Genomic DNA, 54533 nt, shown 5'->3' on the forward strand with positions numbered 1-54533 from the left:
GTCGGGGGGTGCCGCCGGGGCCTGGGGGTCTTCAGGGCTCCCCCGCGGGGGCCCAACTACGGTGCCGGACGGCGTTCATCGCCGTCCGGCACCGCATCTTTTCGTTCTCAGGCGCTGAGGGCGTCGGCCAGTCCCGCGCGACCGGTGATGCCCAGCTTCCGGTAGGTGCGGCTCAAGTGCAGTTCCACGGTGCGCAGTTCCACGAACAGCTCCTCGGCGATCGCCCTGTTCGTCCGGCCCTGCGCGGCCAGCAGGGCGACGCGCCGCTCGGCCTGGGTCAGCGCCGCCGCGCCCTGAACGCCCTTCGCGCCCTGGGGTGCGGGACGGTAGCCGCTGTCGAGCAGTTCCTCCTCGGCCTCCCGGACGATGGCCGTCGCCCCGCACCGCTGGGCGACCTTCAGGGCCTGCTGCAGGTGAGTGCGGGCCGCGTCCGGCGCCCCTTGCCGAACGAGCGACATGCCGCAGTCCAGGAGGGCCTGCGCGTAGGCGTGCCGGCAGTTCGTCGTCTCCAGGAGCGCCACCGCCTCACCGAGCAGCCGGGTGCCTTCGTCGCCGCCGGCGATGACTCCCGCCGCGCGCAGAGCGGATCCGATCGTCTCGGGCACCCCCCAGGCGCGAGCCAGCCGGAGTTCCTCGTCGGCGAGCCGACGTGCCTGCTCGTGCTCGCCCAGCAGGGCGTGTGTCAACGCGGCTTCCGAGCGCCACGGCATGATGGCCGGGTGTCCCATAGCACGGGCGCAGGATCGTTCCCCGCTGTCCAGGAAGTCGGCGAGCGCCTGACGGAGCCGCCCCTGCGCGCGTCGTACCCTGCCGCGCACCAGGGTCGTGAAGTCGTTCGCCCACAGTGGTGACAGAGCCCCGTTGAGGCCCTTTTGCTCCAGCAGTCGGTCGGCGTCGTCGGCATGTCCCTGCTTGACCAGGGCATCGGCCGCCATCGCCACGCCGTGGTTCGCTTGCGTGTGCGCGCCCACGCTGCGCAGTGCCTCCCCCGCCGTGCGGGCGTCACGGAGGCAGTCGTCCACGTTGCCGAGGCGGTAGTGCGCTCCTGCCCTGAGCGTGTGCACGTATCCCCGTGCGAGTCCGGAGCCCTTGCCCCGCTGCCGCTCCATGCTGGCCTCGACGCGGGAGAGGGCGACTTCCGGACGGCCGGCCACTGCCAGGGCCAGCACCGCGCTGGTGTACACGTAGGACTGGTCGTCCCTCGGTGTCACGCCGTGCGCCAGGGCCCGCTGTGCGTGGGCGACGGCGAGCCGGGCCGTGCCGCCGGTCATGATTTCCCGCAGTGCGAGCAGGGCTTCCAGGGCCTGCTCGGAAGCGCCTCCCGGGGCTGGTGAGGTGCTGAGCTCCTGGAGACGGTCCAGTACCGGCGTCTCGAATGAGCCTTGCATGATCTGGGCGTAGAGCAGGTCGACTTCGGCCCGCAGGGCGTGGTCGGGATCGAGAGGCCGGAGGTGATCGATGGTGTCGCGGAGTACGTCGATGCCCTCGGGCCACCGGTTGAGGGCGAAGAGGGTCGCGGCGAGCGACCGGGCGGCGCGTGCGTGGGCCTGGGGTGGGAGCCTCAGCTGGAGACTGCAGCGAAGGCTGCGGACGGCCGTGCGGGCACACCGTTCCAGCTCGGCTTCCCCGAGCGAGACGAGGATCGACGCGCGGACGTCGTCCTGCAGCGGCTCGCGCAGCGCCCGTCGCAGGCAGGCGATGCTGCTGTCGCTGTCGTGTCCCTTGACCTCTTCGGCGGCCCGCAGCAGTGCTTCGGTGACCCACTGCTCTCCCTGGCAGCCGCGCAGCAGATGCGGGGTGAGCGAGTCCCAGGGCGCACCGGTGTCCAGCAGGAAGCGAGCGGCCCTGGTGTGTAGCTCCCGCCGTGTGCTGGGCGGTACCTCGTTGGCGACCGCGGTGGCCAGCGCGGGGGCGGGGAAGCGCGGTCCGTGCGGGGTGTGCACCAGGATGCCGAGGCGGTCCAGTGTGTGCACCGCGTCCTCGACGGCGCCCTCGTCGAGTGCGGTCACCCGGGCGAGGAGGGGCAAGGAGGGCTGGTCGGACAGGACCGCGACGGCGAGAACGGTGCTGCGGACCTCCTCGCCGTGCGTGGCGATGTCGGCCAGCACGGCCCGTCCCAGTTCCCGGGGTACGTGTTCCGGGATCCGGGCGGCCGTGAAGCCGTCGGGGGCGATTCCGGAAGCCCGCACCGAACCCAGTACACCCTGCACGACGGAGGGGATGCCCGCGGTGGCCTCCCAGCAGGCACGAACGAAGGCGGGCTCCGGGTCGGTGCCCAGCTCCCGCGCCGCCATGACGCGCACCTCGTCCGCGCCGAACGGGGTCAGGGTCAGCTGATGGTCGAAGCGGGGGAGCAGCTCACCGATCACTTCGCGGCCCGGGGCGGCGCCGGCGTTCGGCACCAGTGCGGCGATGACGGCGGGCCGTGACCCCGGCGGGCGCAGCAGGAGACGGCCCAGCCGGCGCAACGAGGCACTGTCACCGAGGTGGAGGTCGTCGATCACGAGGACGGCAGGGCTCTCGCCGGAGGAGCACAGGCGCTCCTCCGCGCGCACCAGGTCCTCCGCGTCCGTGAGGACGGAGGAGCCGTCCCAGGAGGCGAACATGCGACGGATCAGGTCGAACTCACGGTCCTCGGGGTCACCTGCCGCACGCAGTACCCGCACCCCGCGATCCGCCGCTCCTTCGGCGAAAGCGCGAAGGAGCGCCGTTTTTCCGAACCCTCTGTCACCCCGCACAAGCATCTTATTGCCGTGCGCGGGCAAGGATATGAGTTCATCCAGGGCCGTGAGTTCTTGCTGTCTTCCTGTCAACACGGTTGTTCATTATGGAGGGTCCATCGGCGACATCGGTACGGACCTGGTCCGCCGGAGTGTCGTGGGACCGAAGTGTTGCAATGCTTCGGTGGGCCGGCGGTGTCCACGACCCGGCTTCCGTGGTGAAATCCACCTGCCGCAGCGGCGGGCCGATACACAGGGATTTCACGCCTGTACTGACTGTCACCGGGGCTGCCGTCCGCTGGCTCAGGTGCTGGTGAAGGACATACGGGGGAGCTACAGGTGGACGAGAAGAATGCCACCGCATATTGCGCCGGAGCGTGGACTCTTGCGGGGTCGGTGATATTCACCGGGTTGGTCATGGGGGGGCGTGCACGGCTCCGAAACCCTGCTGTCCTTCGCTATTCCGGCCATAGGCGCATTCATTGGCGCCTGTATGGTCACACACAGTTTCAGGCGGTGACTCCACCGAGTGTATACGCATCGTGACAGCCCTTCGAATTCTGTACAGGTCGACGCCGAACGAGCGTTGTCGGAGCGCGGCCTGACGGAGCGTCGAATCGACATGGTGTGCACATACCGTCCATCGGTGCGACGCTGCGTCCATTGCCCACGGCGGCCGGGACCCGGCACAGTGCCGACAGGCGCGAGACGGCCGAACACGACGCGGGGACCCGTCACCGTGCCCGGCGCGGGCCGCAGTCCCGCAGGAGCCCATCCGAACAGCTTGAGCCCGCCCAACGGCAGGACACGATCGCGGGCCGATGACGCGGCCTCCTGGACGACCACATGAAACTTCCCGCCGTGACCAAGCGACCGCGACACGCCACCGGGCGAGCCACCGGCCGCGCCTCGCGGAAGATCACAACCACGGACGTGATCCTGTCGGCCCTGGCGGTCGGCTACGCCCTGCTGGTCTACTTCACGGTCGACACGGACCCGGACGTCCCCGGCGCACGGCCGTACCTGGACTGGCTCTCCATCGCCTGGGTGAGCTCCGACGTCGTGGCCGGAGCCGCGATCCTGACGCGGCGCAGGTGGCCGGTCCTCCTGGCGCTGGCCGCCACGGCGGGCCGCTTCGTCACCGGATCCGTCATGACCGTCCCCATCGCCTTCTACACACTCATCTCCCAGCGCCGCTACGCGTGGGCCGTGGCCGCTGCCGTGGGCGTGTGCGCCTCCTTCGTCTGCGACTTCATGGAGATGCTGTGCACCGAATCCGGTATCGGCTGGCCTTTGGCGGTCATCCACGGGTTCGAGGAGATGGTGATACGGCAGATGATGCCCTTCGTCGTCGTTCCCGCGCTGGTGGCGGTCACCGTGCGGGAGCACCGGCAGCGCATCTACAGCCTCCGTACGCACGCGGCACAGCTGCAGCGCGAGCAGGAACTCGTCGCCCAGAACGCCGTACTGACCGAACGGTCCCGCATCGCCAGGGAGATGCACGACTCCGTCACCCACTACGTCGGGTTGATCATTCTGAGGGCCGGGGTCCTGGAGGTCACCGCCGGCCGCGAGCCCGCCACCGGACAGACCGCGCAGCTCATCGGTGAACTGGGCCGCCGCGCGATGCAGGAGCTGCGGGACCTGCTGCAGGTGCTGCGCGCCGACGCGACGGGACCGCGCCCGGCACTGAGCCGGGCGGGGGAGGAACCTTTCGAACCGGACCTGGCCCGGCTCCTGGGCACCGCCCAGGAAGCCGGGATGCGCGTGTCCTGGCGCGTGGACCCACGGATCGAGGAGTGCGATCCGTCCCTGCGTCAAGGTCTCTACCGCATCGTGCAAGAGGCCCTGTCCAACGCCGGCCGCCACGCGCCCGGCGCCGAGGTCGATGTCGCGGCGACCGCGGAGGGAGAGGTCCTGAAGCTGACGGTGCGCAATGGCCGCGCCGAGCGGACGGACGGCCACCCTTCGGCCACCGGCAGCGGGGGGCTGGGCCTCAGGGGCATGCGCGAGCGGGCGCGGAGCCTGGGGGGAGAGGTGACGACCACGAGCACGCCGCAGGGAGACTTTCTGGTGCAGGCGCTCATTCCACTGCGGCGCCTCTCCGGCGCGGGCCACCCCTGAGGCCGCCGTCCGCTCACGGTTGCCGTACTGCCGTGGGCGGTTGGGTCACGAGCGCGGGCTCGGGCCGCAGGGCGGCCAGGAGCATCGAGGGTGCCAGGAGGGAATGCAGCGGCTCGGACAGCGACAGCACGGAGCGAAACGCGCGGCCGACCTCCGGATCGTGCGCCGCGTGCCGCTGGATCCGTCGCAGGTACCTGCCCAGACACCGCTCCGCCGCGGTCCGTGTCGCCGCGTTCCCGACGGCTCCCGGCATTTGCTTGTCCGCGCCGGCCGAGATCGTCCAGGGCTGCTCGTACACCTTGGCCAGAGCCCGCTGGATCCGTCGATGGTCGAGGGCACCATCGGTGTTCCACAGCGTGTCGCGCAGGGCGACGGCCGCGAGCGCCGCCGCCGCCACTCCCTGCCCGTACACCGGGTTGAAGGTGCACAGCGCGTCGCCGACGGCCAGGAATCCGGCCGGCATCCGGGAGTTCTCGTAGCGACGGCGCAGGTTCGCGGTGTGCCGGAAGCCGAACACCGATGAACACGGTTCAGCCGAGCGGAGCCACTCATGGACCAGCGGATGAGGAAGCCGCCGGGCGAACTCCTCGAAACCGGCAGGGTCCACAGGAGGCTCGTGGCCCCGCATGCCCGTCAGGGCCACCAGATGCTCGCCGTGCTCCAGCGGCAGGACGAGCGCACCCGTGGGCTGCTGAGGGCCGGGGATCAGATAACAGGCCGGGGCACCGCCCGGGCCCGTACCGAGAGGACTGCAGTACAGACGGGAGGCATAGGCGAGCCCGGTGTCCACAAGCTCCTCGCCCGCGGGCTCCACGCCGACCCCGCGCAGCCACCCGGCCGCCTTCGAGGACCTTCCCGAGGCATCGACGACGAGGTCCGCCTCGATGCGCGACCGGTTCGTACGGGGCACGCCGGGTACGCCGGACCGGCGCAGCGTGACGCCGTAGATCCGGTCGTCGTCGCCCAGCAGACCGGTGACCTCGCCCTCCACGACATGGATCGAGGGATGGGCGAGCACCCGGGTGCGGATGAGCGACTCCAGTTGCGCACGTGAGCCGGTGTGGATGTCCGTCGTGGCGGGCAACCGGGACGTCCAGCCGCCGTCCTGCCACTGCAACAGGTCCGACGGCAGACCCAGGCAAGGAGCGCCCGCCGCCCGCAACTCCCGCGTCATTCCGGGCAGCAGCGACTCCAGAGCGTCCCTGCCCGCCTTGAGCAGGACGTGGGGATGGCGGTCGTGCGGCACACCCGGACGGGACACGGAGTCCCGCGGGAGCCGGTCACGCTCCACGACCGTCACGTTGTCGGCGTACGCCGCGAGCACATACGCGCTCAGCAGCCCCGCCGGGCCTGCGCCGACCACCACGACATGCCGCGGTCGCGTCGTTGAACTGCCGGTTGGCACCACACTTCTCCATCGAACGAGTCGTACGAAGGCGTACGACGGCGTACGAGGGCGCCGTCCCGCCGGGACGACGCCCTCACTTTCCATCGGGTTGTCTGCGGGGAGGGCACCGGCCACGGGCCCTCCCCGGCGGCCTGTTCGGCCCCGCCGCCTATTCGCAGAAGGTTCCGCGCGAGGGAACGATGTCCCGCAGCAGGTAGTCGTCCACCAGCCGGGTCACGCAGGCGTTGCCGGTCGCGTAGGCACCGTGGCCCTCACCCCGCACACCGATCTCCACCCCGACGTCCTTGCCCAGGGCTCGTGTCAGACGCTGCGCGTTGGCGAAGGGGGTGGCGGGATCGCCCGTGGCCCCGACCACGAGCACCGGATCGGCACCGGGCGCCCTTACGTTCAGCCGTTCGGACTTGCCGCGCACCGGCCAGTCGGTGCAGGCCCCCATCGTCCACGCGACGTACTCGCCGAACACCGGCGAGGCGGCGCGGAACTTCGGCAGGAGCTCGGTGATCCGCTCGTCGCTGACACGTTCAACGGTGTCGGAACAGGTGACAGCGGAATTCGCCGCCTGGCGGGTGCTGTAACGCCCCTTAGCGTCACGCTCGTTGTACAGGTCGGACAGGGCGAGCAGAATGTCGCCGCGGCCGAGCCGGATGGCCTGGTCCAGCCCCTTGGTCAGGACTGCCCACAACTGCTCGCTGTACAGGGCCGTGGCGATGCCCAGTGTTGCCTGATCCGCCGTCAGCTTCCGGCCGCTCGACGTCGGCAGGCCCCCCGCGTCCAGTGCGCGCAGCCAGCTCGCGAGCACGCGGTTGCCGGCGGTGACCGATTGGCCCGTCGGGCAGTCCTTGCTCGTCGAACACCTCTTCATCCAGTGGTTCAGCGCGAGTTGGAAGCCCTTGGTCTGCTGCAGATCTGCCGCGATCCGCCCGAGAGCGGGATCCACCGCTCCGTCGAGGACGATGCGGCCGACCTTGTCGGGGAAGAGATGGGCGTACTCGGCCCCCAGCAGCGTGCCGTAGGAGATGCCGAAGTACGAGGTCTTCCTGTCACCGAGCACCTCACGCATCAGATCGATGTCACGCGCGGAGCTCTCGGTGTCCACGTGGGGCAGGACGTCCGCGGAGTTCTTCTGGCATGCCGCCGCGTACCGCTTCCTCTGGCCCGCGTTGTACGCCCGCTCCTCGGTCGTGTCCGGTGTGGTGTCCCGGGCGAAGTAGCGGTCGAGTTCAGCCCCGTTGAGACACTTGATGCCTTGACTTGCGCCGACACCGCGGGGATCGAAGCCGACCAGGTCGTAGCTGTGGTGCAGCCGGTCGAACTCCTCCGCGACGGACGGCATGAGGCTGACCCCGGAAGCGCCGGGGCCCCCGAAGTTGAAGATCAGCGAACCGAGGCGCCTGTCGTGGTCGAGGGCCTTGGTACGCACCAGAGCCAGACCGATCTTCCGGCCCTGCGGGTGGGCCCAGTCGAGGGGCGTCTGGAGCGTGGCGCACTCCCATCGCGCCCCAGGTGCCCGCCCCGGGCCCTGGGAGGGCGCGGGGTCGGGACATGTGTGCCACCGCAATTGCTGGCCCGTCAGGGACTTCGGCGGCGGGGCCGGCTTCGCGGCAGCGGCACCGTCTTGTGCGCCGCTGCACCCAGGCACGGCGAGGACCAGCAAACCGAGGGCGGCGCAGGAGAGGCGCCGCTGCCATGCGGGCCGCGAACGGGGGAGAGGGGCGGAGGGGGACGGAGCGCGGAGCTTCATGAGGTGTGGATGTGCCTTTGGTGGATCGCGGACGGTGGAGCCCATCCCGAGCGGCGGCGTCAGTACCGGTGGCACTCGCACGGCCGACTGAGGGCTCCTCATATCGAACTAGGTGTCTTCGGCAGCTTCCACCGAAGGTTGCTAAGTGTTCGGTCGCGTGCAGGGGTAGCGCGCGAACGCGGATGGTCCGCACCGAACGGCGCGAATGCAGTCCATTGTCGTACGAGTTCCATGAACCGGTACGCCCTATGGTTTCGGTAAGGCATCTCGGTAGTTCGGGTAAAGATTTCGGTAGGCTGTCCAGGAAACCCCGAATCACTCCTCGTCGCATCCTTGACCTGCAATTCTTCGTCGCCCGGCACCGAAGTCGCACGCGTCCGACCACCACCTTCTCTCGGCGCGGATGCAAAAGAGGCCCAGTGGGAGTTGAGTGCCTGGCCCGGACGGCACGTACACGAGATCGCCCAGCAGATCGATCTTCCGGTCGGTCCCCGCGGGAAACCTCGACCAGGTTGACATCCGCCGCGGAATGCGAAGAAGGTGTCGGCCGGAAAAGCTCGGCAATTCCGCCCGAAAAGCATGCAGTTCAAGCTTTCGCGGGCTCGAAATCACCCCCTCTTCATTCGTGACGATCGAGATAAGGATCAGTATGTCCCGCAAGCGAACCGCGACACGGAAGAAGAAGCTCGTCTGGCTCATCGCCGGCGCCGGCCTGGTCACCGGCGGCTTCGCCGCGGCGACCGGTGCCGGCTTCGCGTCCCAGACGGGCGTGGCGGCCGACGGCTCCCCGGCGCCCGTCGAACGCACCTTCCGCGCCTCCGTGATCTCCGGCGTGCAGATCTACGCCTGCACCCAACAGGCCGACGGCACCTTCGCCTTCACCCAGCGCGGTGTCCGCGCCACCCTCCAGGGCGGCATCCAGCACTCGTTCGTCAATCCGAACTCCGGACCGCCGCAGTGGGTCGCCCGGGACGGAAGCGCCGTGACCGGCACGGTCACCAGCAAGACGCCGCGGGGTCCGGGCAACATCCCGGAACTGGAGCTGACGGCCACACAGTCCGGCCGGACCACCGGCAAGCTGGCCGAAGTGGTGAAGATCCGCCGTCTGAACACCAGCGGCGGGGCCGCACCGACCGGCCCCTGCGACCCTGTGAAGACCCCCACCACGGAGGTGCCGTACCGGGCCGACTACGAATTCGTCAGCCTGTGTCGACAGACACCGACGCCGGCGTCGCCTCGGGGACGCAGTCAAGCGGCCTGAGTATGCGGACGCCTGATCCAAAGAGGTAAGGCGCACAACGTCGCCCCTCGCAGCTCAACTGAACTGCGAGGGGCGACGAGTTGTGGAATCGGGAGTTGAGAATCGGCAATCGGTAGCGAAATCGGTAACCCCGCGTATTACCTTGGATCGTCGCTGGTCCACGGGTAGTCGAAGCAATCGGGCCGTATCCCCCAGAGGGCGAGAACGTTCGCCAGCGCAGCCTCGTCTCTTGCCGAGGCGACACGCACCCGCACAGCTCCGATGTCGTAGTCAAAGCCGTCGACGCGGTCAGCGTCGTACTCGGCCTGCGCCGGCCGGACGGCGTCCGCCTCTCCTGCCGCGACTGGGGCGGTTCGGGGCCGCCCGTGGTCCTCGCCGGGTTCGCCGCCTCCTCGGCCACGGTGGCGGCCTTCACCGCCGGGGCGGGACTCGGCCTGCTCTGGCTCACCGCCCTCACCGTCCGCCTGGCCAACCCGGCCCTCACCATACGGCCGTAGGTCCCCGCTTCACTGCCCGCACGGCACACACATGACACCACGCACCACAACGCACCGACCGACAGGAGACTCACCATGACCGCACCGGTGAAGGGCCCGGCCGGCTACTTCCCTTCGATCGAGGAGAAGTACGGACGGCCGATATCGGAGTGGAAGGAGCTCATCCGCGCCTCGCAGCTCACCAAGCACATGGAACTCGTGGCCTGGCTCAAGACCGAACACGGTCTGGGCCACGGCCACGCCAACGCCCTCGTAGCGCACACCTCGGCCGAAGACGCGAAGCAGTAGCCGTCGAGTTGCGACCGAACAGACCTGCGGCCTCCGGTGATCACACGGGAGGCCGCAGTGTTCGTGGCGCTACGTCAGGCGGCGGCCGACGGCTGATGGCTGCCGTAGGGGCGGGTGATGATCTCCATGCCGTGTCCTGCCGGATCCATGAAGTACAGCCCCCGGCCGCCGTGGTGGTGGTTGATCTCGCCCGGCTGCTTCAGGTGCGGATCGGCGTAGTACCTGATCCCGGCCTGCCTGATCCGGGCGAAGGCGGCGTCGAACTCCTCGTCGGAGACGAGGAACGCGTAGTGCTGCATGACGATCGACTCCACCGGGATGTTGGCGAAGTCCAAGGTGACCCCGTTGCCGGTGGCGACCGGAATGAACGGCCCCCACTCGGCCCCGACCTCGAGTCCCAGGACATGGGCCAGGAACTCGGCGGACTCCCGGTTGTCCCGGGCGTGAACGATGGTGTGATTCAACTCGACTGACATGTGTGGAATGCCTCCGTAAGGCAACCTCACGGGCACCTCCATGCCTCACCCGGCCGGTGACCGACACGCGATGCCGTTCGACGATCTTAACGGTCCGCATGGCTGCCGCCGGCCTGAGCCTGGATGGGAGATCGGGGCCCGGGACCGTTCCAGGGGACGGTGACCGGCACCGTACGGCTGTGGCTCGGCAGGTGTCGGAGCAGATGCGTGGGTGATGCACCTCTCATGTAGTTCATTATTCAACCTCTTGCTTGGAAACTTCTTCTTTGCAAGATTGGTTGGTGTGAGCGTCCTGCCCGGGGACGGACCAACCACCCCGGCGCGACACCCAAGGAGGCCGTGATGTCGGCATCCAAGAACCGAATGCAGGGACTGCTCGGCCGGCTGTTCGGGCGGCCCGCCGCCAAGCACGCCAGGCGTGGATCCCTGCCTGTACCAGCAGAAACAGAGGAAACCGTCATGTTCAACATCGCCAACGTCAAGGCTGCTCCCAGCCCGGACCTGCTGACTCCCGACAACGCCGTGATGCTGTTCGTCGACCACCAGCCGCAGATGTTCTTCGGGACCGGCAGTGGCGACCGCACCGCGATCATCAATGCCACCGTGGGCCTGGCGAAGGCCGCCAAGGCGTTCAGCGTCCCCGTGGTGCTGACCACCGTGGCCGCCGAGTCGTTCTCCGGCCCGCTCCTGCCGCAGCTGGCCGAGGTCTTCCCGGGCGAGGAGATCATCGACCGCACCACGATGAACGCCTGGGAGGACAGCGCGGTCGTCGAGGCGATCAAGGCCACCGGCCGACGGAAGATCGTCATCTCGGGTCTGTGGACCGAGGTGTGCCTCGTACTTCCCGTGCTGTCCGCGCTCGGACAGGGCTACGAGGTGTACGTGGTCGCCGACGCCTCCGGCGGTGTCACTCCGCAGGCCCACGAGCACGCCATCGAGCGGATGGGCAGGGCCGGCGCGGTGCCGGTGACGTGGATCCAGGTGCTGCTTGAGCTGCAGCGCGACTGGGCCCGTGCCGAGACGTACCTGCCCGTCATGGAGATCGTCAAGGAGCACGGCGGCGCCTACGGTCTCGGTGTCGTCTACGCCCAGTCCGTCATCGGCGCCCACGCTGCGGGCTGATTGCCGGGCGCCGGCCCGAGGGCACCACTCCCGGAGCCGGCGCCGGCCCGCTGTCATGGGCAGCGAGGCAGCGCCTGGTCGGCCCGGGGCCGGCCAGGCGACTCAGGGCACAGGCCCACGTCCGCAGGCGCGAGCAATCCGAACCGGATACGGGCCGTGACCGAAGGAAACGACAGTGAACCACCCTCATTCCTCCGCGCCCGGCGCGCCGGGCGGTCGTGAGCCGCTGCTGCCGGCTCTGATGACCGTGACGGCCGTGAGTGGCCTCATCGACGCGATCAGCTATCTGGGGCTGGGGCATGTCTTCACCGCGAACATGACCGGCAACGTCGTCATCATCGGCTTCGCCGCCGCCGGGGTCCCCGGCTTCTCGGTGCTCGGCTCGCTGGTGTCGCTGGCCGCCTTCCTGCTCGGAGCGGGGATCGCCGGCCGACTGGGGGCCGTACTGAGCCGTCGTCCGTCGTCGTACCGGCTGCGTCGGATCCTCCTGCTGGAAATGGTGCTGCTGGCCGCGGCCACCGCCGTCGCCTTCACCGCGAACCAGGCGGTCCACGTGCTCATCGCCCTGATCGCCCTGGCCATGGGCCTGCGCAACGGGACGGTCCGCAAGCTCGCCGTGCCGGATGTGACCACGACGGTGCTGACACTCACGTTGACCGGACTGGCATCCGACTCGACTCTCGCGGGCGGTACCAATCCGCGTGCTGGGCGCCGACTGGCCTCGGTACTGGCCATGCTGGCCGGCGCGTTCGCCGGAGCCCTGCTCGTACAGCACACCGGGCTCGGCTGGCCTCTGCTGGCCAGCACCTGCGGTACCGCTGCCGCCGCCCTGGCCGTGCCGCGCGGCTCACCCGCCGGCTGACGCAAGCCCCGGTCCCATCCCCATTCCCATTCCCATCCCTATCCTCCATCGCTCATCCCCCCACTGCGGCCCCCGCAGCCGCTTCACCCCCCCCACACGGCTTCTGAGTACTCCCTGCCTTTGGGAGTTCTGAGCACCCCCATTGGAGATGATCGCCATGGCCACTATGCCCGTGGTCGGCCTGCCCGCTGTCAGCGACGACCACGTCGCCGACCTCGTGGTCCGCAACGCCAAGATCTACCCCGGCGACCCGATGCGCCCGCAGGCCAGTGCCGTCGCCATCAAGGACGGCAAGGTCACCGTGGTCGGCGACGACAAGGACGTCGCCCCGCTGGTCAGCGCGCGGACCCGGGTGGTCGACGCGCTCGGCCGCCGGGTCATCCCCGGCCTGAACGACTCTCATCTGCACGTGATCCGCGGCGGCTTGAACTACGTCCTGGAACTGCGCTGGGACGGCGTGCCCACGCTGCGCCAGGCGCTGGCGATGCTGCGCGAGCAGGCCGCCCGTACTCCCAAGGGGCAGTGGGTCAGGGTGGTCGGCGGTTGGTCGGCGGACCAGTTCGCCGAGAAGCGTCTGCCGACCCTGGCCGAACTGAACGCGGCCGCGCCGGACACGCCGGTGTTCGTGCTGCACCTGTACCAGTCCGCCCTGATGAACCGCGCGGCGCTGAAGGCGGCCGGCTACACCAAGGCCACCCCCGACCCCAAAGGCGGGCAGATCGTGCGCGGCCGCGACGGCGAGCCGACCGGCATGTTGCTGGCCGCCCCCAGCGCGCTGATCCTGTACTCCACCCTCGCCGCGGCCCCCACCCTGCAGGGCGAGGACCTGAAGACCTCCACCCGGCACTTCCTTCGCGAGCTGAACCGGTTCGGCCTCACCTCGGCCATCGACGCGGCCGGGGGCTTCCAGAACTTCCCCGACAACTACGGCACCGTCATCGACCTCGCCCAGGCCGGTCAGCTGTCGCTGCGCATCGCCTACCACCTTTTCCCGCAGACGGCGGGACAGGAGATCGACGACCTCAAGCGCTGGATCGGCATGGTCCGGCCCGGGGGCGGCGACGAATGGCTCCGGCTCAACGGCGCCGGGGAGAACCTGACCTGGTCGGCAGCCGACTTCGAGAACTTCACCGAGCCCCGGCCCGAACTGGCCGCCGGCTACGAGGGGGACTTCGAGGCGGCCGTACGGCTGCTGATGGAGAACGGCTGGGGCTTCCGCCTGCACGCCACCTACGACGAGACGATCCGCCGCGACCTCGCGGTCTTCGAGAAGCTCGCCGCCGAGGGCCTCTTCCCGGCCGGCAACCGCTGGCTGTTCGACCACGCGGAGACCGTCTCCGCGGACAGCCTGGACCGTGTCGCCGCGCTCGGCGGCGCCATGTCGGTCCAGAACCGGATGTCCTTCCAGGGCGAGGCATTCGTACGCCGCTACGGCGCCGGGGCCGCGGCAGAGGCACCGCCGGTGCGCGCCATGCTGGAGCGCGGCCTGATCGTCGGCGCCGGTACGGACGCCACCCGGGTCTCCTCCTACAACCCGTGGGTAGCGCTGCACTGGCTGGTCTCCGGCCGGACCATCGGTGACCTGACGATCCACCCGCCGGAGAACCGCGTCGGCCGCGAGACCGCACTGACCATGTACACCCGGGCCGGCGCCCAACTCACCGGAGAGCAGGACGTCAAGGGCGTCCTCAAGCCGGGCTTCTACGGCGACCTCGCCGTCCTGTCCGACGACTTCTTCACCGTCCCCGAGCAGGACATCCCGCACATCGAGTCCCTCCTCACCGTTACCGGCGGCCGCATCGTCTACGCCGCCGCCGAGTACGAGGGCCTGGACGAGGCGATACCCGCGATCAGCCCGGCATGGAGCCCGGTCGCCCACTACGGGGGCTATCAGGCCACCGTCAAGCCCAGCATCTCGGGCGCGCGACAGGCCGAACTGCTCGGCCAGGCAGTCGCCGAGTCCGAACAGCACCGGCACTGGCGCGCCCGGCGCGGCTTCGCCCCCGAGGCACCGACCGAGATCTTCGACACCTGCTTCGTGCTGTAACGCACGGCGGTTCACCGCTACCGCACCATCCACCCACGCACGAGGAGAGTGTGATGAACACCGGACTGCTCATCCTGCGGCTGGCCGTCGGCCTGCTGTTCGTCGGGCATGGGATCCAGAAGGTCAGCCACCGCCTCGGAGGACACGGGATCGAGGGCGGGGCGGCGGAGTTCGAAGCGGACGGGTTCCGCGGCGGCCGGCTCACCGCGGCCGCCGCGGGAGGCGGCCAGATCGCCGCGGGGCTGCTGCTCTGCGCCGGAGCGCTCACCCCCTTGGCGGCCGCCATCGCAGGCGGAGTCATGACGGTCGCGGTCACGGTGAAGTGGCGCAACGGCCTATGGGTGCAGGACAACGGCTACGAGTACCCGCTCGTCCTGATGATCCTGCCGGCCGTGCTGACGCTCACCGGACCCGGCCGCTGGTCGGTCGATCAGGCGATCGGCCTGCTTCCCTGGGCCCCGGGGTGGACGGCCGCAGCCGTCGCCCTCGGCGTCTGCAGCGGGCTGATGACCCGCCTCCTCCTTGGACGGCCGGTCCCTCGGCACTGAAGCGACCAGGAACATTCGCGCCGCCCGGGCGTTAGGACTGCCATGGAGCGCGAAACGAGGGGCCGCAAGGGCGCGGAGCCAACACCCCCCGCCGACGGCGGTGACGGCCGGGGTGCCGACCAGAGCGCCGATCGTGAACTGCTCGACGGGTGGATGCAGGTCATGGAGGGATTCCGCGCCACACAGGAGGCCCTCGTGAGCGAACTGGCCGAGCGCCACAACCTCGGCGAGGGTGCCGCCGGCACCCTGGTGCGCCTGCTCACCGCCCCCGACCACCGGATGCCGATGACACGCCTGGCACAAGAGGCACGTATGTCGAGCGGTGGGTTCACCAAGGTCGCGGACCGGCTCTGCACCGCAGGTCTGACCCGGCGTACGGCCTGCGAGGACGACCGGCGCCTCACCTACCTCGAACTGACCGACCAGGGCAAGGGCACGGCCCGCGCCATCTCCGGGACGGTGACGCAGGTACTGCGCACCCGAGTCCTCACCCCCCTCGGACGCGGCGGGTTCGGCAGACTCACCACCGCCATGCGCAAGCTGCGGGACGCCGGCGAGGAACTCGACAAGTGACGCCGCGTCGGGCTACGCGGAAGCCACGACCTCTCCTGCCATGACCTCCGGAGGATTGGGCAGCAAGGACGCCAGTTGCTCCCGTACGAAGTCCGTGGCCCTCGCGACCGACTCCTCGGCGCCGGCCCGGTCCTCGAAGACGCTGGTCGAGACCATGACGCCGTCTCCGGCATCGACCCAGTAGTACGCCACGAAGCCGGGGATCTGGCGCATGAGGGGCACGAACCCCTCCTTGACCAAACGCCCTGCCTCGACCGTATCGGTCACCCCGGCATACCGCCGTACAGCTACATACACGCCCGATCACCTCGTACGCTCGGATCCTTCTCTGCCAGGACGCCCTACCCCCTACGACAGCCGCCCGGACCACGGGACGGGCCAACGTCACCGCAACGGCCGCCCACGACAGCCCGAAGGGCGGCTCGCGGCCCGGACAGGCACGCCGCCAACCGGCGGGATCTCCGTGTCCGTCGGCCGGCGATGGCTCCCGAGGGGGTACGCATCACGCGGGGGTATGCGACGAGCGGAGCGCACGTGATCCGGGTACTGGTGGTCGATGACGAAGCCTTGATCCGTACGGGTTTCACGCACATCCTGAACGCGGCGGACGACATCGAGGTCGTCGCGGCGGTAGCGGGCGACCAGGCCGTCCGCACGGTGCGGGAGCTGCAGCCGGACGTCGTCCTGCTCGACATCCGGATGCCGGACGTGGACGGGCTCACCATCCTGGCCGAGCTCCGGCGCATGGCGCAGGCTCCGGTGGTCGCCGTGCTCACCACGTTCGACACCGACGAATACGTGGCGACGGCCCTGCGCTCGGGCGCCGCCGGGTTCCTGCTCAAGGACACCGACCCCGAACAGCTTCCCCACCTGGTGCGCATGCTGGCCGAGGGCGGGACCGTCCTGTCGTCCAAGGTCACCCGCAGGGTGGTGGACGGCTTCCTCGACAACGGTGGGCGTGAGCCCGGCGCCGTCCGCCTCGCCGCCCGGCTGACCGAGCGTGAGCGTGCCGTGCTCGTCCTCATGGCCGAAGGGCTCGCCAACAACGACATCGGCGAACGGCTGCACCTGAGCACCGGCACCGTGAAAGGCCATGTCACCAACGTGCTCGGCAAACTGCAGGTCAGCAGCCGAGTCCAGGCGGTTCTGGTCGCCGAACGCGCGGGCCTGCTCACCACACAGCAGGACGAGGGGGCCCGGTGAGGCTCCGACAGCATCCGGATCTGCTGGTCGACGTCGGCCTCGTCGCGGCCGCGCTGGCGGACGCCTGGGCGCACGTTTCGATCGAGGACCAACCGGCCGCCACCTGCGCGCTGGTCGGCTCCCTTGCCCTCATGCTGCGTCGGCGACTGCCCCTGACGACCTTCCTCCTCACGCTCCCCACCGCCCTGGTCACCGACGCGGTGGTCGCCCCCATGGCCGCGCTCTACACGCTCTCCTTCCTCAGCCGCCACCGCTTCCTGCTGGCAGGCTGCGCCCTGATCTACGCGGTCAGCGACTTCATGCCCTGGCCGTGGTCGTCCATGGACGCGGCCGAGTTGGGCCAGACGAACAACCTGTTCCACCTCAGCTACACCCTGGCCGTCGCGGCCGCTCCCGTATTCCTCGGGCAACTCGTGCAGGCCCGGCGCGAACTCTCCCTGCGGCTCGCCGACATCTCCGAGGCCCGCGAGCACGAGCGGCTGCTCACCGCCCAGAGCGTTCTGGCGAAGGAGCGCGCCCAACTCGCCCGGGAGATGCACGACGTGGTCTCCCACCAGGTCAGTCTCATCGCCGTACAGGCCGGAGTGCTGCAGGTGGGCAGCCAGGACGCCGAAACACGGCAGGCCGCGGCGACGATCCGCCGCCTCAGCGTGCAAACCCTGGACGAACTGCGGCACATGGTCAATGTGCTGCGAGCCTCCGGCAGCAGCCCCACGGAGCTCACCCCCCAGCCGTCCCTCGCCGACCTGCGGCGTCTGGTCGACGCCAGCGGCATCGAGGCGAAGCTGGAGACCGACCTCCCCGACGAGCTTCCGCCCACGGTCCAGCGAGCCGTCTACCGCACCGTCCAGGAGGCGCTCACCAACGTCCGTAAACACGCTCCCGGCGCCACGGCAACGGTCCGCATCAACCACCGGGGCGACGCCCTCTACACCACCATCACCAACACCGCCCCGACCCGACAGGCATTCGCCCTGCCGAGCGCCCACCACGGCCTGGTCGGCCTGGCCCAACGGGCCGAGCTCCTCGGTGGCACCGTCACGTCCGGCCCCACGGCCGAAGGCGGCTACGAGCTCTGCCTGGAACTGCCCGTCGGACGGAATCGGTGAACTGAACCGGTGACGGAGCCGCTGAACTGAACCGGTGAACGGAGTCGGTCAACAGGACCACTGAACGGGACCGCTGAGCGGAATCGGTCAGCGCCCCTGCCGGCACGACCCCACGCACCGGGCCTCAGCCGTCCGTGCCCTGGGCGTCCCCCGCGTGCTGCCCGTGCGGCGTTCGGTCGCCGTGGCTCCGGCCCGTGTCGGGAGAGCCGCCCATCATGCGCAGCATGGCCGGCCCTCCGGTCCGCAGGAACCGCACCAGGAGCACGGCGGCGAGGATGAGGAAGGCGATGTTGAGCCAGGTGGTGTAGTTCCATCGGACGCCTTCCATGGGGAGCTCGGCGTCGGCCTGGTCGGGGATCAGGCCGAGCGCGCCGAAGACGAACTCCACGGTGTATCCCGCGACGACCATCGCGACGTAGAAGGTGCCGAGGAGGAAGGCGGCCATCCTCGCGCCGTAGTACTTCCGGTAGATGTTGAGGATCGGCAGGATCAGCAGGTCGGCGAAGATGAAGGCGACCACGCCACCGAAGCTGATGCCCCCCTTCCACAGCACCACCGCAAGCGGCACGTTCCCGATGGAGCACACGAACGAGGCGATCGCCACCAGCGGGCCGATGAGGGGCCCCCACAGCTTGGCGGCGAGCGCGTGCCCCTCGAAGAAGAAGGCACCCCAGAACGAGTCCGGGACCCAGGCGGCGATGGCGCCGGCGATGAGCAGGCCGGCGACCAGGTCGCGCAGGATCGCCGCCCATTCCATGACGAACACGTGACTGACGGAGGTGAAGCCCTCCCGCGAGAACAGCCGCCGGGCGAAGGAGCCTTCGCGTCGCACGGACATGTCCATCGCGGCATGACCCTCCATCGACCCGGCACGGCCCTGCTGCGCCTGTTCGCGCGCCTGGCGCAGGAGCTTCTCGCGCAGGAACAGCCGGAACAGGACGGCCAGCATGATGATCATGACGGGGCCGCCGACGAACTCGGCGGCGGTGAACTGCCAGCCCATCAGCAGCGCCAGGATGACGCCGAGCTCGACGACGAGGTTGGTGGAGGCGATCTCGAAGGCCATCGCGGCGGTGAGGTTCGCGCCCTTGCGGAACAGCGAGCGGGCCAGCGCCACCGCGGCGTAGGAGCAGGAAGAGGACGCCACGCCCAGGCCCGCCGAGACAGCGAGGGTGCGGGGCCGGTCGTCACCGAGCAGGGACACGACGGTGGACTTGCGGACCACGGCCTGGACGACGGCGGACAGGGTGAAACCCAGGATCAGGGCCCAGGTGATCTCCCAGGTCATGGACGCGGTGATCGACAGTGCGTGCAGTACGGCGTGCATCTGTGAAGCCTTACCCGCGGGATGCTGCGTACGGCCGGGGACACGCCCGTGTCGGGGAGCCGTCCGGTCGGCCGGGGCGCGGGGCGCCGCCGCTGGGGGCGGCGCCCCGCACCTGATCAGCCGACGTGCAGGGTCAGGGCGGCGGTGTGGAGCTTGCCACCGGTCCGGAACTGCAGGAACAGCCGCCAGTTGCCGGAGGTGGGCAGTTCGGCCTGGAAGTTCAGCTCCGGGCCACCGTGATCGCCGGTCACGTCGGTGGTGGGGTGGAGGTGGGCGAACGCGGCGTCGCCTTCATGGAAAGCCGTCAGGTGCGCGTAGGTGTCCAGGTAGGGCTCCAGGTCGGTGACGGGCTTGCCGTCCTTGGCGACCGAGACGGTCAGCGGGTGCGCCATCCCCGCCATGAGCTGCCCCTTGAGAGTGACGGTGTACCCGTCGACCCGCGTGCTGCCGGCGGGGGCCGGCAGCGAGGTCTTCCGGGCGTCGCCGGGCACGGTGAGGGTGCGCGACAGCACGAAGTCCTTGCCCTTGCCGGCCCCGGTGGCGGGCGTGAAGGAGGTGAACATCCGCCAGGAGCCCGGGTGGAGCGAGGCCAGGTCGGCACTCCAGGTGCCGTCCGCGGCCGGGGTGGGGTGGATGTGCTGGAAGCCGGTCAGGTCGGAGCGGATGGCGTAGAAGTGCATCCGCTTGGTCTGGTCGACGGCGAAGTCGGTGACCGGCCTGCCGTCCGGCCCCGTGACCGTGAACCGGTAGGCGGCCTGCTCGCCCGACGGCAGGGTGGCGTCCTTGGAGGTCAGCCGGTAGCCGTCCTGCGTGTCCGACAGTCCGTTGCCGTCGGCCATGTGGGCCATGCCGGGCATGGAGTCCATCGCGTGCGATGCGGTGGGCGAGGGCGAGGGCGACGCGGAGGCCTTGGCGCCGTGGTCCATCCCCGGCATGCCCGAGGAGTCGCCGGAGGAGGCGCAGGCGGCCAGCGTCAGGGCGAGGACGGTTGCGACGCCGGCGGTCGCGAGGGTGCGGCCGTGCGCGGTGAGGCGGGTGGGGGAGGTGCGGGAAGTGGAGGTCATCGACCTGGTGTCTTTCGGGGTGGGCGCACCACACCGGTGGTGCGCGGAGACGAACAGGGCACGGTTCCGGTTCCGGTCTGGGCCTGGATCCGGCGCGTCCTGTCACGTCCGCGCGGTGCACACCTGGAGCAGGAGTTGTCGTCCGCAGGCCGGTGGCCCGCGCCGGCCCGTGGTGTCGGCCGCCGCTGCCCGTAGTCGGCTCAGCACCCACAGGGCGGCGACTCCCGCACCTGCTACGGCGAGCAGACCGGGGGCGGGCAGGGGGCTCCGCTCGTGGGCCGGGGTCGAGACGCACAGCGTCCCGGCAGTCCCGGAGGTGTCGGCGGCCGGGACGGCGGGGCCAAAGGTGTGCGCGGTCGACGCGCCTGTGGTGACCCCGGCGGGATCGTGGCCGTCGGTCATCGGCGCGGCCGCCATCAGGGGTGCGGCGCCGTGGCAGCCCTCCGCGGCCGTGGCGGGAGCGCCATGCATGAGGAACAGGCCGAGCAGCACCGCGCACACCGCCGACAGCCGGGCGATGCCGCGCCTGCCTGTCCTGATGCTCTCCACGGTGCTGCCCCTTCTCACTCAGTGCCCGCCTGCCGGGCCGACCATACCCGGGGAGGGTATCTGATACTCGTCCTCGGCGCACGGTCGGCCCCATGGGCCGGCTTGGCCGGGTGGCCGTACCGCGTCGGCCGGTCGGCGGGGTGGCTCCGGACACCTGACGGATATGGCGGCGGGAGGCTTTCGCTGACTCTGGACGTCATGAGCCACGAGGTGGTGGTGGTCGTTTCAACCAGTGCCGGGGGCGCTTGCCCGGCCCCACGCTCGGCTTCGACAGACGGTTGAACAGCGTCCGCCTCGTGGTCTCGGACCATCCGGAGTCAGCGGTGCCAAGGAGGAGGTCGGTCGTATGACGATCCGCCTGACGTTTCTGTGTGCGCCCGGCGGTGACGCCACCCTGGATCCGCTCCTCGGCGACGCTCCCCTGAGTGAACACAGCCTGCATATGGCACGCGCCGCGGGAGCGGGCCTCGCTCCCCAGGTGTTCGCCGTCCGGGCCCCCTCTGTCCGCTGCTCGCAGACCGCGGACGCCATCGGCCTGATGGCACTGCCCGAGCCTGCGCTGCGCGATCTCGACCTCGGCACATGGTGCGGCCGCACCATCGACGACATCGTCGCGACCGAGCCCGACGGGTTCACTGCCTGGCTCACGGATCCGGATGCCGCACCACACGAGGGCGAGTCCGTACGACAGCTCTGCCGCCGGACAGCGGACTGGCTGAGCGGTCTGGCGCCCGACACGGGCCACGCGGTGGCGATCACCGAGGCGGCTGTCGTCCGGGCCGCGCTCATCCACGCTCTGGCCGTACCGGCGAGAGCCTTCTGGCACATCGCCGTGCCGCCCCTGTCGGCGGTCTCCCTCACCGGGGAAGGCGGCTGCTGGGACGTACGGCCCGGCACCGTCACTCCCCAGGAGGGCCAGCGATGGTTCCTCTCGCGCTCGGCGACGCTCGTCCGCCCGCGCCGGCCCAGCTGGACGGAGGGAACCACACCCGCTCCACGGTGTGTGGGCCGGCGGAACACGGGATGGGAAACGGGCTGAGTGTCCAACGCCGCGACCGGCCGGGGCGTGCCCCGGCCGGTCGCGGTGGATACCTGGGTGCAGGAATCCGCAGGAAAGCCCGTGTCAGTTGTTGACGCAGGCGTTGCCGAGCGTGGGGTTCAGCAGGGCGATGATGTTGATGCTGTTGCCGCACAGGTTGATCGGGACGTCCACCGGGATCTGGATGACATTTCCGGAAAGGACGCCGGGGCTGCCGATCGCCGTGCCGACGGTCGGATCGGGGTCGGCCTGGGCGGCTGTGGCGCCGAAGAGTGTCACAGTGCCCGCCAGAGCGGCTGCCGCAGCGATGGAACGCATCCGCATGATTCTGCCTCCGGTGATTCGTGTTGCTGGGACTTGTTCAGCTCATCGGCCAGAACGGCCCGGAGCCGCGCGTTGTTGACCCGATTGCGCCGAATTCCGCTCGTGCCAGTGATGTGTGAGGCGTCCAGGTATAAGTGCCGCTCCTGGCGGCCGTCTGCCCTGACGGCCTTCGAAGCAGGGTGTCCAGCACGGCCGTGCCCTCACGATCGACCGACGACCGCGTTCCCCGCCGGCGCACCCACCGGGTGGATCGTGGCTGCCGGGCGCCGGGGCGCGAGCGAGGTCAGGGCCACGCCGCCGACCAGCAGGACCGCCGCGCACCAGCGCAGTCCGCTCACCGGTTCGCCCAGGAAGAAGGCCGCCGACGACATCCCGAAGACCGGGACCAGCAGGGAGAAGGGGGCCACCGTGGACGCGGGGTGGCGTCGCAGCAGCCAACCCCAGGCGCCGAAGCCGAAGACGGTCGTGATCCAGGCGACGTAGAGGACCGTGCCGGCGCCCTGCCAGTCGAGGGTGCGCAGCGCCGCCAGGTCGCGCGAGGGGCCCTCCGTCAGCAGCGACAGGGCCAGCAGCGGGAGTACCGGGACCGTGCTCACCCAGACCATGAAGTTCAGCGCGTCCGGCGGGGCCGCCTTGCGGGTCAGGACGTTGGAGGCGCCCCAGCACGCCGCGGCCGCGACGCACAGCGCGAACGCGCCGAGCGGACCGGACGCGCCCTCGTCCACCGCCGCGACCGCGATCCCGGCCAGGGCCACCCCCATGCCCAACACGCCCGTCCGCGAGGGACGTTCCCCCAGGGCGGCGAAAGCGAACAGGGCCGTGAACACCGCCTGTATCTGCAGGACCAGGGAGGACAGACCGGCCGGCATCCCGTTGTCCATCGCCACGAACAGCAGCCCGAACTTGGCCACGCCCAGGACCAGCCCGACCCCCATGATCCACTTCCAGGCGACCGTGGGGCGGCCGACCAGGAGCACGGCGGGAACCGCGGCCGCGAGGAAGCGCAGGGCGGAGAAGAGCAGGGGCGGGAAATGGTCGAGGCCGATCTCGATGACGGTGAAGTTGACGCCCCAGACGGCGGCGACGAGGACGGCGAGAGCCAGGTGTGCGGGGCGCATGCGTCGAGGATCACCCGCGGGGACCATGAAGCACCAGCGATGATTGCTGCATGGTTGGATGAAGCAACGCTAATCAGTCGCCTTGCCCCTGACATCAGTCGCCCTGCCTTCGACGGGAGGCTCCCATGCTCGACCTCCAACGCCTGCGCGCCCTGCACGCCGTCTCCGTGCACGGCAGCGTCGGTGCCGCCGCCGCGGCACTCGGCTACACAGCGTCCGCCGTGTCCCAGCAGATCGCCAAGCTGGAGCGGGAGACCCGAACCGTGCTGCTCGAACGCGACGGGCGTGGCGTCCGGCTGACCGCCGAGGCGCATCCACTCGTCGCCGCGGCACAGGAACTGCTGGCCATCGTGGAGCGGGCGGAGACCGAACTGGAGCAGCGGCGCGGGATACCGGCCGGCCGGCTCACCATCGCCGCCTTCGCGTCGGCGGCGCGCGGGCTGCTGCCCGGCGTCCTCGCCGATCTGGCCGTACGGCATCCGGCATTGGACGCGCGGCTCAGCGAGGTCGACCCGCATCTGTCCATCGGCATGGTCGCCAAGGGCGCGATCGACCTGAGCGTGGTGCACGACTGGGACATCGCCCCCCCTGGCACTGCCACCCGGGGTGGAGCAGGCGGTGATCGGGGACGACCAGTGCACGCTGCTGGTGCCGCGCGGGCATCCGTTCGCGCGGCTGGACGCGGTGCGGCGCGAGGACCTCGGCGGTGAGCGGTGGGTGTGCCAGCCGCCGGGCCGGGTGTGCCACGAGTGGCTGGTGCGGACCCTGCGGATCGCCGGGCACGAGCCGGAGATCGTGCACCAGGCGGACGAGAACCCGACCTTGGTGGCGCTCGTGGCCGCCGGTCTCGGCATCTGCCTCATCCCACGCCTGGGGCGCGGCCCGCTACCCGCCGGGGTGGTGGAAGTGCCGCTCGATCCGGCCCCGGTACGGCGGCTGTACGCCTTGTGGCGCACCGGTGCCGCCCGGCGCCCCGCGATCGCGGAGACCGTCCGCACCCTGCAGGAGCACTGGACCGAGGTGGAACGGCCGAGTCATCAGGAACGCGACGCCGCCATGTGATCCATCGCGTGACACCGTGCCGAACCACGCTTCGGGGACGATCCACGAAAACCCGAAAAAAATCTTGGCCGGCGATGTCGAGATCCCGTGGACGGCTCCGTCCCCGCTGTGAACGCGACGACAATGGGTCGCACCAGCACCGAGGAGAACCACGATGGCCAAGTACCTGCTTCTCAAGCACTACCGAGGCGCCCCGGCTCCGGTCAACGACGTGTGCATGGACCAGTGGACGCCGGAGGAGATCTCGGCGCACATGCAGTACATGCACGACTTCGCGGCCCGGCTTGAGAAGACCGGCGAGTTCGTCGACGGCCAGGCACTCGCCCCCGAGGGCGCGTGGGTCCGGTACGACGGCGAGGGCCGCCCGCCGGTCACCGACGGCCCCTTCGCCGAGACCAAGGACCTCATCGCCGGCTGGATGGTGATCGACGTCGACACCTACGAGCGCGCCGTCGAACTGGCCGGGGAACTGTCGGCCGCCCCCGGGGCGGGCGGGAAGCCGATCCACGAGTGGCTTGAGGTGCGCCCGTTCCTGGCCGCGCCGCCCACCATCACGGAGTGACCTCTCAGGTGACCCAGCTGAACGAGGCTCTGCTGCGGAGCCTCACACCGAGCGTGCTCGGAATCCTCGTCCGCCGCGGAGCAGACTTCGCGGCGGCCGAGGACGCCGTGCAGGACGCGCTGGTCGAAGCGGTCCGCGTCTGGCCGGCCGACCAGCCGCGGGACCCGAAGGGCTGGTTGGTCACCGTGGCCTGGCGCCGGTTCCTGGACGCGACGCGGTCGGACACCGCCCGTCGCCGGCGTGAGGACCTCCTCGACCAGGAACCGGCCCCCGGGCCCACCCCCTCGGCGGACGACACGCTCCGGCTCTACTTCCTGTGTGCCCACCCGTCACTGACAGCGTCGTCCGCGGTCGCGCTCACGCTGCGCGCCGTCGGCGGGCTGACCACCCGCCAGATCGCCCAGGCCTACCTGGTGCCCGAGGCGACCATGGCGCAGCGCATCAGCCGGGCCAAGCGCACCGTCTCCGGCGTGCGGTTCGACCAGCCCGGCGATGTCGCCACCGTGCTGCGCGTCCTCTATCTGGTCTTCAACGAGGGCTACTCCGGCGATGTCGACCTCGCCGCCGAGGCCATCCGGCTCACCCGGCAGCTCGCGGCCGCGATCGACCACCCCGAAGTGGCCGGGCTGCTCGCGCTCATGCTGCTCCACCACGCCCGGCGCGCCGCCCGGACCGCGCCCGACGGCAGCCTGGTACCGCTCGCCGAGCAGGACCGTGGCCGGTGGGACACCAAGGTGATCGCAGAGGGTGTCGAGATCCTGCAGACGGCTCTCTCCCGCGACCGGCTGGGCGAGTTCCAGGCGCAGGCCGCCATCGCGGCGCTGCACGCCGACGCGCTCACCGCCGAGGAGACCGACTGGGTGCAGATCGTCGAGTGGTACGACGAACTCGCGGGCCTGACCGAGAGCCCGGTCGTCCGCCTCAACCGCGTGGTCGCCGTCGGCGAGGCCGACGGACCCCGCGCGGGCCTGGCGGCGCTCGCCGCACTGGACGACTCACTGCCCCGGTACGCCGCGGTGGCGGCGTACCTCCACGAGCGCGACGGCGACCCGGCGACGGCGGCACGGCTGTACGCCGAGGCGGCGCGAAAGGCACCCAACCTCGCCGAGCGCGACCACCTGACCCGCCAGGCCGCCCGCCTCAACTCCGGCCGGTCCCACTGACAGGGCGCGCTCGAACATCCCGTGGCACTCGGCGCGGCCCGGTGGCCGGAGCGGTCGCCTCACCCGTTCCGCGGCGCGGGGCCGAGCGCGGCGGGCGACTCCGCGTCGGGGATGATCCGGCGCGGGGTGCCGGAACCGTCGGCGGGCACACTCCAGACGTCGGAGTGGCCCCGTCCCCGGGGGAGCGAGTAGGCGACGGTGTGCGGGTCGAGCCATGCGGCCTGGTCGTCCACGCTGCGGGTCTCGGCGAGCGGGGTGACCCGGCGGGTGGCCAGGTTCAGGACCGAGAGCCGCCAGCCGTGGTGCGGGTCGCCGTCGACGGCGGACTTGAAGGCGATACGGGTGCCGTCCGGGGAGAGGGAGGGACACTCGACGTTGTCCCGGACGGTGCGCAGGCGGTGGGTGGCCAGTTCGCCCAGGACCAGGTAGCGGTGGCCGGCGGTGGACATGGTCGCGTAGAAGCGGCGGTCGTCGGCGGTGAAGGTCACGCCCCAGAAGTTGAGGTCCCGGGCCTTGTACGGCCGGCCCGCCACGGTGATCCTCCAGTCCTCCAACGTGGGGATGAGCTCCTGGGTACGGGTGTCGAGGATGCCGACGCGGGTGGAGAACCGCCCTCCGTTGTAGGAGTCGCCGGCCACGAACACCGTCCAGGCGACCATCCGCCCGCTGGGCGAGACCCTGGCCCGGTTGGGCACTCCGACCAGGGGGATCTCGCGGGTGGGCCGGAGATTCCGGTCGAGGACCGCGAGCTGGTAGGTCGTCAGCCCCGGGTCGAGGCGCAGGCACAGTCCCGTGCCCCCGGCCGCGTACAGCCTGCTGCACGACAGCGTCGACACCACCTTGCTCCCGCCCGGCGAGTCGGCTGGTACGGCGACCAGGCGGCCCTGGCTGTCCGCCGCCGTGCTGCGGGCCAGCAGGCGCGGCCCGGGAGCGAGCGAGACGGTGCCGGTCGCCGCCGACCGCGAGGACGCCCCGGCCTCCCGGGCGTCCAGGATGGCCAGGGCCGCCAAGGCGGCCAGCGCGATCAGATGGCCCAGGATGATGAACCCGGTGAGGAGCCGCTTGTTGCGCTTGCTCATGCCGTGACCGTTTCCTTCGGGGTCGTGGGGCGCGGAAGCAGGACGGAGGTCGCCGCGGCCGCGAGGACGGCGGCGCCCGCCGCGGCCCAGGCCGCGTCGGTGCCTCCCCAGTTCGCCCAGGCGGCCCCGAAGGCCACCGACGAGGCGAAGTAGGCCACGGCCTGAACGGTCTGCACGCAGGCCAGGCCGGTCGTGCGCAGGTCGGCGGGGAGGACGGGCCCGGCCAGCGCCATCAGGACCCCGTCGGTGGCGGCGTAGAAGGCGCCGTGGCAGCAGAGCACCGCGACGGCCAGCGGCATACCGTCCAACGGGCTGCCCAGCAGCAGATATACGGCCACCAGCGCGCCGTAACCGGAGAGCAGAACCGTGCGGCGGCCGAACCGGTCGGCGAGCGCGCCGAGGGGAGTGGCGAGCAGCAGGTAGACCAGGTTCGTCCCCACGGCCAGCAGCGGGAACCAGCCGGTCGTCACGGTGTGCCGCTGCATCAGCAGCAGATAGACGAAGCCGTCGCCGATGGTGGCCAGCCCCAGGAGCCCGGCGGCGTACAGGAGTCTGCGGATGGGGGCCGCGCGAAGCAGGCCCGCCGCGGCGCGCAGGGTGACGGGCGCGGCCGACGGGCGCTTGTCGCGGTGGTCGCGGACCAGGAACGCGAGCGCCAGCAGACCTACGGCGGCCACGCAGAAGCTGGTGAGGAACAGTGCGTTGAAGGCGGCCGGGGTGATGGTTCCGACGGCTGTCAACACGCCGAGCGCGGCCAACGGCCCGGCGAACGCGCCCGCGCTGTCCATGGCGCGGTGGACCCCGAACGCCCGGCCGAGCAGCGGCTCGGGGACGGACAGGGTGATGAGGGCGTCGCGCGGGGCGGTGCGCAGCCCCTTTCCGGTGCGGTCGGCGACGATGACCGCACCCAGGGCCGGCACGGAGGAGCCGGCGGCGACGAGGCCCAGCTTGGCCAGCGCCGAGACGCCGTAGCCGACCGCCGCGACGGGCTTGCGCCTGCGGCAGCGGTCGGCGACGAAGCCCCCGACCAGCCGCAGCAGGGCGGTCGCGCCCGTGTAGAGGCCGTCGACCATGCCGTACGCCGCCGGACTCATGTGCAGGGTGAGGACGAGGTAGAGCGGGAGGACGGCCGTGACCATCTCCGCGGAGACGTCGGTGAGCAGGCTCACCGTCCCCAGTGCCAGGACGTTGGCCCCGACCGAGGCCAGGCCGGCGCGCCGGCCTCGGTCGGGGCGGTCTTTGGGCGGTCGGTCGATGGTGGACAGGTACACGGCCGTGCTCGCTTCCTCGGGGCGGTGGGGAGGGGCCGGCGGCCGGAACCAGGTGCCGTGTTCCGGCCGCCGACGGTTTTCGCGTCGGGCCGGGTCAGCCCTTGCGGGAGGCGGCCGAGGAGGTGTCCCAGGCGTCGGTGATGGGGGACTTGTTCGCGGCGTTGCCGAGGGCGGGCAGCCCGTACATGTCCTCCAGGGTGCGGAGCACGTTGTAGTGGTTGATCTGCGTGCTGGACTGCTTGCCCGCCTTCACATGGGCGCCTGCCATGACCGTGTAGATCTGGTTGACGCTGGTGAAGTTGTCCTCGTCGAAGGTCGCGATGAACAGGCTGTTGTGGCTCTTGGCCCACTGGATGTACGAGTCCATGTGCTTCTTGAGCCAGGAGTCACCGGTGCCGATCGAGCAGTCGTGCATGTCGTTGCACATGTCGGGGATGACGAACGACACCGTCGGCAGCTTCGTGAAGTCGCTGGGGAACGTGGAGAACGGCACGTTGTACGCGGAGCCGCTCACGGTGGGGAAGTCCGCCCAGGGGGCGTGCTTGCGCCGGTACTTGCCGCTCTTGCAGTCGGTGGAGCCGGCCTTGGGCAGGGCCTCGGAGTAGCCCTTGAAGGTCTTGTGCGCGTCCAGGAGCTGCTGCCCCAGGTTGCCGGTCCGGAACGACTTGGGACAGTCGTCGTTCGTGACGCCCTGCTGGGAGCCGGAGAACAGTCCGATGTAGTTGGGCTGGCTGGGGTGGGTCAGGCCGAAGGAGCTGGTGAACAGCGTTCCCTGGGACGCCAGGGAATTGAGGTAGGGAGCGTTGGAACTGCCCTTGACCGACGTGTAGTTCTTGTTCTCGAACATGGCGATGACCACGTGGTCGTACTGCGGGATCGCCGACGCGACCGGTTTGGTCGCCGAGCTGTTGTGGGCGTGTTCCGCCGACTTCACCGGGAGCACGTGCATGGCCAGGAGAGCCAGCGCGGGTGCGCACAGCAGTGGGGCGATGCGGGAAAGACGCATCGTGTAACCCTCCTTGTGGGGATCGGTGCGGTGGGGTTTACCTGCGGGCACTGGCAGCGGTGCTGCCCGTGTACAGCAGGCGGTTCGGGGTGTTGCTGCCCGCGTCGCGGATCTTGTCGGGCGTGGCGCTGCTGATCAGCGCCGTCTGCACATCCGCGGGCGTGGCGTTCGGGTGGGCGGAGAGCCACAGCGCGGCGGCACCGGTGACGTGGGGAGCCGCCATGGAGGTGCCGGACAGCGTGTGGGTGGCCGTGTCGCCGCTGTTCCAAGCCGAGACGATGCCGGTGCCGGGGGCGAACAGGTCCGTGCAGCGGCCGAAGTTGGAGCTGGAGCGCCGGGTGTCGTTGGAGTCGGCGTTGTTGACCACGATCGCCGAGGTGATGTCGCCCGGTGAGTTGTTGCAGGCGTCCTTGCCGCTGTTGCCGGAGGAGACGACCCAGGTGACGCCGGAGGCGATGGACTTCTTGATCGCGTCGTCCTCGCTGCTGCTGCGTGAGCCGTTGATGCTCATGTTGACCACGGCCGGCTTGACGGCGTGTGCGGTGATCCAGTCGGCGGCGGCGATGATGGCCGAGGTGCTCGCGGAGTCGTTGCAGGTCAGGACGCGGACAGCGACGAGCTTGACGCCCTTGGCGACGCCGTGGTCCTTGCCGCCGACCGTTCCGGCCACATGGGTGCCGTGGCCCATGCAGTCCTGTCCGTTGCGGCCGTCGCCCACCTCGTCCACGCCGATGGAGGCGCGGCCCTCGAACTGCTTGTGGGTGGTGCGCAGACCGCTGTCGACGAGGTAGACCGTGACGTTGCTCGCGGTCGTGGAGTACGTGTAGCTCTTGTCCAAGGGGAGGTTGCGCTGATCGACGCGGTCCAGGCCCCAGGACGGCGGGTTGTTCTGCGTGGCGGAGCCGTGCAGCTCCGCGTCCTGCTCCACGTAGGCCACGCGCGGGTCGGCGGCCGTGGCACGTGCCTGCTGCGGTGTCATCTCGGCGGCGTACCCGTGCAGCACGGTGCTGTAGGTGTGCCGGATTCTGGCGCCGTGGGCGCGGGCGAGCCGCAGGGCCGTGTCCCGTACCGGAGCGGCTCCCGTGTCCTTGAGGACGACGATGTACCGCCCCGTGAGGGCGTCGGCCGAGGTGCGGATTTCACCGCCGGACGGTGTCTTCGCGTCGGCCGCCTGAGAGACCTGTGTGGACAGGGCGGCGGTGACCACCAGGGCGGAGAGAGCGGCTATTCGGGCAGATGGACGCACGTAGGCTCCAGGGAGAGAGGGGGGATGGGAAGGCCCCCGGGATCCAAGTGCGATTGGTGTACCGTCAGTTGGGCCCGCGTGGTGACGACGTGTCGCCAGTGGCGAAGAAGGGCGCGAGCGCGATCCGTGACATCCGGACGACGCCGCTCGCTCCGGTGACCACCTGATGCCATGAGCGACGGCTGGCCACTCTCGCGGAGCGGGGGCGGCTACAAGGGAAGCAAACAAGCCGTGCTCCTGAGGAGATGCGCATGTCCCGCCACCGGTTCCGTTTCGCACTTGAGGCAATCCCCGCGGCGGTCCACGCCGCACGCCACCGGATCTCGGCCGCCGTGCGGAGGTGGGACGCCCCGTTCGACGTCGACGTGTCCTTTCAACCGGAGCTGGTGGCCACGGAGTTGCTCACCAGTGCGGTACGCCACGCGTCCGGCCCACTGACCGTCGACGTCGACCTTGAGGGCGGGTTCGTGGTGATCGAGGTCGTCGACGGCAGCACCGAAATGCCCCTGCCGAGGGTGGCGGACGCCGACGACGAAGGCGGACGCGGCCTCGCGCTGATCGACGCGATGTGCCTGCTCCACGGCAGCGAACGCGTACGTCTGGCAAGCGCTGCTGGGCGGTAGTGCCTGTGGGACAGACAGCCCAGCAGGCACCCCATATCGCCGTGGCCCCCGCCGTGGACGCGGGCGGAGGCGGTGCCGCGAACGACTCCGCTCGCTGGTCGCTCACCGCGGCCGGCGCCCGACTCCTCCTGCGGATGTCGGCGACCGGGACGTGACGATGCCCGCCCCGGTCAGATCCATCCGTTGCGGGTCGCGTGCAGGGCCATTTGGAAGCGGGTGAGCGATCCGGCACGGGTGTTGAGCTGCTCCAGATGGCGGGACAGCGTGCGACGGCTCACGCCCAGCAGCTCGGCGATGGTCTCGTCGGTCACGCCGGTGGCCAGGAGCTCCAGGATGCGGCGATGCATGGGGCTGAGCGCCGAGGGCACGCGCTCGTTCAGATGCATGGGCAGCGCGGTCCGCCATGAGGTCTCGAACAGCCCAGTCAGCGCCGACAGCAGGCTGGAGGGGTGGACGATGAGCAGTGAGTCGTTGACTTCGGCTTCGACGAAGGACATCGACACGATGGCCAGCCGCTGGTCGAAGATGGTCAGCTTCACCGGGACCGTCGGAAGGATACGGGCATGCTCCCCGGCAGCGATGCAGGGCTGGATGTTGATGCTGTAGTACGCGGAGTTCTCGATCGCCGACTTGGAGTACACGACCCGGTACTCGACACCGTTCTTGAGCTTCTCGACCTCGATCGGGTTGGCGCTGCCGTGGGTGTGGTACGGCGGTGAGTCGAACCGCAGGACCTGGGTTTCGGCGGCTTCCTCGATGTTCCAGATGTGCTCGGCGATCGAGGGACCGGTGACGACCTCGACCAGGTTCTCCGTCGCCTGCGGGCTGACGGAGCGCCGGTAGTCGCGATAGGCGTTGACGGCGGCCTGGTGCGACTGACGGAGTTCGGCCGTGCGGGCGTGCGCCAGGTATTCCAGCGCGATGGTCGGCTCGACCGGCACGTGTTGGCAGACGTCGGTCCCGGAGACGGTGATCAGGCCGAGCTTGCGCAGTTGCGCCAACTCTCCTTCCAGATCCTGTTCCTGTTCCTGTTCCTGTTCTTGGTCCAGGTCCCTGGCCAGACTTTCCTGTCTACAGGGACCGATGGCGAGCAGAGCCATATAGATGTCCGCCTGTCGGTGGGTCAGACCAAGGCGACACAAATGGGTCCGCAGGTCCTCTTCGGCCATTGGAGCACCTCCCAGTGAGAACGGGGGACCATTCACCTGCCGGGAGGGAAACGTGTACTCCCGTTTCTCCACGGCGAGTTGGTGCCCGGCATCGTGGCACGCCCTGTCCGTCGAGCGCTACGTGACCCATGAGTATGTGGTCGGTGCCATAGCGAGAGCCAGGCGCGAATGCCCGTATGCGTCAGTGGCCATCGTGTGCCGCCGGACAGGGAACTTCGGGAGTACACCATTCTCACCCTGGTCGGCAATTCATCGCGCAAACCAATGATCCGGTACTTCCAGAAGAACCCCGCCGCCGCGCCCTTCGTCACCCAGCCCCATGGAGCTCCCGTGATCAGTACGTTCGCTCTCTTCAGCATCGGGATCGGCCCCTCCAGCTCACACACGGTTGCTCCGATGCGCGCCGGTCGCCGCTTTGTCCGCGGACTCGACAAAGGGGGCGTGCTGACCGAAGTCGCGGCGATCAGGATTGAGTTGTACGGCTCATTGGCCGCCACCGGCATCGGTCACGGCACGGACAAGGCCGTCCTGCTCGGACTTGCGGGCGAGGAGCCGGAAACGGTCGACGCCACCAGCGCCGACCAGCGGTTCCGGCAGTTCGCCGCGGAGCGCCGGATCCGGCTGCCGGGATCGCAGGCTGCCGCCTTCGACATCAGCTTTCACCAGGACAGGACCCTGCCGGCGCATCCCAACGCGCTGACGCTCAGTGCCTTCGACAGCAAGGGGATCGTCCTCGACAGTCAGACCTACTACTCGATCGGCGGCGGCTTCCTGCTCGACGATCCTTCCGAGACCCCAGACCACAGACCTGGCGTCCCCCCTTGCCAGTTCACCAATGCCGAGCAACTGCTCGCCCTGGCCGGCGAAGGCCCCATCAGCGACGTGATGTTGGCCAACGAGACCGTATGGCGATCGGAATCCGAGGTCCGCGACCGGCTGCTGCACATCTGGAAGGTCATGCGCGACTGCGTGCGGCGCGGCTGCGGCAACGAGGGCATCCTGCCCGGCGGGCTGAACGTGCCCCGGCGCGCCCCCGCCCTGTACAACCGGCTGCAGAAGCACACCGACCCGGCCGACCCGCTGACGGCCATGGACTGGGTCGCCCTGTACGCCCTGGCGGTCAACGAGGAGAACGCCGCTGGGGGTCGGGTCGTGACCGCCCCCACCAACGGCGCCGCCGGCATCATCCCGGCCGTCCTGCACTACTGCCACCAGTTCGTGCCCGGCACCGACGACGACAGCACTGTCCGCTTCCTGCTCACCGCCGCAGCCATCGGCATCATCGTCAAACGCAATGCGTCCATCTCCGGAGCCGAAGTGGGCTGCCAGGGAGAGGTCGGTACCGCTGCCGCGATGGCCGCCGCGGGCCTGACCGAACTCATGGGCGGAACCCCCGCCCAGGCCGAAGCCGCCGCGGAGATCGCCCTCGAACATCATCTCGGCATGACCTGCGACCCCGTAGCCGGACTCGTTCAGATCCCGTGCATCGAGCGCAACGCCATCGCCAGCGCCAAGGCCATCACCGCGGCGCGCTTGGCCATCCACGGCGACGGACGACATCTGATCCCGCTGGACAGCGTCATCAGCACCATGCGTGAGACCGGCGCGGACATGAGCACCAAGTACAAGGAGACCGCCCGCGGCGGCCTCGCTCTCAACTTTCCCCAGTGCTGATCTGCCGGACCCTAGAGCCAATTGGTCCAGGTGAAGGCGTAGAGGTAGGCGCGACGCGCTGCCGGTCGTGGGGACAGGCCGCGTTTCAGCATGACCGCCCATGCCCCTACGAACAGGGCGCCGAATGATCCGGCGGTGATGAAACCGGCGAGGTGAGCCGTGAACCGGGCAAGCGCCGCGCTCACCAACACTACGACGACGAAGCCGCAATGGGCGATGATCCTGTCACCACGCGTTTCTTTCGTGGCTGTGGAGTCGGCAGTCGGGCCATCAGACCGCATCGATGAATTCCATTCGATTCGAGGTCCGGCAGACACGACTTTGACGGATCGGCCGGCCGGAGTTGGTAGCCCCCTGCTCGCCGTGTGTCGTTGTACCAGGGGGAGCTACGTATCCCGCGACTCTAGCCAGGACGCCGTCATGTCTCGCCGATGATGCACCGAACTCTTCTTCGGGAGTCCCGAAGTATTTGAGCGCTGCGGGTGGCTACTGGCCCCGCCTTCTGGCGTCAGTGATTTGACGAAGGTTCGGGCGAACTCATTCCGGCGGAGGATGGCCGCGACGATCGTTGGTCCTTGACTCCTTGCCGCTCCGCCCCGTAGTTCGGGCAACCCCCCGTTGCCTGCCGGGCGATGTCCGGCCGGTCGCTCACCTCATCCGGCGACCGCCGGCTACTCGGCGAGGACAGTGAACCCGCCCGTGTGGACCGCCCCCGGCCGCACCGGGCGCGCCGCGGGTCGATCCGTGGCCGACCGCCGCTGACCGGTCCGTCCAAGCGATGGCACGGCGTCGACTGTCACCTCGCCTCCGACGACACATGGAGGAACAGCCATCATGAGCAAAGAGACCGCACGAAAACACGGCAGGAAGAAACCGTGGACGCTCCTCGTGGTGCTCAGCACCCTGGCGGGACTGGGCGCCGCGGCCGTCGGTATCCATGCCGCCATGGCGGGAAGCGCCGGCTCGGTAGGCACACCCCACAGCTCGGCCAGCAGCGGAGACATACCGACGCAGTCCACGAAGGAGCCGGCTCCGCTGGGTCAACCCCCGAAGAGCGATGCCGACCGAGGCATGGTCTACGCCGGGCTGAAGGCAGCACCGAAGGATGATCCGTGCGTCGGCCTGTACCACCTGGACAATTCCGGCCAGTGCAGCCACGGCCCGGACGCCGCGCCCAAGGGCATCGACATCAGCAAGGACACCCCTCCCATAGCCGCTTCTCGAAGCGGTGCGCGTGAACTTCGTGCAGACGGCGGCGCCTCCGCGCCCGGCGCGTCGATCCCGTGCATCGGCGACGGCAAGTCGGGCAACAGGGTTCAGGTGCTCTACGTGCACGCCCCCGGCCAGGACCGGTTCGCCCAGTACCAGGCTTCCTTCCAGCGCTGGGCCGCGGACATCGACACCATCTACAACGCCAGTGCCGCGGAGACCGGCGGAACACGTCATATCCGTTTCCTTACGGATTCGTCCTGCAAACCGGCACTGACCGATGTCGAAGTCGGGGCCTCCGAGCTGCAGGACTTCAGCTCGCTGAACCGGGCCTTGAGCGCCAAGGGCTACGACCGGCGTGACCGCAAGTACGTGCTCTTCGCGGACTCCAACGTGTACTGCGGCATCGGAACCATGGCCGGGGACGAACAGGCTGGCGCCAACAACCGCAGCAACTTCGGTCCTTCCTACGCACGCGTCGACGCCGGCTGCTGGAACGGCCAGGTCGCGGCGCACGAGCTCGGCCACAATCTGGGCGCCGTCAACGACAGTGCTCCACACAGCACCAAGGCCGGCCACTGCGTGGACGAGTGGGACATCATGTGCTATTCGGACGCGCCCTACCACCCGCGCATGCAGGTGCTGTGCCCGGATCGCGCGAAAGAGGCCCGACTCGACTGCAACCACGACGACTACTACAACACCGCCCCGAAGCCCGGAAGTTATCTGGCCACGCACTGGAACGTGGCCGACAACACCTTCCTGTCGAAAGGCGGGGGCACGGACAACGGCCCCGGCGGATCCACCGGGCCCACAGCACATGCCACCCAGGTGAAGACCACATCGGCCGTGCTGACCTGGCGCGGCGTCCCCACCGCGGATCTCTACACCGTCCGGGTCAACGGACGTTCCTTCGGCAACGTGAAGGGCCTTCGACTGAGCCTCACATCACTGTGGCCGGGCACCGACTACAAGGTCACGGTCACCGCCCACACCCCGAAGGGCACCACCAAACCGGGACCCGCTGCGACGTTCCGCACCAAGGAGGTGCAGTGACCGCGGACGAGCGCACCGGACTCCGGTCCCTTGACACACTCCGCCAGGAGGTAGGCCAGGGATGCGCCTGAAGGGAACGGCCGCGGCGGCCGCGCTGCTCGCCGGAGTCGTTGTGGTGAGTGGAGCCCATCCGGCTTCCGCGCACGACGACACCATCACCTTCCGGGTCTCACTCGACCGGTCCGGGCAGGTCCTGGCACTGGGCACCTACGAGAACGACCAGGACCCGGTGGACGACAACGTGGTCGGTACGCTCACGGCGCAGGCGCCCGACGGCCGCACCGTCGGACCGTGGCGCCTGGTGCAAGTACCCCACGTGGCGGGCGGATTCACCACGCGGGAGCACCTGTCCGAGGGACGGTGGCGCGTCACGGTACGCAGTGCCTTTCCCGAACTCGGCTACGGCGAAGCCAACGTCACCGTCCCCAAACCGGTGACGAGCCCGCCGAAGCCCGGCGAAGGGGCGACGGTGTCGGTTGTTTCCCCGGAGCCGCCGCGCGGGCCGGGCGACAACTGGACAACGTGGACGTGGATCGCCGGCACCGCGGTTGTCCTGGTCGGCAGCGCCCTTCTGGCGGGGTACCGGCGTCGCCGCCGCGGCTGATCCGGCGGCGGACGGACGCTCACGGGCATGCGCCCACGTCGCGAGTCTGGTCGCGCGGCGTGGGCGCACTCGTGCCCGGCACCGCTGAGAATCAGTTGCCCACCGCGACCGACACCGAACGGCCGGGAGCCAGTGCGACCTTGAAACGTAGGTGTAGGTCGCGACGGGCCAGGTCCACGCCCGTATCCGGCGCAGCGACGTGGTTCCCGAGGAGCAGCCGGCCGGCGTCACGGCGCGGGCGGCCCGGCCTGATCTGCTGACGGCCCTGAACACCGGTGTGGCCCAAAGTGTTTGGCTCGACGCCGCGCGAGAGCGGCTGCCGGTCACCGTCCTCGGCTCCGTCGCGGCCGAGCGTCCGGGCATCACCGCGCCCGGCGAGACGATCGTGATGAACGACGAGCACGTCGTGGTCATCGGCATCCTCAAGCCCGTCGAACTCGTCCCCAATCTCGACCGCGTCGCCCTCGTCGGATTTCCGGCGGCGGAGAAGTACCTGGGCTTCGACGGCCATCCCACGACGATCTTCGAGCGGTCCTCCGACGCCTCCGTCGAGGACGTCCGCGCGGTGCTCGCCCGCTCGGTCAGCCCCGGCAACGAGGGCTCGGTCAAGGTGTCCCGCCTTTGCGACGCACTCGCCGGGAAGGCCGCCACCGACAAGGGGCTCACCACGCTGATGCTCGGACTCGCGCGGTCGCACTGCTGGTCGGCGGCGTGGGAGTCGCCAACACGATGGTCATCTCGGTGCTGGAACGCCGCCAGGAGATCGGACTGCGCCGCGCGCTCGGCGCCACCAAGAGAGCGGTCTGGCTCCAGTTCCTCACCGAATCACTGCTGTTGTCGGCTCTCGGCGGCGCGGCGGGCGCACTGCTCGGTGCGGCGGCGACCTTCGCCTTCGCCCGGATCCAGGGCTGGATCGCCGTCGTACCGCTGCGGGCACGGGGCGGGAGCCTGGCGGCCACGCTCGTCATGGGCGTCGTCGCCGGCCTCTACCCCGCGGTCCGTGCGGCGCGTCTGCACCCCACGGTCGTGCTCAACGCCAACTGATCCCGCCACGGCCGCGAGATGATCGCGTCATGACTGAGATCGTCCTGATGCCCGATCCGAAGGTCGCGGCCGTGCCCGTTCAGGAGTGCGGTGAACGGCTCGTGGATGTGCGACGAGACGGCCGCCTGCTGGTCGACGAGCGGAAGTGGCAGGACTCCGGCGGAGCCTTCGCACACCTGCGGGAAGGAGTGCTCGGCCGGCTTTTCAAGGCGCAGGAACTGTTGCCCGAGGGAATACGGCTGCTGTTCGTCGAGGGGTATCGCCCGCCGTCCCTTCAGCGCCGCTACTTCGACGAATACGCAGCCCAACTGCGGTCCCATCACCCGAACTGGCCCGCTGAGCAGGTGCGTTCGGCAGCCAGTCGTTACGTGTCCCCTCCCGAGATCGCACCGCACAGCGCCGGCGCGGCCGTTGACCTGACCCTCGCGGATGACGAGGGCCGTGAACTCGACCTGGGCACCCGCATGAACGCGACGCCGGAGGAGAGCGCGGGCGCCTGCTACACACAGGCCGACAACATCAGCGGCGAGGCCCGCTCTCACCGGAACCTCCTGAGCGCGGCGCTCACCGCTGCCGGGCTGGTCAACTACCCCACGGAGTGGTGGCACTGGTCGTACGGAGACCGCTACTGGGCCCTGAAGACGGGAGCGGAATCCGCGCCCTACGGGCCGAGGGAACTCGACTGACCGCAGCCGAGAAGGCCAGGCCGTCGGCCTGGCCGTTCTCACGGGTCGGTGGTCCGGTGCCGGGGGGCTAGCGGGCGCTGCCGATGTTGCGGTCGGCGTCGGAGCCCTGCAGCATCAACGTGGTCTCCTCTATGCGGCTGAACCGGCCGTCGGGGGCGAGGTCGGCGAAGACGTAGACCTCCATGGTCACGGTCGAGCCGTCCGTCTTCGTGATGTACACGGTGTGCCGGTCGGCGTACTTGCCGCCGTCGTGCAGCTCGTCGTGGACCTCCACGCGGCCCTCCGCGACGAGTCCGCGCACGTGGGTGATGTGCTTGATGAACGCGGCGCGGTCGTCCCACCGCCCGTCGGTGCGCTGCCGGTACTCCGGGGTGAAGTGGCGGTCGGCGGCCTCCTCCACGGTGAGATCGCGGTTGAAGATCAGGTCGGTGAGGGCGGCCTCGATGCCGGTGCGGGTCATGGAACTTCCCTTCGGGGACAAGAAATCTCGAAATGCGTGCGCTGTGCACGCTTCGCCTTGACTGTAGCACTCGACGCGTGCGCAGCGCACGCTATTCTTGGGGTGTGAGTAACGACGTAGGACACGAGATCGCCGAGGCGCTGGGCATCCTGTTGCGGCGCACCACCCGCGCGCAGCTGCACAAGAAGCTGACCGAGGGCATGGGTGAGGCCGTGGACGAGCTGACGTACCCCGTCCTCAGCGCACTCGCCCGCATCGGACCCCGCAGCGCCGCCGAACTGGCCCCCGACGTCGGCCTCGACCGCTCGGGCGTCACCCGTCGGGCTTCCCGCCTGGAAGCGGCCGGTCTCGTCCGCCGCGAACCGGACCCCACCGACCGGCGCGCACATCTGCTGGTCCTCACCGAGCAGGGTGAACACGCGGTGGAAGAGCTGCGCTCACGCCTGGCGGCCCACATCATGGCGAGCGTGTCGTCGTGGGCGCCGGGCGAGGCCGAGGCCTTCGCCCGAAACCTGCGCCGCTTCACGCTGGAGGGCCCTTTCGCCTGACGGGCCGCAGGACACGTGCCAACCGGTGGCGCCGTCATGCGGGCAACCGCAGGGTCATCACGGTGCCGACCTCCAGGACGCTTTCCGCCGTCGCGCTGCCCCCGTGTGCCTCGGCGAGCCTGCGCACGATCGACAGCCCCAGGCCGCTGCCGCCCGTCTGTCTGCTGCGTGACTTGTCGGCACGCCAGAACCTGTCGAAGAGGTACGGGAGGTCGCCGGGTGCGATCCCGGCGCCGGTGTCCGCGACCTCGATCACCACCGCTGCCCCGTCACGACAGGCACGCAGGGTGATGGCATCCCCGGAGCGGGTGTGACGTACCGCGTTGGACACCAGGTTTCCGATCATCTGCCGCAACCGCACCGGGTCGGCATGCAACTCCAGTTCCCCGTCGACCTCGACGGTGAGCGTCACGCCGGAGGCCTCCGCCTGTGCGCGGTGCGCGCCGGCCACCTGATGCAGAACGTCGGCCACCCACAGGGGTTCCGGGTACAGGGTCAACGTCCCGGCGTCGGCGGCCGACAGGTCCTGGAGGTCGTCGATGATGTGCTGGAGCAGCAGCGCCTCCTCCAGCAGTGAGGAGGTCACGTCCTGGTCCGGGACCAGGATGCCGTCCTGGGTGGCCTCCAGGGTGCTGCGTATGGTGCTCAGCGGAGTACGCAGTTCATGGGCGATGTCCGCGGCCATGACGGTGCGTTGTTCCTCCGCGCGGGCGCGGTGCTCGGACAACTGGTTGAACGCGGCGGTCAGTTGACCGATCTCGTCGCGGGTCGTGACCGGAACCCTGGCCGTCGTCCCGTCCGGCTGGCGCAGCGCACGCGTGAGCGCCCGCAGTGGCCTCACCAGACGGGAACCGACCAGGACCGTCACCCCTGCGGTGAGAAGCAGGACGCATCCGGTGACCGCGACGATGCGGGAGGTGTTGCCCGCGGACAGGTCGAAGCCGGGGACGGGGGAGCGGGTGTCCGAACCCACGTACAACAGCGCCACGGGAGCGACGTACGGGGTGAGTTGCTCGCGTCGGCTCGTGTCGACGCAGTTCTGCGCCGCCGTGACGGCTCCTCCCTGCCGGGGCAACGGCTTGACGGGGAGGAAATCGGTACCGAGGCGGACCACAGGAAGGCGCTGACGCTCCAGACAGGTGCGCAAGCGGTCGTTGAGGTCGGCGAGGGCGGCACGCTCACTCCTCGTCGGCATGTTGAGTACGTCGAGTCCGCACCCCTCGGCGACCTTGCTCTGGAGTTCTCCGTACCCCTCGATCCTCCGCCGCAGCGACGCGTGATCCGTGAAGGTGATCCGCGGCCGGCCGGCCGCGGACACGTCCCGGCGGAAGGTGTACCCGCTGTCCTCCAGGCAGAGAGCCGCCTTGTCCGCCAGGCCCGCCAGCCGGCCACGCACCGCCGCGGTCAGCCGGTACGGGCCCGACACCTGTGGATCGATACGGCCCGGGTCCTGGCCGCCGGCCGGATCGAGGACCGGGTCGACGCGCAGGGGGTCGAGGACGGCGAACACCCGTGACGGTGGATGCCCGGCGCCGCGGTCGGAGTCGGCGAGGCGCCGGTGCTCCCGGTCCCGGGTGGTCAGCACGATGCGCCGGTGCGTACGGCGTGCGAGGTCGTCCACCAGGTCCCCGGCTCGTGCCCAGGTCCGGTGGGTGGCGGCGTACTTCATCAGGCTGCGGTAGACGCCGGTGTCGTCGGTCAGCACCTGACCCTGCTGCCGACGCAGGGCCGCCTCGGTGCTGCGGACGGCGAGCCAGGCGGTGGCCGTGATCGCGCACACCGCGATGAGCAACGCCGAGACCAGGAGCCGGAACAACAGGCTCCGGTGCGGGGGAAGCCGGACGGCGGCGGTGCGGTCAGGCTTCATGGTGCCCGCGGGGGCCGGAGGGGCTCGGCGCGGCCGGGTATGCGGACGGACCGCCGCCGCTGCCCGCGAGCTTGTATCCGACGCCGTACACGGTCAGCAGAAGGACCGGCCGCCTGGGGTCGGGCTCCAGCTTCTTGCGCAGATTCAGGATGTGGACGTCCACTGTGCGTTCGGTGGTGAAGTGGGCCGAACCGCGGGTGAGGCTGAGCAGTTGACCACGGGTGAAGACGCGGCCCGGTTCCGCGGCGAGCGCGGTCAGGATCTCGAACTCCCCGACGGTGCACTCCACCGCCCGGCCGCCGAGGCGCACCTCGTGGCATGCGGGGTCCACGACGAGGTCACCCACCCGCAGGACCGGCGCCCGCGGCAGGGTCAGGCGTTCCGCCCGCCGCAGGAGGCTGCGTACGCGGGCCATCAGCTCGCGCGGGCTGTAGGGCTTGGTGAGGTAGTCGTCCGCACCGAGGTCGAGCGTGAGGAGCAGGTCCTCCTCGGTGTTGCGCGCTGTCAGCACCAGTACCGGGACGGTCGACTCGCCGCGTAGGATGCGGCATACGTCCAGGCCGTCGACGACGGGCATCATGATGTCGAGGACCAGCAGGTCGGGGGGTCGGCGGCGGATCTCGTCCAGGGCCGCTCGGCCGTCGTGGACGAGTCGTGACGAGTGACCCTCGCGTTCCAGATAACGGCCGATGATCCCCGCCTGCTTTACGTCGTCCTCGGCCACCAGGACATGGGCGCACATGGTCGGATCCTAAGCCGGGGCTCGCGCGAGACAAGCCGCTGACGACGATCTGACCATTGCTTCATAAGTCGGCGTGGGGTCGCGCGCGGTCTACCGGTGTCAGTCAGCTTCAGTCGGTCTCAGGCCGGTGTCTGTCAGTGACCGCCGTGGGGGCGAAGGGACCGTCCAGGGCGGCCCATTGCAGGAGCAGGATGGTCTTGCCGTCGGTGACGCGTCAGTCGCGGACCATGGCGAGGGCCTCGGTGAAGGGCACTTCGAGCACTTCGATGTCCTCGCCGTCCTCCTCCAGTCCGCCGCCGTTTCCGGTGCGGTCGGCCGGAGTGTAGGGGGCCGCGTAGAAGTGCAGGCGCTCGGTGACCGAGCCGGGGCTCATATAGGCGTCGAGGACGTGGGTGAGCGGGCCGAGCGTGACGCCGAGTTCCTCGGCGGCCTCGCGCCGGACGGCGGCGAGCGGGTCGTCGCCGTCGAGCAGCCCGGCCGCGGCCTCGACGAGCATGCCGTCCGGGTGGTCGTTGACGTAGGCCGGGTAGCGGAACTGACGGATGAGCAGTACCTGCCCGCGCTCCACGTCGTACGGCAGGACGACCGCGCCGTTGCCGCGGTCGTATGTCTCGCGCTGCTGGGTGGTCCAACGTCCGTCGCGGCGCCGGTAGTCGAAGGTGGTGCGCCGCAGTACGTGCCAGCCCTGGGAAGTGAGCTCGACGTCGCGGACCACGATGTCGGGGTTGCGGTCCAGGCCGCGTCCGACGCGGTCCAGGCCGGTGCGGCCGCGGTGGTCAGGGGTGTCGATGCCGGGGCGGGGGTTCACGCGGTCTCCTGCGGGGTGCGGCGCGGGATCTCGTCCAGGTGGTGGTACACGGGCAGGCCGCGGCGACGGGCGGTGGCGACGTCCTGGTCGGCTCCGGTGGAGTCACCCGGGAGTCGGAGTACGGCGTCGCAGTGGGCGAGCAGGCGGTCGGCGGTCGGGTAGAGGACCTGGTCCGCGAGGGGGTCCGTGGGTCCCGCGCCGGCCGAGCGCAGGACGGGCAGGGCGAGCCACTCCCCGATCACGGGGAGGTGGCCGGCGGCGAAGACCGGCCACGCCGCCGCTTCGAGGCGGGCGAGGTTCGCGGCCATGGCCCGCGGGTCGCCGTCGGTCCCGGAACGGTAGGGCCCGGCGATGAGGATGAGCATCGTGCCGGGTCGCGCCGCGCGGCCTTCGGCGACGGCGATCCGGATCAGCCGACCCACGCCCGCGCGGTCCAGCGTCTCGAACGGCGAGGCGGCGAAGATGCCCTTGTCGAGGGAGAACGGATCGACGGCGCGGATCGCCGAAACGGTTGCCGAGGTCCTGCGCGAGGACGGGCTGCGGGTCGACGCGCTGCCGGCCGGGTCCGTGGGAAGTGTGGCGTCGTACGACGCCGTGGTGGTCGGCGGCGCCCTGTACGCCGGACGTTGGCACAAGGACGCACGCCGGTTCGTCCGACGGCACCGCGCCGAGCTCGCGGAGCGCCCGGTGTGGTTCTTCAGCAGCGGCCCCTTGGACGCGTCGGCCTCCGAACGGAACATTCCGCCGGTGCCCGGCGTCGAGCGGACCATGACCCGGCTGGACGTCCGCGAACACGTCACGTTCGGAGGATGCCTCGAAGAAGGCGCCCAGGGACGCATGGCCGGGATGATCCTGCGCTCCGGAAAGGGCGGCGACTTCCGGGACTTCATCGCGATCGCAGCATGGGCCGCCGGGGTCGCCGCTTCCCTGAGACCGTGACGTCGCGGTCGCCGTCGATGCGTCGGTGACCTGCGACGACGTTCCGGACTTCGCGCTCCGCGGGACTGAGCTGCGGCAGGCGCCGCTGCGCGGCCCGCTCGTGCTGGGGACCGCCGCCGTGGCCTCGCTGACGGCGCTCTCGGCTCGGCAGATGGTGTGCGGCCCGGCGCCGGGCGCGCCGTTTCGAGGGCGCGCCCGGTGGCGAGCATCAGCCCGATGAGCGCTCCGGCGAGGTACTCGTGCACGGCCGGCGTGACGAGCAGCGCCGGGACGGCGATCGGGTCCACGCCGGCGTGACCGTGTCCGTGACGCGGCTGGCACCCGCCCCACGGGGAACCCGGCCACTCTCAGTGACATGGCACCCTCCTTCCGTCACGTCCCGACTCGCCGTCGGAGCCGAGGCAGCCGTGCACCGACGTCGTCCCGGGCAGGGATCGGCGATGCGAGCGACCATGGGAGGCAGCGCGAGCAGGAAAGAAGGCTGATGGTCATGGCCCAAGCATCGTGGACGACGACAGGGGTGTTCGCCGGGCGGGGAGGCGTCCGCACCGACGAGGCCGGAACCGTGACCGGTGACCTGACCCTGCACACCACCTGGGACGGCAGGCAGGTTCGTGTGGCGGTCCAGTACAGCGGCACTTCCACATGGTTCACCGTTGCCGGAAGTCCGGTCTCCTGCGCCTCCGCGCAGGACAGCAGGCAGCTGCACCAGGCGGCGGTGGAAGCCGTGCGGGCCGGCGGTGGCGCCACCGTTCCGCGGCACGACAAGTTCGTACGACGCACCTGACGAGCCGCGGCCGGGCGCGTGGACGGTCGGTCCGGCTCCATGTACGGGCGCCGGAGCACCGGGCCGCTGCTGAGCAGCGTGACGCCGAGTCAGCCCGTCCGTGGCCCCACCGCGGGCCGACCAGATCCCATTCCCGGCCCCACTCGTCCGTACGCCTCCGGTCGAGCCGTGCGCGGGCGACCGCTCCGGAGCCGACCGAAAGGCCGGCGAGGGCGCCCGCGGCCACGAGACCCAGCACAGCCGACTCAAGGGTCGCCTCGCCGGGACCCGTCGGACTCGGCGTGAACCGACCGTTGTCGTCCTGCCAGACCACGATCGCTGTCCCGGCCTTCTCGCCGTGCTCCACCCAGGTCCGGGCGGTGCGGGATGTGCCGTCGGGCGCCGTCCAGCGCACCGTAGCCCGCACTTGGTCGCCCTTCCCCAGGTCTCGGTGAGGGTCCGTGGGGCGTCGGTGACGAGCACCGCCGGGACGGAATGCCGCTCGGCGCGCTGCCGAGCGAAGGACTCACTGGCGGCGTGGGCCGTCACCAAGCCGGCTGCGGCGCCGCGCGGCAGGATGCTCAGCCAGACGGCCAGTACGGTCCAGGCCTCGACGATGTCGTCGTGCCGCCGCAGCGGGTTGCTCCGCCATCGCCACAGCGGACTTCTCACGCTTCTGCCGCCGCGCATCCGTCCGCACCTCCTTCGTCGATGTGGTCACGGTCGGCGAGCCGGGTGAACGGGAGACAAGGTGATCCGCCGGTGGAACCCGGAGCCCTCGTTCACAGCCCGCGCAGCCAGCCGTCCGCCACGCCGTGCAGGGCCTGCTCGGCGGGCCGCAGCCGCTTGTCGTCCAGGCGGTAGGACAGGTGGTCGACGACGTCCACGACACCGTCCAGACGGCGCGCCATGCCGACCGCTACGGCTGTGTCGCTGCGCCGTTCCACCTGGCCGGTGAGGGTGACGACGCCGTTCTCGACGGCGGCCTCGACGGTGTGCGGCGCGATCCAGAGCGTGTGGGCGAAGACCTCCCGTTGCACGTCCCGCCGGATGTCCTCGTCGCCGCGCAGGAAGACCTGAAGCAGGTCATGGCGTGTGACGATGCCGACGAGCCGGTGGTCCTCGTCGACGACGGGCAGCCGTTCGATGCGGTGCTCGGCCATGAGCCGTGCTGCCTCGGTGACGGTGGCGTCGGCGCGCACGGTGACGGCGGCCGACGAGGCCGATCTGCTGGTCGTGGGATCGCGTGGGCTGAGTGGCTTCACCGGGTTCCTCGTCGGTTCGGTCGCCCTCGGGGCGGTCGCGGGGGCGTCGCGGCCCGTCGTCCTGGTGCGGGCGGGGGAGGAGGCGTCGGACGAGCGTCTCCCGGCGGACGACGGGGGCGCTTCGATTCGCACCGGCTACCGGGACGTGGTGCTCGGCATCGACGTCGGGGAGCCGTGCGACGAGGTCATCGAGTTCGCCTTCGAGGCGGCCCGGCTCCGGCATGCCCGGCTGCGGGCCGTGCACGCTGCGCCGCCGCGCCCGGTCCGTTCGGCCTCGGAGAGGGTGACATCGCCCTGGTGGACGAGCCCCGGCGAGCGGACGAGTGGCTCGGCTTCCTCCAGGCCGTACTGCGGGTGTGGCGTGACAAGTACCCGGGTGTGGACGTCAAGGAGACCGTGGTGCAGGACAAACCCGCGAACGTGCTGGTGCGGGCCGCGAGCGGGGCGAGCCTGCTGGTCGTCGGCCACCGTCTCACCCAGCGGCCCATCGGGCCGCGCACCGGGCCCGTCACGCAGGCCGCGATCCATCACGTCGACTGCCCGGTGGCCGTTGTGCCCCACGGATGACGGGGCGCGGGAGAACCTCGCCCCGGCCGAATGGCCCGCCCCCGACTTCCCACCCCCGGCAGCTCGGCGTTCGCCGCCCCGGCGAGCAACGAGGTACCCGGCGGCCTGCGCACTTGCGCGGGCGCCGGGCTCAGCGGTTGACGGTCAGCGGTACGGTGTCGACGATGACGGGCCTGCCGTTCTCGGGCGAGATGAAGTACGCGGTGAGCAGACCGGGTCCCGTGCGGGCCGCCTTGTACGGGAGCGTGACGTCGAACGTCCCACGCGTGCCCGTGCCGGACGAGGCCCGGACCAGCACGTCGGCCGCCGTACGCCCCGAGACGTCCGTCACCTTCAGCCGGAACTCGGCCTCGAAGGTGTCGGCGCTTCCCCGGACCCGCAGGGGACTGCTGATGCCCTCACCCATGAGCGGGGACTCGACCAGGACGGCCGGCGAGACGTCCTCGAAGTCCGCGCGTCCCACAGGGCCGTTGAGGACGATGCCCGCCGCGCCGAAGGACGAGACGGGCTTGCCGTCCAGCTCGAAGCCGACCTTGCGAATACCGGGGTAGCGGGTCACCGTGAACACGACCTGGGCGAGGCGCGCCCGCAGGGAGACGGTGCCGCCGCCGTCGTCGTACCGGCCGGAGAGGTCGACGGTCGCCACCTGGTCGCGGACCGCGACCGAGTGCAGGGTCGTGCCCGGCGGAATGGCCGAGGTGCGGTCGTGCCCCCGTTCGTAGCCGTCGGGGCCGGCCAGCAGGGCGCGGACGGATCCGGCCGCGGTGGCCGGGGCGGTCACGGTACGAGGCGCGGGCGAGATGTGGCCCGCGTGCAGGAGGTACACGGCGGTCGTGATGTGCCGCCCCGCGGCTCCCGTCGAGCCGGTCGCCGGGGCTCGCGGTGCGGTGGCCGACGAGGTGGTACCTGGGGAAGCCGGTCCGCTCGACGTCCCGCCCGACGCTCCTGATCCGGCGGAGGCGGACTCGCCGGGCCGTGCCGATGCCGCCGGTGGCGGACCGGCGGCCGTGCCGCAGGCACCGGCGACGAGGAGCGGCACGGACAGCGCGGCGACGAGCATCACCGGGCCACGCCGACGGGGACACGGGGCTGACCTTCTGCTGTTCATGACGACCTCCTCCACACGTCCAGTGAAGCGCGTACGGCGGCGGCGTCCCAGGGGCCGCATGGCATCGGTTCGGGGCCGAACCGCGGCGGTGCGCCGCTCAGGACCGGCGTCGGCTCGTCGTGGAGGCGGCGAAGGGCTCGTCTCCCGAGCCGGTCAGCGGCGCTCGCTGGTGCGGGGCGCCGCGTCACGCGTGCGGCTCCCGTCCCCGTCCGGCCGGCCCTGGGCGGTTCCGTAGTAGGTGGCGCGCATGAGGTTCTGCATGTCCGCGAGCATGGGCGTGCGCGGGTTGGCGGGTGCGCACTGGTCCTCGTAGGCGTTCAGTGCCTGTTGGGGCAGGGCGTCGAGGAAGGCGCGCTCGTCGATGGATCCCGTCGAGCGCTCTATCGCGGACCGGTGTCGGATCGACCGCCGCGCCACGGCGGTGGGGTGGCCGACCTGCGGGCCGCGTCCCCGCGGTGCTGGGCACGATTCATCCGGCCGCGCAGCCGGTCCGCCAAGCGGTCCGCGAGTTCGCGCGCCGTGGCTTCCCGGGCGTGGACGACCACAAGGGAGTTCGCCACCACGAACTCCGCTTCCGCGGACCAGAGCCGCTCGGCGTGATGCGCAGCCGACTTGACGATCCTCATGACACCGTTGGTGGCACGAGTCCCGGGGCGGTCGAGCACCGCGTCGAGCTTGGCCTGCACTTACGCGAGTTCTTCCGCGCCCACATCCCCCTCCGTCCGCACCTGTACGCCACCGGTGGCGCCGACGTGGGTGCCGATGTCCTTGGCAGTCATGCGATCCACTCACTCTCATCGTTGGGCAGATCCAGACTTCTGCCGGCACCGGCCACGGCCCAGGGCTGTCCGGCCCATGGGCCCCGTGCCATCGGGCCTTCACCGCCACGGTCACCGGCGGTCGGCTCGTCGCGCGGGCGGCCCTGCCGCGGACGACCGTCAGCCCTGGCCGGCCGTGGCAGACTCGGCCATACGCGTGCGGGGCGGCCGGACCCCCTTGGGCCTGCTTGCCCCGAGCACCGAATCATGCGCAGCCTGTACACGAGGCACGCGCGGGTGCCCGAGGCCGACGGGCGGACACCACCGGGCAGACGATCCGGGCCCGCGTGGTGGGTGAGGAGGGCGCGATGAACACACGGCAAGCGGATGAGAAAGCGGCGAGAGACCTCGTCGCGGAGGCCGTGGCCGCACCGTCCATGCACAATGCGCAGCCGTGGCGGTTCCGTTTCGTGACGAGTGAGCGCTCCCTCCTCCTGCTCGCGGATCCGGACCGCGCCATGCCTCGTTCCGACCCCGGAAACCGGGCGCTGCACATCGGCTGTGGGGCGGCGCTTTTCAACTTGCGTGTGGCCGCCGCGCACGCCGGTTTCGCCCCGATGGTCCGCCTGCTGCCGGACCCAGCCGAACCGCTGCTGCTCGCCCGCGTCGAGCTGGGCGGAGCGCCGGGGACCGTGCCGCACGAGGACGACCTCGCCCCCTTGCACTCCGCGATCCACGAGCGGCACACCAGCCGGTACCCCTTCGAGGAGAAAGCCATCCCGGAGGATGTTCAGGCCGCGCTGCGAACGGCGGCCGGCCAGGAGGGTGCCGAGTTGCAGTTTCCCGGGCCTTGGCAAACGGAGACAGTGCTGGAGCTGGTCCACGACGCGGAGAGCCGCGACGCCCTGGATCCGGAGGGGCTGGAGGAACTGCGCCGCTGGACCCGGCTCGGCCCGGAGGCGGACGTCGCCACCGACGGCGTCCCCGAGTACGCGTTCGGGCCTCGGATGCGGGACGGCAGAGCCCCACTGCGTGACTTCGCCGGCCGCCGTCCGGTCGCCGATCGCGGCGCCACCGCCTTCGAGAAGAACCCTCACCTGGCGCTGCTGAGCACGCCGGGCGACGCACCCGCCGACTGGCTGCGCGCGGGCCAGGCGATGGAGCGGGTTCTCCTGGCGGCCACCGCCGCCGGACTCGCCACCTCCCTGACCTCCCATGCCCTGGAGAACCGGGATCTGCGCCTACTGGCTCGTGACCCCGTTACGGGCACCGGGCACGTCCAGATGGTGCTGCGCCTGGGCTACGGCCCCCAGGGGCCCAGCACGCCTCGGCGTCCGGTCCGTGAGGTCCTGGACATCGTCTAGCGGAGGAAGCGGGCGGTTGTTCCGCACGCGGTTCAGGTTTCTCCCTGGATGTAGGCCTTGTACTGAGCGGCGGTGAGGAGTTCTTTCAACTCGGCCGCCTTGGCGGTGGTGAGCTCGACCAGCCAGCCTTCGTCGTACGGATCCGCGTTGACCAGTTCCGGGGATCCCTCCAGCTCCTCATTGACGGCGGCGACCGTGCCGGTCAGGGGCGCGAAGATGTCGGATACGGACTTGACGGACTCCACGAGGCCGAACTGGTTACCGGCTTCGAGTGTGGCGCCGACCTTCGGGAGCTCGACGTAGACGATGTCTCCGAGCTGCTTCTGCGCGTGGTCCGTGATGCCGATGCGCACCCGGCCGTTTCCCGTGGTCTGCACCCATTCGTGTTCCTTGGTGTAGGTGAAGTCGCTGGGGATGTCTGACATGAGGGCCTCCGTACGTCGCTGACGAGGACCGCCGTGCTGCCGGCCTCCGGTGGAAAGCCTTCTACAGATCTTGCGGCGGCGGCGGAATCCGAGTCCGGACGGGTGAGTCCCTTCCGGGAGTCAAGCGACGGTGGCCGGGGAAGCGGCGCGCAGTGGCGCGAGGGCGGTGCTCCAGGCGACGACGTGGTCCAGCAGCGTGTCGAGGGCGGCGACGTGCTGGTCGCCCGGCTTGAAAGTGGTGTGGTTCTCGAAGTCGGTCAACAGCGACAGTGCGACCTGCGGCGCCACAGCGGCCGCGTCGGAGCGGTCGGCCGGGGCCGAGCGCCGGGCGAGGGCCCGGAGGGTTGACAGGCCGGCCAGCACTTGGTCGCGGTGGCGAGCGGACTTCATCCCGGCGGGCAGCCGGGCGAACATCGACATGGTGGGGGAGGCGCGCCGCTCACGCAGCCGGGCGCCCACGTAGGCGGTGAGGGCGTCGACGTGCTCCTCGTCGTAGGCCCACAGGATCCGTCCCGCACAGTGGGTCTGGAGCCACAGCGGCCGCCGGAAGAAGGGGTCTTCGGTGCCGCCGACCACGGCACCGATCAGGCCGACGCCCCGCTGCTCGGCGGTCCAGTCCGCCACCGCGCCGCAGCCGGCGCAGCTGAGACGGCGGGGCTGGAAGAGCAGTTCACTGAAGTACTTCGGCGATGCGAGACCGGGCCGCGGCACAACGAGCGCACGGCCACCGCACCTCGGGCAGACCACGAGCACCCGACTGGTGAACTTGACGAGCCACGTGCCATGGTCGTGGTGACGGGCCTGTTCGGGACGCGCGGGCCGGGAACTCATGCCGGACACTCTGCCAGGCCCGATCCACGCCAAGCGACTGATATCGGTGGCCGCCGAGACCCGGGCCCGAGCTGCGGATCAGCCGGATACCGCAGCTGTGTGACGGTGCGGACACTGCGGCAGCCGTCCGGAACCAGTCCGAGCCACCGTGGGCGCGAGCCGGACGACCACCACAGCGGCCGGTGCGGCGGGCGCCCGTGGTCATGCGTCGGGTGGGCCAGGCGTGGGGCGGGGGGTGTCCAACCGAAGGACGAGTGCGCGCAGGGCACGAAGTTCGGCGTCCAGAGCCTGCGCGCCCTCGCGGGTGAGCGCGATCCATGTGCGGGGACGCCGGCCGGCGTAGCCCTTCTCGACGGTGATGAGATTCGAGTCTTCCAGCACCTTCAGGTGCCTGGAGAGGTTTCCGTCGGTGACGGCCAGTTGCTTCTTCAAGAAGCTGAACTCGACCCGGTCGGCTTCTCGGGCGATGGTGAGAATGCCGAGCCGCACACGCTGGTGGACGGTGTCGTCGAGCGACTGGGTCGGATGGAGTTCTGCCTCTTCATCCCCGGCGGCGGTCGAGTCCTCGACGCTCATGGGGCAACCGTATCCGCATCGGCGGCGCCGGGCGCGGCTCGGTGGCGGGTTGTCGCCCGTTCGGCCAGGCCGGCGAGGAGCAGGATGGCGGCGAGCAGGAGCGCCTTGACCTGCGGTCCGTCGGCCCAGCCGGGGTGGGTGGGGTGCTGCCAGGGCAGCCATCCGGTGCCCCAGGAAGCCCCGAGGTAGCCGGTGAGCAGCAGGGCATGAGCGAGACCGGCGGCCGCCGTGATCCAGCTGCGTTCGGCCAGTGCGAGGGCGAAGAGTCCGATGCCGACCAGGTACCACGGAGAGGCGTAGGCGTTCTCCAGCAGCACGGCCTCCCATGACTGGTGCCTGCCGAACAGCAGGGCCATCAGGGCTGTGGTGATCGCGACGGTGGCAATGGCGGTCGTACGGATCCATATGGCGCGGCGCGGGACGATGCCCCGGGCCTCACCGTGCAGGCGGTACCAGCGGGCGAAGAGGAACCATGCCAGGGGGAGGAGTGCGAACCACACGCCCCAGGCCGCGAAGCGCAGGACGGCGCCGTCGAACTCGCCCTTCAAGCACGGCGTTCCGGGTTCATGGACGACACACAGGCCGGTCAACTCGGCGTAGGCGAAGGTCGGATAGGACATGATGGAGCGTCCGTGGGCTCCGAAATTGAAGGCGTACCGGGCGATCGGAACGGCTGCCAGCGCCAGGAGGCCGAAGCCGAGGAGGCCGACCCACGAGTTGTGCATCTGCGCGCGGGTCCTCGCCCGCAAGCCTTCCGCCGCCGCCAACAGGCCGGCCGCGTTCGCCCTCGGTTCGGATCCCGAGCTGCTCAGTGACGGTGTTCCCACGATGTCCCCCTGTTTGTTCCCGTTTCGGCAGCGCTGAGAAGTGGGCAGTTGGTCGGCCGCCCACAGCTCCAACTTTGCAACGCAAAGTACATGGTGGTCAAGAGTGAGTTGCTGCGGCGCCGCGGCACGCGTACCCGCACTTGGAGGCAGGGCAATGAAGCGGCGTCCAGCGATCGCCATGCGCCAAGGAGCTATCCCGCGTGCGCCGTTGAGCGTTGAGCGGTCTCCGACGATGCGCGGGTTGCCGGGCCGAACACGCCCCGGGGATCGCCGGTGATGCTGCGGTCGTGCGGGTACTGGACGACTCCACGGAGGGTTGCGTCGTCGAAGAGGCCGGTGGCGGAGACGTACGTGAAACCTTGGCCGTGCAGGAATGGTTGGAGGCGCTTGACGTCAGGGCCGGTGTCGCCTCGGGCGATCGAGTGGGTGCAACGGGAAGGGGAGTTGTGGCAGTGGGTTGAGAGCGGCTGACTGGGGGACGTGGATGCCGATGTCGGCTGTCTGCTGGGTCTGGAAGAAACCGGCGCGGGTTCGGTCGGCGGTGTAGAGGGACTGTCCGAAGGGGCTGACGAGGCCGACGGCTGCCTCATGCCGGTGGAGCCCGCAATCGGCGCCCTTCCCTGAGTGGCCGGAGGGTCGTCCGTGCAGCCACTGCTCAGCGCCGCGGTCAACGCTGCCGCCGCCAGCAGGCCGACTCCTAGAGCCTCCGAGCACAGTAGGGGCGACTGGTTCCACTTTGCCGCGCGGCGACGGCGACGCCGCCTGCGCCCGCGCGTGTGTCCGTGTCTGGGTCGGGGGTGCACCGCCGGCCCCCTCCAGGAGCGGCGAACCGATCGTGGTCTCGGCCACGGCCTTCTGCTCGTCGAGGAGCCGAGCCTGTGGCACATCCGCCACTTGGTGCTGAAGTACCGGACGGACGAAGCGCGTACATGGCTCCGGAGCGACACCGTGCGCAGGCCTTGATTGATTCATTCCAAAGATTGCTTTCCTGAACAGCCCAGGACAGACGTCCATCGCTGGGGCTGTCTCGACGACAGCTTTAGCGATGCGTGCCGTTGGTTGCGCCTGCTCTCAAGTTCGTTACTGGCTCGGCGCCTTATCGGGCCATCCCTGTTCCTGCAGTGTTTGCCTGAGATGCCGTAGTCCGTGGTATATCCGCGACTTCACGGTGTCGTGGGGGAGGCCCAGCGCCTCTGCCGTCTGGCGGGTGGTGCGTCCAGCCGCATAGGACTCGACGATGGCCTCGCGATACGTGGGCGGCAGGCTGGCCAGGGCCTGCGCGATGGCCGTGGTCGCCTGCCTGCGGTAGTAAGAGCCGTGGATCATCATGTTTCCGGTATTTCATTCGGGCGCGAAGTCAGGGTATGAAGTGGCCGCCCTGGACGGTGAAATGTGTTGTCACACATACGTTTAGTCTCCTTGAAGGGAGAGGGTAATCGCAGCGGTATCGACCCGTTCCTTATGGGATCAAGCCATGAGCATGCTACTCAGGCGACGCGCTGTAACCCTTAGTAACGTATGGTCAGGCGGCCAGGCTTATGGCTTGCTTAAGGAATCCTTGAGGTTGCGGTCTGTCCTGTAACCGCCCTCGCCCGTTGCGGCGGGCAGGTGATGGCGTCGGTCGGCAGACGTCCCCGGTCCGTAAGACTTCAAGTGTTCCGGAACGGCCTCCTGCCGAGTGGGATGGAGAGCATGAAACTGCGTGTCTCTCCGCCGGTGTTCAAGGGCAGGCTGCATGACGCCCGCACGGCGACCTCGATCGGCCGGTGGCTGGGGGCGGCCTTCACCGTCTGCTTCCTCACCGGTCTGATCAGTCACTTCATGCAAC

At 70.1% G+C, this 54533-nt stretch carries 54 protein-coding genes and 6 pseudogenes (1 of these 60 running past the window's edge); 29 read left to right on the top strand and 31 right to left on the bottom strand.

Annotated elements, in window-relative coordinates:
- Positions 1-107: 107 nt before the first annotated feature.
- Complete coding sequence (locus tag ACWGKT_RS17565) at positions 108-2816, bottom strand: LuxR C-terminal-related transcriptional regulator (RefSeq protein WP_453274339.1); 2709 nt, start codon at positions 2814-2816, stop codon at positions 108-110.
- A gap of 765 nt (positions 2817-3581) precedes the next feature.
- Here ACWGKT_RS17565 and ACWGKT_RS17570 point away from each other — a divergent pair.
- Positions 3582-4844 (top strand): sensor histidine kinase, encoded by a 1263-nt coding sequence (locus ACWGKT_RS17570; protein WP_453274340.1) that lies wholly within the window; start codon positions 3582-3584, stop codon positions 4842-4844.
- Between the two features lie 13 nt (positions 4845-4857).
- Here the strand turns inward: ACWGKT_RS17570 and ACWGKT_RS17575 are convergent, their stop codons facing one another.
- Both ACWGKT_RS17575 and ACWGKT_RS17580 read right to left on the bottom strand, forming a co-directional pair.
- Positions 4858-6210, bottom strand: coding sequence for an FAD-dependent oxidoreductase (locus ACWGKT_RS17575; protein WP_453274341.1), 1353 nt, complete (start codon positions 6208-6210; stop codon positions 4858-4860).
- A 190-nt stretch (positions 6211-6400) separates the two neighbouring features.
- Positions 6401-7672, bottom strand: coding sequence for an alpha/beta hydrolase (locus ACWGKT_RS17580; RefSeq protein ID WP_453274342.1), 1272 nt, complete (start codon positions 7670-7672; stop codon positions 6401-6403).
- Positions 7673-8642: 970 nt separating this feature from the next.
- Here ACWGKT_RS17580 and ACWGKT_RS17585 point away from each other — a divergent pair.
- The 3 genes from ACWGKT_RS17585 to ACWGKT_RS17595 all read left to right on the top strand — a co-directional run bounded on the left by ACWGKT_RS17585 (position 8643) and on the right by ACWGKT_RS17595 (position 10039).
- Positions 8643-9254, top strand: a complete 612-nt coding sequence (locus ACWGKT_RS17585) for a DUF3455 domain-containing protein (RefSeq protein WP_453274343.1) — start codon at positions 8643-8645, stop codon at positions 9252-9254.
- A 365-nt stretch (positions 9255-9619) separates the two neighbouring features.
- Positions 9620-9751, top strand: a complete 132-nt coding sequence (locus tag ACWGKT_RS17590) for a hypothetical protein (protein WP_453274344.1) — start codon at positions 9620-9622, stop codon at positions 9749-9751.
- A 75-nt stretch (positions 9752-9826) separates the two neighbouring features.
- Positions 9827-10039 carry a DUF4287 domain-containing protein gene (locus ACWGKT_RS17595; RefSeq protein ID WP_453274345.1) on the top strand — a complete coding sequence of 71 codons (213 nt, stop codon included), beginning with the start codon at positions 9827-9829 and terminating at the stop codon, positions 10037-10039.
- Positions 10040-10113: 74 nt separating this feature from the next.
- On the opposite strand, the gene ACWGKT_RS17600 is transcribed toward ACWGKT_RS17595, so the two are convergent.
- Entirely contained in the window at positions 10114-10515 is a 402-nt protein-coding gene (locus ACWGKT_RS17600) for a VOC family protein (RefSeq protein ID WP_453274346.1), read from the bottom strand.
- A gap of 459 nt (positions 10516-10974) precedes the next feature.
- Between ACWGKT_RS17600 and ACWGKT_RS17605 the strand changes: the two genes are divergently transcribed.
- The 5 genes from ACWGKT_RS17605 to ACWGKT_RS17625 all read left to right on the top strand — a co-directional run bounded on the left by ACWGKT_RS17605 (position 10975) and on the right by ACWGKT_RS17625 (position 15667).
- Positions 10975-11637, top strand: a complete 663-nt coding sequence (locus ACWGKT_RS17605) for a hydrolase (RefSeq protein ID WP_235454864.1) — start codon at positions 10975-10977, stop codon at positions 11635-11637.
- A 175-nt stretch (positions 11638-11812) separates the two neighbouring features.
- On the top strand, positions 11813-12499 hold the full coding sequence (locus tag ACWGKT_RS17610) for a YoaK family protein (RefSeq protein WP_453274347.1): 687 nt from the start codon (positions 11813-11815) through the stop codon (positions 12497-12499).
- Positions 12500-12656: 157 nt separating this feature from the next.
- Positions 12657-14546, top strand: a complete 1890-nt coding sequence (locus ACWGKT_RS17615; protein WP_453274348.1) for an amidohydrolase — start codon at positions 12657-12659, stop codon at positions 14544-14546.
- Positions 14547-14599: 53 nt separating this feature from the next.
- Entirely contained in the window at positions 14600-15094 is a 495-nt protein-coding gene (locus ACWGKT_RS17620) for a DoxX family protein (protein ID WP_453274349.1), read from the top strand.
- A 42-nt stretch (positions 15095-15136) separates the two neighbouring features.
- On the top strand, positions 15137-15667 hold the full coding sequence (locus ACWGKT_RS17625) for a MarR family winged helix-turn-helix transcriptional regulator (RefSeq protein ID WP_453274350.1): 531 nt from the start codon (positions 15137-15139) through the stop codon (positions 15665-15667).
- A gap of 12 nt (positions 15668-15679) precedes the next feature.
- Here ACWGKT_RS17625 and ACWGKT_RS17630 read toward each other — a convergent pair whose 3' ends face one another.
- Positions 15680-15880 carry a hypothetical protein gene (locus ACWGKT_RS17630; RefSeq protein WP_356153035.1) on the bottom strand — a complete coding sequence of 67 codons (201 nt, stop codon included), beginning with the start codon at positions 15878-15880 and terminating at the stop codon, positions 15680-15682.
- 321 nt (positions 15881-16201) lie between these two features.
- Here ACWGKT_RS17630 and ACWGKT_RS17635 point away from each other — a divergent pair, with 321 nt between their 5' ends.
- Positions 16202-16870 carry a response regulator gene (locus tag ACWGKT_RS17635; protein WP_453274351.1) on the top strand — a complete coding sequence of 223 codons (669 nt, stop codon included), beginning with the start codon at positions 16202-16204 and terminating at the stop codon, positions 16868-16870.
- The gene (locus ACWGKT_RS17640) at positions 16867-17979 is read left to right on the top strand and encodes a sensor histidine kinase (RefSeq protein WP_453274352.1); all 1113 of its coding nucleotides are present in this window, start codon (positions 16867-16869) and stop codon (positions 17977-17979) included. The genes ACWGKT_RS17635 and ACWGKT_RS17640 overlap by 4 nt, the downstream gene beginning before the upstream one ends.
- Positions 17980-18103: 124 nt before the next feature.
- On the opposite strand, the gene ACWGKT_RS17645 is transcribed toward ACWGKT_RS17640, so the two are convergent.
- The 3 genes from ACWGKT_RS17645 to ACWGKT_RS17655 form a co-directional block, all read right to left on the bottom strand.
- Entirely contained in the window at positions 18104-19306 is a 1203-nt protein-coding gene (locus tag ACWGKT_RS17645) for a permease (protein WP_453274353.1), read from the bottom strand.
- A 116-nt stretch (positions 19307-19422) separates the two neighbouring features.
- Positions 19423-20370, bottom strand: coding sequence for a hypothetical protein (locus tag ACWGKT_RS17650; protein WP_453274354.1), 948 nt, complete (start codon positions 20368-20370; stop codon positions 19423-19425).
- A 102-nt stretch (positions 20371-20472) separates the two neighbouring features.
- Entirely contained in the window at positions 20473-20919 is a 447-nt protein-coding gene (locus tag ACWGKT_RS17655) for a hypothetical protein (RefSeq protein ID WP_453274355.1), read from the bottom strand.
- 346 nt (positions 20920-21265) lie between these two features.
- Here ACWGKT_RS17655 and ACWGKT_RS17660 point away from each other — a divergent pair, with 346 nt between their 5' ends.
- Positions 21266-21958 carry a histidine phosphatase family protein gene (locus ACWGKT_RS17660; protein ID WP_453274356.1) on the top strand — a complete coding sequence of 231 codons (693 nt, stop codon included), beginning with the start codon at positions 21266-21268 and terminating at the stop codon, positions 21956-21958.
- Positions 21959-22042: 84 nt separating this feature from the next.
- Here ACWGKT_RS17660 and ACWGKT_RS17665 read toward each other — a convergent pair whose 3' ends face one another.
- Positions 22043-22276 (bottom strand): chaplin, encoded by a 234-nt coding sequence (locus tag ACWGKT_RS17665; protein ID WP_453274357.1) that lies wholly within the window; start codon positions 22274-22276, stop codon positions 22043-22045.
- 206 nt (positions 22277-22482) lie between these two features.
- Positions 22483-23400 carry an EamA family transporter gene (locus ACWGKT_RS17670; protein ID WP_453274358.1) on the bottom strand — a complete coding sequence of 306 codons (918 nt, stop codon included), beginning with the start codon at positions 23398-23400 and terminating at the stop codon, positions 22483-22485.
- A 125-nt stretch (positions 23401-23525) separates the two neighbouring features.
- On the opposite strand from ACWGKT_RS17670, the pseudogene ACWGKT_RS17675 reads away from it, so the two are divergent.
- The 3 genes and pseudogenes from ACWGKT_RS17675 to ACWGKT_RS17685 all read left to right on the top strand — a co-directional run bounded on the left by ACWGKT_RS17675 (position 23526) and on the right by ACWGKT_RS17685 (position 26187).
- Positions 23526-24462 (top strand): annotated as a pseudogene (locus tag ACWGKT_RS17675) (LysR family transcriptional regulator).
- Positions 24463-24616: 154 nt separating this feature from the next.
- Positions 24617-25024 carry a YciI family protein gene (locus tag ACWGKT_RS17680; protein WP_235454850.1) on the top strand — a complete coding sequence of 136 codons (408 nt, stop codon included), beginning with the start codon at positions 24617-24619 and terminating at the stop codon, positions 25022-25024.
- A gap of 17 nt (positions 25025-25041) precedes the next feature.
- Positions 25042-26187 (top strand): RNA polymerase sigma factor, encoded by a 1146-nt coding sequence (locus ACWGKT_RS17685; protein ID WP_453274489.1) that lies wholly within the window; start codon positions 25042-25044, stop codon positions 26185-26187.
- Between the two features lie 59 nt (positions 26188-26246).
- On the opposite strand, the gene ACWGKT_RS17690 is transcribed toward ACWGKT_RS17685, so the two are convergent.
- From ACWGKT_RS17690 to ACWGKT_RS17705, 4 genes are all read right to left on the bottom strand, one after another.
- Entirely contained in the window at positions 26247-27266 is a 1020-nt protein-coding gene (locus ACWGKT_RS17690; RefSeq protein WP_453274359.1) for a hypothetical protein, read from the bottom strand.
- A complete protein-coding gene (locus tag ACWGKT_RS17695) occupies positions 27263-28537 on the bottom strand; it encodes an MFS transporter (protein ID WP_453274360.1) in 1275 nt (424 codons plus the stop codon). Before ACWGKT_RS17695 ends, ACWGKT_RS17690 begins: the two co-directional genes overlap by 4 nt.
- Positions 28538-28631: 94 nt before the next feature.
- A complete protein-coding gene (locus ACWGKT_RS17700) occupies positions 28632-29543 on the bottom strand; it encodes an alkaline phosphatase family protein (RefSeq protein ID WP_356152979.1) in 912 nt (303 codons plus the stop codon).
- Between the two features lie 37 nt (positions 29544-29580).
- Complete coding sequence (locus ACWGKT_RS17705; protein ID WP_453274361.1) at positions 29581-30789, bottom strand: S8 family peptidase; 1209 nt, start codon at positions 30787-30789, stop codon at positions 29581-29583.
- 251 nt (positions 30790-31040) lie between these two features.
- On the opposite strand from ACWGKT_RS17705, the gene ACWGKT_RS17710 reads away from it, so the two are divergent.
- Positions 31041-31412: an ATP-binding protein gene (locus ACWGKT_RS17710; RefSeq protein ID WP_453274362.1), complete on the top strand. Its 372-nt coding sequence runs from the start codon at positions 31041-31043 to the stop codon at positions 31410-31412.
- Positions 31413-31417: 5 nt separating this feature from the next.
- Entirely contained in the window at positions 31418-31567 is a 150-nt protein-coding gene (locus tag ACWGKT_RS17715) for a hypothetical protein (RefSeq protein WP_453274363.1), read from the top strand.
- Positions 31568-31582: 15 nt separating this feature from the next.
- Here ACWGKT_RS17715 and ACWGKT_RS17720 read toward each other — a convergent pair whose 3' ends face one another.
- On the bottom strand, positions 31583-32581 hold the full coding sequence (locus tag ACWGKT_RS17720) for a helix-turn-helix domain-containing protein (RefSeq protein ID WP_453274364.1): 999 nt from the start codon (positions 32579-32581) through the stop codon (positions 31583-31585).
- A gap of 168 nt (positions 32582-32749) precedes the next feature.
- Between ACWGKT_RS17720 and ACWGKT_RS17725 the strand changes: the two genes are divergently transcribed.
- Positions 32750-34255 carry an L-serine ammonia-lyase gene (locus ACWGKT_RS17725; protein ID WP_453274365.1) on the top strand — a complete coding sequence of 502 codons (1506 nt, stop codon included), beginning with the start codon at positions 32750-32752 and terminating at the stop codon, positions 34253-34255.
- An 11-nt stretch (positions 34256-34266) separates the two neighbouring features.
- On the opposite strand, the gene ACWGKT_RS17730 is transcribed toward ACWGKT_RS17725, so the two are convergent.
- On the bottom strand, positions 34267-34536 hold the full coding sequence (locus ACWGKT_RS17730) for a hypothetical protein (RefSeq protein WP_453274366.1): 270 nt from the start codon (positions 34534-34536) through the stop codon (positions 34267-34269).
- Between the two features lie 553 nt (positions 34537-35089).
- On the opposite strand from ACWGKT_RS17730, the gene ACWGKT_RS17735 reads away from it, so the two are divergent.
- From ACWGKT_RS17735 to ACWGKT_RS17750, 4 genes and pseudogenes are all read left to right on the top strand, one after another.
- Entirely contained in the window at positions 35090-36520 is a 1431-nt protein-coding gene (locus ACWGKT_RS17735) for a fibronectin type III domain-containing protein (RefSeq protein ID WP_453274367.1), read from the top strand.
- Positions 36521-36581: 61 nt separating this feature from the next.
- Complete coding sequence (locus ACWGKT_RS17740; protein ID WP_453274368.1) at positions 36582-37124, top strand: hypothetical protein; 543 nt, start codon at positions 36582-36584, stop codon at positions 37122-37124.
- A gap of 160 nt (positions 37125-37284) precedes the next feature.
- A pseudogene (locus tag ACWGKT_RS17745) lies at positions 37285-38168 on the top strand (ABC transporter permease); the annotation flags it as partial.
- 29 nt (positions 38169-38197) lie between these two features.
- Positions 38198-38854: a M15 family metallopeptidase gene (locus ACWGKT_RS17750; protein ID WP_453274369.1), complete on the top strand. Its 657-nt coding sequence runs from the start codon at positions 38198-38200 to the stop codon at positions 38852-38854.
- A 67-nt stretch (positions 38855-38921) separates the two neighbouring features.
- Here the strand turns inward: ACWGKT_RS17750 and ACWGKT_RS17755 are convergent, their stop codons facing one another.
- The gene (locus tag ACWGKT_RS17755; RefSeq protein WP_453274370.1) at positions 38922-39314 is read right to left on the bottom strand and encodes a nuclear transport factor 2 family protein; all 393 of its coding nucleotides are present in this window, start codon (positions 39312-39314) and stop codon (positions 38922-38924) included.
- 104 nt (positions 39315-39418) lie between these two features.
- Between ACWGKT_RS17755 and ACWGKT_RS17760 the strand changes: the two genes are divergently transcribed.
- Positions 39419-39862 carry a MarR family winged helix-turn-helix transcriptional regulator gene (locus ACWGKT_RS17760; RefSeq protein WP_453274371.1) on the top strand — a complete coding sequence of 148 codons (444 nt, stop codon included), beginning with the start codon at positions 39419-39421 and terminating at the stop codon, positions 39860-39862.
- Between the two features lie 34 nt (positions 39863-39896).
- On the opposite strand, the gene ACWGKT_RS17765 is transcribed toward ACWGKT_RS17760, so the two are convergent.
- The 4 genes and pseudogenes from ACWGKT_RS17765 to ACWGKT_RS17780 all read right to left on the bottom strand — a co-directional run bounded on the left by ACWGKT_RS17765 (position 39897) and on the right by ACWGKT_RS17780 (position 43644).
- Complete coding sequence (locus ACWGKT_RS17765; RefSeq protein ID WP_453274372.1) at positions 39897-41729, bottom strand: sensor histidine kinase; 1833 nt, start codon at positions 41727-41729, stop codon at positions 39897-39899.
- Positions 41719-42471 (bottom strand): response regulator transcription factor, encoded by a 753-nt coding sequence (locus tag ACWGKT_RS17770; protein ID WP_453274373.1) that lies wholly within the window; start codon positions 42469-42471, stop codon positions 41719-41721. Before ACWGKT_RS17770 ends, ACWGKT_RS17765 begins: the two co-directional genes overlap by 11 nt.
- Before the next feature lie 109 nt (positions 42472-42580).
- Positions 42581-43279: pseudogene (locus ACWGKT_RS17775) on the bottom strand (NUDIX domain-containing protein).
- On the bottom strand, positions 43276-43644 hold the full coding sequence (locus ACWGKT_RS17780) for a DUF4406 domain-containing protein (protein WP_453274490.1): 369 nt from the start codon (positions 43642-43644) through the stop codon (positions 43276-43278). Before ACWGKT_RS17780 ends, ACWGKT_RS17775 begins: the two are co-directional and overlap by 4 nt.
- A 97-nt stretch (positions 43645-43741) precedes the next feature.
- Between ACWGKT_RS17780 and ACWGKT_RS17785 the strand changes: the two genes are divergently transcribed.
- Both ACWGKT_RS17785 and ACWGKT_RS17790 read left to right on the top strand, forming a co-directional pair.
- On the top strand, positions 43742-44218 hold the full coding sequence (locus ACWGKT_RS17785) for a flavodoxin domain-containing protein (RefSeq protein ID WP_453274374.1): 477 nt from the start codon (positions 43742-43744) through the stop codon (positions 44216-44218).
- A 490-nt stretch (positions 44219-44708) separates the two neighbouring features.
- Positions 44709-45005 carry a hypothetical protein gene (locus ACWGKT_RS17790; protein WP_453274375.1) on the top strand — a complete coding sequence of 99 codons (297 nt, stop codon included), beginning with the start codon at positions 44709-44711 and terminating at the stop codon, positions 45003-45005.
- Between the two features lie 172 nt (positions 45006-45177).
- Here the strand turns inward: ACWGKT_RS17790 and ACWGKT_RS17795 are convergent.
- Together ACWGKT_RS17795 and ACWGKT_RS17800 are read right to left on the bottom strand one after the other, a co-directional pair.
- Positions 45178-45411, bottom strand: a pseudogene (locus tag ACWGKT_RS17795) (hypothetical protein); the annotation flags it as partial.
- A 355-nt stretch (positions 45412-45766) separates the two neighbouring features.
- Positions 45767-46147: a BON domain-containing protein gene (locus tag ACWGKT_RS17800; RefSeq protein ID WP_453274376.1), complete on the bottom strand. Its 381-nt coding sequence runs from the start codon at positions 46145-46147 to the stop codon at positions 45767-45769.
- 25 nt (positions 46148-46172) lie between these two features.
- Here ACWGKT_RS17800 and ACWGKT_RS17805 point away from each other — a divergent pair.
- A pseudogene (locus ACWGKT_RS17805) lies at positions 46173-46816 on the top strand (universal stress protein); the annotation flags it as partial.
- A 130-nt stretch (positions 46817-46946) separates the two neighbouring features.
- On the opposite strand, the gene ACWGKT_RS17810 reads toward ACWGKT_RS17805, so the two are convergent.
- The 3 genes and pseudogenes from ACWGKT_RS17810 to ACWGKT_RS17820 form a co-directional block, all read right to left on the bottom strand.
- Complete coding sequence (locus tag ACWGKT_RS17810) at positions 46947-47924, bottom strand: GerMN domain-containing protein (protein WP_453274377.1); 978 nt, start codon at positions 47922-47924, stop codon at positions 46947-46949.
- Between the two features lie 153 nt (positions 47925-48077).
- A pseudogene (locus ACWGKT_RS17815) lies at positions 48078-48287 on the bottom strand (alcohol dehydrogenase); the annotation flags it as partial.
- A 17-nt stretch (positions 48288-48304) separates the two neighbouring features.
- Complete coding sequence (locus tag ACWGKT_RS17820) at positions 48305-48550, bottom strand: hypothetical protein (RefSeq protein ID WP_453274378.1); 246 nt, start codon at positions 48548-48550, stop codon at positions 48305-48307.
- 500 nt (positions 48551-49050) lie between these two features.
- On the opposite strand from ACWGKT_RS17820, the gene ACWGKT_RS17825 reads away from it, so the two are divergent.
- On the top strand, positions 49051-50046 hold the full coding sequence (locus tag ACWGKT_RS17825) for an Acg family FMN-binding oxidoreductase (RefSeq protein ID WP_453274379.1): 996 nt from the start codon (positions 49051-49053) through the stop codon (positions 50044-50046).
- 32 nt (positions 50047-50078) lie between these two features.
- Here ACWGKT_RS17825 and gcvH read toward each other — a convergent pair whose 3' ends face one another.
- The 4 genes from gcvH to ACWGKT_RS17845 all read right to left on the bottom strand — a co-directional run bounded on the left by gcvH (position 50079) and on the right by ACWGKT_RS17845 (position 52603).
- A complete protein-coding gene (gene gcvH / locus ACWGKT_RS17830) occupies positions 50079-50471 on the bottom strand; it encodes a glycine cleavage system protein GcvH (protein ID WP_356151285.1) in 393 nt (130 codons plus the stop codon).
- Positions 50472-50591: 120 nt separating this feature from the next.
- On the bottom strand, positions 50592-51302 hold the full coding sequence (locus tag ACWGKT_RS17835) for a hypothetical protein (protein WP_453274380.1): 711 nt from the start codon (positions 51300-51302) through the stop codon (positions 50592-50594).
- A 201-nt stretch (positions 51303-51503) separates the two neighbouring features.
- Positions 51504-51878: a winged helix-turn-helix domain-containing protein gene (locus ACWGKT_RS17840; RefSeq protein ID WP_356151277.1), complete on the bottom strand. Its 375-nt coding sequence runs from the start codon at positions 51876-51878 to the stop codon at positions 51504-51506.
- Positions 51875-52603, bottom strand: coding sequence for a hypothetical protein (locus tag ACWGKT_RS17845; protein WP_453274381.1), 729 nt, complete (start codon positions 52601-52603; stop codon positions 51875-51877). The genes ACWGKT_RS17840 and ACWGKT_RS17845 overlap by 4 nt, the downstream gene beginning before the upstream one ends.
- Positions 52604-53185: 582 nt before the next feature.
- Here ACWGKT_RS17845 and ACWGKT_RS17850 point away from each other — a divergent pair.
- Positions 53186-53329, top strand: coding sequence for a hypothetical protein (locus ACWGKT_RS17850; protein WP_356151273.1), 144 nt, complete (start codon positions 53186-53188; stop codon positions 53327-53329).
- A gap of 456 nt (positions 53330-53785) precedes the next feature.
- Here ACWGKT_RS17850 and ACWGKT_RS17855 read toward each other — a convergent pair whose 3' ends face one another.
- On the bottom strand, positions 53786-54034 hold the full coding sequence (locus ACWGKT_RS17855) for a sigma factor-like helix-turn-helix DNA-binding protein (RefSeq protein WP_453274382.1): 249 nt from the start codon (positions 54032-54034) through the stop codon (positions 53786-53788).
- A 354-nt stretch (positions 54035-54388) separates the two neighbouring features.
- On the opposite strand from ACWGKT_RS17855, the gene ACWGKT_RS17860 reads away from it, so the two are divergent.
- Positions 54389-54533, top strand: the beginning of a protein-coding gene (locus ACWGKT_RS17860; RefSeq protein WP_453274383.1) for a molybdopterin-dependent oxidoreductase. 1001 nt of this gene lie beyond the right edge of the window; the window shows 145 of its 1146 coding nt (coding positions 1-145); its start codon is at positions 54389-54391; the stop codon falls past the right edge of the window.

The organism is Streptomyces sp. NPDC054794, from assembly GCF_053611585.1.

Excerpts from the sequence above, each read along its gene's own strand:
- ACWGKT_RS17585 (WP_453274343.1), top strand. The coding sequence starts at position 8,643 with ATGTCCCGCAAGCGAACCGCGACACGGAAGAAGAAGCTCGTCTGGCTC.
- ACWGKT_RS17595 (WP_453274345.1), top strand. The coding sequence starts at position 9,827 with ATGACCGCACCGGTGAAGGGCCCGGCCGGCTACTTCCCTTCGATCGAG.
- ACWGKT_RS17600 (WP_453274346.1), bottom strand. The coding sequence starts at position 10,515 with ATGTCAGTCGAGTTGAATCACACCATCGTTCACGCCCGGGACAACCGG.
- ACWGKT_RS17605 (WP_235454864.1), top strand. The coding sequence starts at position 10,975 with ATGTTCAACATCGCCAACGTCAAGGCTGCTCCCAGCCCGGACCTGCTG.
- ACWGKT_RS17615 (WP_453274348.1), top strand. The coding sequence starts at position 12,657 with ATGGCCACTATGCCCGTGGTCGGCCTGCCCGCTGTCAGCGACGACCAC.
- ACWGKT_RS17620 (WP_453274349.1), top strand. The coding sequence starts at position 14,600 with ATGAACACCGGACTGCTCATCCTGCGGCTGGCCGTCGGCCTGCTGTTC.
- ACWGKT_RS17625 (WP_453274350.1), top strand. The coding sequence starts at position 15,137 with ATGGAGCGCGAAACGAGGGGCCGCAAGGGCGCGGAGCCAACACCCCCC.
- ACWGKT_RS17630 (WP_356153035.1), bottom strand. The coding sequence starts at position 15,880 with ATGCGCCAGATCCCCGGCTTCGTGGCGTACTACTGGGTCGATGCCGGA.
- ACWGKT_RS17645 (WP_453274353.1), bottom strand. The coding sequence starts at position 19,306 with ATGCACGCCGTACTGCACGCACTGTCGATCACCGCGTCCATGACCTGG.
- ACWGKT_RS17650 (WP_453274354.1), bottom strand. The coding sequence starts at position 20,370 with ATGACCTCCACTTCCCGCACCTCCCCCACCCGCCTCACCGCGCACGGC.
- ACWGKT_RS17660 (WP_453274356.1), top strand. The coding sequence starts at position 21,266 with ATGACGATCCGCCTGACGTTTCTGTGTGCGCCCGGCGGTGACGCCACC.
- ACWGKT_RS17665 (WP_453274357.1), bottom strand. The coding sequence starts at position 22,276 with ATGCGTTCCATCGCTGCGGCAGCCGCTCTGGCGGGCACTGTGACACTC.
- ACWGKT_RS17670 (WP_453274358.1), bottom strand. The coding sequence starts at position 23,400 with ATGCGCCCCGCACACCTGGCTCTCGCCGTCCTCGTCGCCGCCGTCTGG.
- ACWGKT_RS17680 (WP_235454850.1), top strand. The coding sequence starts at position 24,617 with ATGGCCAAGTACCTGCTTCTCAAGCACTACCGAGGCGCCCCGGCTCCG.
- ACWGKT_RS17690 (WP_453274359.1), bottom strand. The coding sequence starts at position 27,266 with ATGAGCAAGCGCAACAAGCGGCTCCTCACCGGGTTCATCATCCTGGGC.
- ACWGKT_RS17700 (WP_356152979.1), bottom strand. The coding sequence starts at position 29,543 with ATGCGTCTTTCCCGCATCGCCCCACTGCTGTGCGCACCCGCGCTGGCT.
- ACWGKT_RS17710 (WP_453274362.1), top strand. The coding sequence starts at position 31,041 with ATGTCCCGCCACCGGTTCCGTTTCGCACTTGAGGCAATCCCCGCGGCG.
- ACWGKT_RS17720 (WP_453274364.1), bottom strand. The coding sequence starts at position 32,581 with ATGGCCGAAGAGGACCTGCGGACCCATTTGTGTCGCCTTGGTCTGACC.
- ACWGKT_RS17725 (WP_453274365.1), top strand. The coding sequence starts at position 32,750 with ATGCCCGTATGCGTCAGTGGCCATCGTGTGCCGCCGGACAGGGAACTT.
- ACWGKT_RS17730 (WP_453274366.1), bottom strand. The coding sequence starts at position 34,536 with ATGCGGTCTGATGGCCCGACTGCCGACTCCACAGCCACGAAAGAAACG.
- ACWGKT_RS17735 (WP_453274367.1), top strand. The coding sequence starts at position 35,090 with ATGAGCAAAGAGACCGCACGAAAACACGGCAGGAAGAAACCGTGGACG.
- ACWGKT_RS17740 (WP_453274368.1), top strand. The coding sequence starts at position 36,582 with ATGCGCCTGAAGGGAACGGCCGCGGCGGCCGCGCTGCTCGCCGGAGTC.
- ACWGKT_RS17750 (WP_453274369.1), top strand. The coding sequence starts at position 38,198 with ATGACTGAGATCGTCCTGATGCCCGATCCGAAGGTCGCGGCCGTGCCC.
- ACWGKT_RS17755 (WP_453274370.1), bottom strand. The coding sequence starts at position 39,314 with ATGACCCGCACCGGCATCGAGGCCGCCCTCACCGACCTGATCTTCAAC.
- ACWGKT_RS17765 (WP_453274372.1), bottom strand. The coding sequence starts at position 41,729 with ATGAAGCCTGACCGCACCGCCGCCGTCCGGCTTCCCCCGCACCGGAGC.
- ACWGKT_RS17770 (WP_453274373.1), bottom strand. The coding sequence starts at position 42,471 with ATGTGCGCCCATGTCCTGGTGGCCGAGGACGACGTAAAGCAGGCGGGG.
- ACWGKT_RS17780 (WP_453274490.1), bottom strand. The coding sequence starts at position 43,644 with ATGCTCATCCTCATCGCCGGGCCCTACCGTTCCGGGACCGACGGCGAC.
- ACWGKT_RS17785 (WP_453274374.1), top strand. The coding sequence starts at position 43,742 with ATGCCCTTGTCGAGGGAGAACGGATCGACGGCGCGGATCGCCGAAACG.
- ACWGKT_RS17790 (WP_453274375.1), top strand. The coding sequence starts at position 44,709 with ATGGCCCAAGCATCGTGGACGACGACAGGGGTGTTCGCCGGGCGGGGA.
- ACWGKT_RS17800 (WP_453274376.1), bottom strand. The coding sequence starts at position 46,147 with ATGGCCGAGCACCGCATCGAACGGCTGCCCGTCGTCGACGAGGACCAC.
- ACWGKT_RS17810 (WP_453274377.1), bottom strand. The coding sequence starts at position 47,924 with ATGAACAGCAGAAGGTCAGCCCCGTGTCCCCGTCGGCGTGGCCCGGTG.
- ACWGKT_RS17820 (WP_453274378.1), bottom strand. The coding sequence starts at position 48,550 with ATGAGGATCGTCAAGTCGGCTGCGCATCACGCCGAGCGGCTCTGGTCC.
- ACWGKT_RS17825 (WP_453274379.1), top strand. The coding sequence starts at position 49,051 with ATGAACACACGGCAAGCGGATGAGAAAGCGGCGAGAGACCTCGTCGCG.
- gcvH (WP_356151285.1), bottom strand. The coding sequence starts at position 50,471 with ATGTCAGACATCCCCAGCGACTTCACCTACACCAAGGAACACGAATGG.
- ACWGKT_RS17835 (WP_453274380.1), bottom strand. The coding sequence starts at position 51,302 with ATGAGTTCCCGGCCCGCGCGTCCCGAACAGGCCCGTCACCACGACCAT.
- ACWGKT_RS17840 (WP_356151277.1), bottom strand. The coding sequence starts at position 51,878 with ATGAGCGTCGAGGACTCGACCGCCGCCGGGGATGAAGAGGCAGAACTC.
- ACWGKT_RS17845 (WP_453274381.1), bottom strand. The coding sequence starts at position 52,603 with ATGCACAACTCGTGGGTCGGCCTCCTCGGCTTCGGCCTCCTGGCGCTG.
- ACWGKT_RS17855 (WP_453274382.1), bottom strand. The coding sequence starts at position 54,034 with ATGATGATCCACGGCTCTTACTACCGCAGGCAGGCGACCACGGCCATC.